The sequence below is a fragment of the Vibrio sp. 10N.261.55.A7 genome (genome assembly GCF_002877365.1).
Lineage (GTDB): Bacteria > Pseudomonadota > Gammaproteobacteria > Enterobacterales > Vibrionaceae > Vibrio.
On sequence record NZ_MCWZ01000072.1, the window covers coordinates 1 to 43203 of the forward strand.

The 43203-nt window shown below is 43.5% G+C and carries 46 protein-coding genes; 16 read left to right on the forward strand and 30 right to left on the reverse strand.

The genetic code is table 11. From position 1 onward, the window contains the following. Positions 1 to 175: 175 nt before the first annotated feature. Positions 176 to 661 (forward strand): acyl-CoA thioesterase, encoded by a 486-nt coding sequence (locus BCU12_RS05540; protein WP_102403357.1) that lies wholly within the window; start codon positions 176 to 178, stop codon positions 659 to 661. 188 nt (positions 662 to 849) lie between these two features. Next, complete coding sequence (locus BCU12_RS05545) at positions 850 to 1092, forward strand: hypothetical protein (protein WP_102403358.1); 243 nt, start codon at positions 850 to 852, stop codon at positions 1090 to 1092. A 422-nt stretch (positions 1093 to 1514) separates the two neighbouring features. On the opposite strand, the gene malG is transcribed toward BCU12_RS05545, so the two are convergent. The 3 genes from malG to malE all read right to left on the reverse strand — a co-directional run bounded on the left by malG (position 1515) and on the right by malE (position 5249). Next, positions 1515 to 2405 carry a maltose ABC transporter permease MalG gene (malG, locus tag BCU12_RS05550; RefSeq protein WP_102403359.1) on the reverse strand — a complete coding sequence of 297 codons (891 nt, stop codon included), beginning with the start codon at positions 2403 to 2405 and terminating at the stop codon, positions 1515 to 1517. Positions 2406 to 2416: 11 nt separating this feature from the next. Continuing rightward, positions 2417 to 3991: a maltose ABC transporter permease MalF gene (gene malF, locus BCU12_RS05555; protein ID WP_102403360.1), complete on the reverse strand. Its 1575-nt coding sequence runs from the start codon at positions 3989 to 3991 to the stop codon at positions 2417 to 2419. 76 nt (positions 3992 to 4067) lie between these two features. Next, positions 4068 to 5249 carry a maltose/maltodextrin ABC transporter substrate-binding protein MalE gene (gene malE, locus BCU12_RS05560; RefSeq protein ID WP_102403361.1) on the reverse strand — a complete coding sequence of 394 codons (1182 nt, stop codon included), beginning with the start codon at positions 5247 to 5249 and terminating at the stop codon, positions 4068 to 4070. An 816-nt stretch (positions 5250 to 6065) separates the two neighbouring features. Between malE and malK the strand changes: the two genes are divergently transcribed. Then, positions 6066 to 7184 (forward strand): maltose/maltodextrin ABC transporter ATP-binding protein MalK, encoded by a 1119-nt coding sequence (gene malK / locus BCU12_RS05570; RefSeq protein ID WP_102403362.1) that lies wholly within the window; start codon positions 6066 to 6068, stop codon positions 7182 to 7184. A gap of 98 nt (positions 7185 to 7282) precedes the next feature. Here the strand turns inward: malK and BCU12_RS05575 are convergent, their stop codons facing one another. Together BCU12_RS05575 and BCU12_RS05580 are read right to left on the reverse strand one after the other, a co-directional pair. After that, positions 7283 to 7816 (reverse strand): cobalamin adenosyltransferase, encoded by a 534-nt coding sequence (locus BCU12_RS05575; RefSeq protein WP_102403363.1) that lies wholly within the window; start codon positions 7814 to 7816, stop codon positions 7283 to 7285. Positions 7817 to 7953: 137 nt separating this feature from the next. After that, positions 7954 to 8514: a malate synthase gene (locus BCU12_RS05580; protein ID WP_102403364.1), complete on the reverse strand. Its 561-nt coding sequence runs from the start codon at positions 8512 to 8514 to the stop codon at positions 7954 to 7956. A gap of 240 nt (positions 8515 to 8754) precedes the next feature. Here BCU12_RS05580 and BCU12_RS05585 point away from each other — a divergent pair, with 240 nt between their 5' ends. Both BCU12_RS05585 and BCU12_RS05590 read left to right on the forward strand, forming a co-directional pair. Further along, entirely contained in the window at positions 8755 to 10278 is a 1524-nt protein-coding gene (locus BCU12_RS05585; protein ID WP_102403365.1) for a DUF3612 domain-containing protein, read from the forward strand. 396 nt (positions 10279 to 10674) lie between these two features. Next, positions 10675 to 11217: a GNAT family N-acetyltransferase gene (locus BCU12_RS05590; RefSeq protein ID WP_102403366.1), complete on the forward strand. Its 543-nt coding sequence runs from the start codon at positions 10675 to 10677 to the stop codon at positions 11215 to 11217. 11 nt (positions 11218 to 11228) lie between these two features. Here the strand turns inward: BCU12_RS05590 and BCU12_RS05595 are convergent, their stop codons facing one another. Beyond that, a complete protein-coding gene (locus BCU12_RS05595; RefSeq protein ID WP_102403367.1) occupies positions 11229 to 12584 on the reverse strand; it encodes a diguanylate cyclase in 1356 nt (451 codons plus the stop codon). A 294-nt stretch (positions 12585 to 12878) separates the two neighbouring features. Here BCU12_RS05595 and BCU12_RS05600 point away from each other — a divergent pair, with 294 nt between their 5' ends. Beyond that, entirely contained in the window at positions 12879 to 14024 is a 1146-nt protein-coding gene (locus BCU12_RS05600) for a DUF3541 domain-containing protein (RefSeq protein ID WP_102403368.1), read from the forward strand. Between the two features lie 154 nt (positions 14025 to 14178). Then, a complete protein-coding gene (locus tag BCU12_RS05605) occupies positions 14179 to 15351 on the forward strand; it encodes a GGDEF domain-containing protein (RefSeq protein ID WP_102403369.1) in 1173 nt (390 codons plus the stop codon). Here the strand turns inward: BCU12_RS05605 and BCU12_RS05610 are convergent. Further along, complete coding sequence (locus tag BCU12_RS05610; protein ID WP_102403370.1) at positions 15332 to 15607, reverse strand: hypothetical protein; 276 nt, start codon at positions 15605 to 15607, stop codon at positions 15332 to 15334. The two genes, BCU12_RS05605 and BCU12_RS05610, sit on opposite strands and share 20 nt — an antisense overlap. A 245-nt stretch (positions 15608 to 15852) precedes the next feature. Then, complete coding sequence (locus BCU12_RS05615; RefSeq protein WP_102403371.1) at positions 15853 to 16134, reverse strand: pyrimidine/purine nucleoside phosphorylase; 282 nt, start codon at positions 16132 to 16134, stop codon at positions 15853 to 15855. Between the two features lie 361 nt (positions 16135 to 16495). Here BCU12_RS05615 and BCU12_RS05620 point away from each other — a divergent pair, with 361 nt between their 5' ends. Both BCU12_RS05620 and BCU12_RS05625 read left to right on the forward strand, forming a co-directional pair. Next, positions 16496 to 16939: a DUF2850 domain-containing protein gene (locus BCU12_RS05620; RefSeq protein ID WP_198599261.1), complete on the forward strand. Its 444-nt coding sequence runs from the start codon at positions 16496 to 16498 to the stop codon at positions 16937 to 16939. Positions 16940 to 17109: 170 nt separating this feature from the next. Continuing rightward, positions 17110 to 18201 carry a mechanosensitive ion channel family protein gene (locus BCU12_RS05625; RefSeq protein ID WP_102403373.1) on the forward strand — a complete coding sequence of 364 codons (1092 nt, stop codon included), beginning with the start codon at positions 17110 to 17112 and terminating at the stop codon, positions 18199 to 18201. Positions 18202 to 18375: 174 nt separating this feature from the next. Here the strand turns inward: BCU12_RS05625 and BCU12_RS05630 are convergent, their stop codons facing one another. Continuing rightward, a complete protein-coding gene (locus tag BCU12_RS05630; RefSeq protein WP_102403374.1) occupies positions 18376 to 18573 on the reverse strand; it encodes a DUF1289 domain-containing protein in 198 nt (65 codons plus the stop codon). A gap of 168 nt (positions 18574 to 18741) precedes the next feature. Here BCU12_RS05630 and BCU12_RS05635 point away from each other — a divergent pair, with 168 nt between their 5' ends. Continuing rightward, on the forward strand, positions 18742 to 19023 hold the full coding sequence (locus tag BCU12_RS05635; protein WP_102403375.1) for a hypothetical protein: 282 nt from the start codon (positions 18742 to 18744) through the stop codon (positions 19021 to 19023). A 120-nt stretch (positions 19024 to 19143) separates the two neighbouring features. On the opposite strand, the gene BCU12_RS05640 is transcribed toward BCU12_RS05635, so the two are convergent. Beyond that, positions 19144 to 19440 (reverse strand): YkgJ family cysteine cluster protein, encoded by a 297-nt coding sequence (locus tag BCU12_RS05640; protein ID WP_102403376.1) that lies wholly within the window; start codon positions 19438 to 19440, stop codon positions 19144 to 19146. A 49-nt stretch (positions 19441 to 19489) separates the two neighbouring features. Next, positions 19490 to 20218: a pseudouridine synthase gene (locus tag BCU12_RS05645; RefSeq protein WP_102403377.1), complete on the reverse strand. Its 729-nt coding sequence runs from the start codon at positions 20216 to 20218 to the stop codon at positions 19490 to 19492. Between the two features lie 197 nt (positions 20219 to 20415). Between BCU12_RS05645 and BCU12_RS05650 the strand changes: the two genes are divergently transcribed. Then, positions 20416 to 20595, forward strand: coding sequence for a hypothetical protein (locus BCU12_RS05650; RefSeq protein WP_102403378.1), 180 nt, complete (start codon positions 20416 to 20418; stop codon positions 20593 to 20595). 76 nt (positions 20596 to 20671) lie between these two features. Here the strand turns inward: BCU12_RS05650 and rplT are convergent, their stop codons facing one another. The 4 genes from rplT to thrS all read right to left on the reverse strand — a co-directional run bounded on the left by rplT (position 20672) and on the right by thrS (position 23851). Next, positions 20672 to 21025, reverse strand: a complete 354-nt coding sequence (gene rplT, locus BCU12_RS05655; RefSeq protein ID WP_021019837.1) for a 50S ribosomal protein L20 — start codon at positions 21023 to 21025, stop codon at positions 20672 to 20674. A 41-nt stretch (positions 21026 to 21066) separates the two neighbouring features. Continuing rightward, a complete protein-coding gene (gene rpmI / locus BCU12_RS05660) occupies positions 21067 to 21261 on the reverse strand; it encodes a 50S ribosomal protein L35 (protein ID WP_004738430.1) in 195 nt (64 codons plus the stop codon). A gap of 107 nt (positions 21262 to 21368) precedes the next feature. Beyond that, positions 21369 to 21920, reverse strand: a complete 552-nt coding sequence (gene infC, locus BCU12_RS05665; RefSeq protein ID WP_102403379.1) for a translation initiation factor IF-3 — start codon at positions 21918 to 21920, stop codon at positions 21369 to 21371. A 2-nt stretch (positions 21921 to 21922) separates the two neighbouring features. Beyond that, positions 21923 to 23851: a threonine--tRNA ligase gene (gene thrS, locus BCU12_RS05670; RefSeq protein ID WP_102403380.1), complete on the reverse strand. Its 1929-nt coding sequence runs from the start codon at positions 23849 to 23851 to the stop codon at positions 21923 to 21925. Between the two features lie 506 nt (positions 23852 to 24357). On the opposite strand from thrS, the gene BCU12_RS05675 reads away from it, so the two are divergent. Continuing rightward, a complete protein-coding gene (locus tag BCU12_RS05675) occupies positions 24358 to 24705 on the forward strand; it encodes a DUF3316 domain-containing protein (RefSeq protein ID WP_102403381.1) in 348 nt (115 codons plus the stop codon). 417 nt (positions 24706 to 25122) lie between these two features. Here the strand turns inward: BCU12_RS05675 and BCU12_RS05680 are convergent, their stop codons facing one another. Then, on the reverse strand, positions 25123 to 25632 hold the full coding sequence (locus BCU12_RS05680) for an RNA methyltransferase (protein ID WP_102403382.1): 510 nt from the start codon (positions 25630 to 25632) through the stop codon (positions 25123 to 25125). Between the two features lie 382 nt (positions 25633 to 26014). Here BCU12_RS05680 and BCU12_RS05685 point away from each other — a divergent pair, with 382 nt between their 5' ends. Next, positions 26015 to 27244 (forward strand): hypothetical protein, encoded by a 1230-nt coding sequence (locus BCU12_RS05685; protein WP_102403383.1) that lies wholly within the window; start codon positions 26015 to 26017, stop codon positions 27242 to 27244. 115 nt (positions 27245 to 27359) lie between these two features. Continuing rightward, positions 27360 to 27515 carry a DUF3012 domain-containing protein gene (locus BCU12_RS05690; RefSeq protein ID WP_102403384.1) on the forward strand — a complete coding sequence of 52 codons (156 nt, stop codon included), beginning with the start codon at positions 27360 to 27362 and terminating at the stop codon, positions 27513 to 27515. A gap of 148 nt (positions 27516 to 27663) precedes the next feature. Here the strand turns inward: BCU12_RS05690 and BCU12_RS05695 are convergent, their stop codons facing one another. Then, positions 27664 to 29838 carry a CHASE3 domain-containing protein gene (locus tag BCU12_RS05695; RefSeq protein ID WP_102403385.1) on the reverse strand — a complete coding sequence of 725 codons (2175 nt, stop codon included), beginning with the start codon at positions 29836 to 29838 and terminating at the stop codon, positions 27664 to 27666. A 280-nt stretch (positions 29839 to 30118) separates the two neighbouring features. On the opposite strand from BCU12_RS05695, the gene BCU12_RS05700 reads away from it, so the two are divergent. Beyond that, positions 30119 to 30613 (forward strand): peptidylprolyl isomerase, encoded by a 495-nt coding sequence (locus BCU12_RS05700; protein ID WP_102403386.1) that lies wholly within the window; start codon positions 30119 to 30121, stop codon positions 30611 to 30613. Positions 30614 to 30631: 18 nt separating this feature from the next. Here the strand turns inward: BCU12_RS05700 and BCU12_RS05705 are convergent, their stop codons facing one another. The 12 genes from BCU12_RS05705 to BCU12_RS05760 form a co-directional block, all read right to left on the reverse strand. After that, positions 30632 to 31636 carry a substrate-binding domain-containing protein gene (locus tag BCU12_RS05705; protein ID WP_102403387.1) on the reverse strand — a complete coding sequence of 335 codons (1005 nt, stop codon included), beginning with the start codon at positions 31634 to 31636 and terminating at the stop codon, positions 30632 to 30634. A 59-nt stretch (positions 31637 to 31695) separates the two neighbouring features. After that, complete coding sequence (gene rbsK / locus BCU12_RS05710; RefSeq protein WP_102403388.1) at positions 31696 to 32631, reverse strand: ribokinase; 936 nt, start codon at positions 32629 to 32631, stop codon at positions 31696 to 31698. A gap of 212 nt (positions 32632 to 32843) precedes the next feature. Next, a complete protein-coding gene (gene rbsB, locus BCU12_RS05715) occupies positions 32844 to 33722 on the reverse strand; it encodes a ribose ABC transporter substrate-binding protein RbsB (protein WP_102403389.1) in 879 nt (292 codons plus the stop codon). A 149-nt stretch (positions 33723 to 33871) separates the two neighbouring features. Next, positions 33872 to 34840 carry a ribose ABC transporter permease gene (gene rbsC / locus BCU12_RS05720; protein ID WP_102403399.1) on the reverse strand — a complete coding sequence of 323 codons (969 nt, stop codon included), beginning with the start codon at positions 34838 to 34840 and terminating at the stop codon, positions 33872 to 33874. Positions 34841 to 34872: 32 nt separating this feature from the next. Further along, a complete protein-coding gene (gene rbsA / locus BCU12_RS05725; protein WP_102403390.1) occupies positions 34873 to 36378 on the reverse strand; it encodes a ribose ABC transporter ATP-binding protein RbsA in 1506 nt (501 codons plus the stop codon). 45 nt (positions 36379 to 36423) lie between these two features. Then, the gene (gene rbsD / locus BCU12_RS05730; protein WP_102403391.1) at positions 36424 to 36843 is read right to left on the reverse strand and encodes a D-ribose pyranase; all 420 of its coding nucleotides are present in this window, start codon (positions 36841 to 36843) and stop codon (positions 36424 to 36426) included. Positions 36844 to 37101: 258 nt separating this feature from the next. After that, complete coding sequence (locus BCU12_RS05735; RefSeq protein ID WP_102403392.1) at positions 37102 to 37515, reverse strand: ribosome recycling factor family protein; 414 nt, start codon at positions 37513 to 37515, stop codon at positions 37102 to 37104. Positions 37516 to 37518: 3 nt separating this feature from the next. Beyond that, a complete protein-coding gene (locus BCU12_RS05740; protein ID WP_102403393.1) occupies positions 37519 to 37734 on the reverse strand; it encodes a DUF3820 family protein in 216 nt (71 codons plus the stop codon). 22 nt (positions 37735 to 37756) lie between these two features. Beyond that, positions 37757 to 38434 carry a DUF3313 domain-containing protein gene (locus tag BCU12_RS05745; RefSeq protein WP_102403394.1) on the reverse strand — a complete coding sequence of 226 codons (678 nt, stop codon included), beginning with the start codon at positions 38432 to 38434 and terminating at the stop codon, positions 37757 to 37759. Positions 38435 to 38531: 97 nt separating this feature from the next. After that, positions 38532 to 38879: a helix-turn-helix transcriptional regulator gene (locus BCU12_RS05750; protein ID WP_102403395.1), complete on the reverse strand. Its 348-nt coding sequence runs from the start codon at positions 38877 to 38879 to the stop codon at positions 38532 to 38534. A gap of 243 nt (positions 38880 to 39122) precedes the next feature. Continuing rightward, positions 39123 to 40283, reverse strand: coding sequence for a D-alanyl-D-alanine carboxypeptidase family protein (locus tag BCU12_RS05755; protein ID WP_102403396.1), 1161 nt, complete (start codon positions 40281 to 40283; stop codon positions 39123 to 39125). A 259-nt stretch (positions 40284 to 40542) separates the two neighbouring features. Further along, positions 40543 to 40908: an NADH:ubiquinone oxidoreductase gene (locus tag BCU12_RS05760; protein WP_102403397.1), complete on the reverse strand. Its 366-nt coding sequence runs from the start codon at positions 40906 to 40908 to the stop codon at positions 40543 to 40545. Between the two features lie 466 nt (positions 40909 to 41374). On the opposite strand from BCU12_RS05760, the gene BCU12_RS05765 reads away from it, so the two are divergent. Further along, the gene (locus BCU12_RS05765; RefSeq protein ID WP_102403400.1) at positions 41375 to 42538 is read left to right on the forward strand and encodes a threonine/serine exporter family protein; all 1164 of its coding nucleotides are present in this window, start codon (positions 41375 to 41377) and stop codon (positions 42536 to 42538) included. A gap of 57 nt (positions 42539 to 42595) precedes the next feature. Here BCU12_RS05765 and BCU12_RS05770 read toward each other — a convergent pair whose 3' ends face one another. Next, complete coding sequence (locus BCU12_RS05770; RefSeq protein WP_102403398.1) at positions 42596 to 42811, reverse strand: ribosome alternative rescue factor ArfA; 216 nt, start codon at positions 42809 to 42811, stop codon at positions 42596 to 42598. Positions 42812 to 43203: the final 392 nt, after the last annotated feature.

Here is a 43203-nt window from a genome sequence, read left to right on the forward strand (position 1 = left end):
TCCGCGATGAACCTTTTTCTATTCATATACACTACGCTTTATTTATACACCGTCTAGGCTGACGGCCTTAAACACCTAAGTCAAACGCACTTGGTTATGTTACAGTTTATTAACTTTTAATGACTTATCTTAGGTATTTAGAAGTGGAAAACTTATAACTATAAAGGATTGAAGTATGAGCAGTGGAAAAAGAGAAATCACATTGCGATTTTTAGCAGAGCCGAGTGATGTCAATTTTGGTGGTAAAGTGCACGGCGGAGCCGCGATGAAGTGGATCGATTTAGCCGCTTACGCGTGTTCTGCAGCATGGAGTGGTAAATACTGTATTACTGCTTACGCAGGTGGCATTCGATTTGTAGCACCGATTCACGTAGGAAACCTTGTTGAAGTGAGCGCAAAAGTTATCTATACGGGCAAGAGCTCGATGCACATAGCCATTGATGTACAGGCAAGCGATCCGAAAGAACTCAATAATCGCCTAACAACCCACTGTATTGTGATAATGGTTGCGGTCGACGGAGATGGCAACCCTACGCAAGTGCCTGAATGGGTACCGACAACAGAAGATGACATCCACTTAAGAGATTCTGCCATTCGTTTGATGAACATGCGTAAACAAATTGGTGAAGAAATGGAAGCTCACGTTAAGTACCTAAAATGATCGCCTAATCCTTTAATTAAGTCGAGCTAGGTAAAAACTCGACTTTCCATGCTCAAGTCTTTTCATCTATTGAGAGCTTGAGCTTGGTTCTACATTTTTATACCCGACACATTCTTGTCATTATTCTTTCATCTTAGTCTGTTCTAATTCGCTATTCATCCAGAAAGAGCGAACGAAAGGATAAGCGCTTGCTTACGAAAACCACACTAAGTGAGACTACGATAAACAACCTTAAAGCGGTTGAATACCAATGGGTACGTACTATGTATGTAGAAGGGTATAAAGATTGTGAGATCAACCACTATATCCAAACCTGTTTTGGTGGTGACGATACCTTCGCAGACCTATTTAGAAAAGTCGCACTAAAGCAAGAGAGTATCTATGTCTTACTGCAGTATTTAGGTTGTGCCCCCTCTAACAGAGAACTATAAAGATCCTTCCTTTACGCAAACGTTCTTGTTGATCACAATTACTTGTAACAACTATGCTTATTGCAACCCCGTTTATATGATCACTCGCATGACCCTATCCGGAGACTGTTCTGTTTGGTGCAATCTCCTATACTCATCTCCTGTCGTTACCGTATACAACTAGGTAAGTTAAAGCCTGATTTAGCAGCCACGTTGTATCGCTCTATATCAAGAACCCTACTCAAGTTTTAGATATAAAAAAACCTAAGCAATGCTTAGGTTTTGGTTACAAAAACTGTTAGTGAAGTTTTGTAAGGAATCTAGCTAACAGCCAGCTATGCGTAACGCCAGAAATGCTCTTAAACTTAACGGATCGGCGGCCAAACCAGAAAATGTTAATTTAAGAACAAATGGGCGATCCGTAAGGGTCGCCCTTATCGTTATTATCCTTTCACACCGCCAGCTGTAAGTCCTCCGACAAGCCAACGCTGCGCTAGTAAAAACACGGCAGTGATTGGTAGTGCAGATAGCACTGCTGCTGCTGCAAAGTCACCCCATAAGTAGTTCTGAGGATACAAGTACTGCTGCATTCCAACCGCTAATGTGTATGAGTCTACATCAGAAAGTAATAAAGATGCTACAGGAACTTCGCCGACTACCATAATAAACGATAAAATGAACACAACTGCTAATATTGGCACTGAAAGAGGCAATAATACCAGTCTAAACGCCTGCCATGGTGTCGCGCCATCCAATGCTGCCGCTTCTTCAAGTGAACTGTCGATCGATTCAAAGTAACCTTTTATCGTCCAAACATGTAAAGCAATACCGCCTAAGTAAGAGAATATCAATCCTCCGTGCGTATTCAGCCCCAAGAATGGGATGTACTGTCCAAGTCTGTCGAACAATGCATAGATAGCTACCAACGCCAGTACTGCTGGGAACATTTGAAAGATCATCATCGCTTTTAAGATAGTGTTCTTACCTTTAAAGCGCATTCTCGCAAACGCATAGGCCGACGTTGTTGATAACGAGACAATAAGAATTGAACTGATTCCAGCCACTTTAATCGAGTTCCATAACCATGTTAATACAGGGAATGGAGGTGGCGTCACTGAACCATCTGCGTGGGTCACGGTAAAGCCCAGTGCCAGTTTCCAGTGCTCCAATGATGGATTTTCTGGAATGAGGCTACCCGTTGCAAAGTTACCTTCACGGAACGAGATCGCGATAATCATCAATAGTGGAAAGATAATTAGCGATAGGAATGCCCACATAGCGATGTGTGTTGCCCATACGCGGTATTTTAAGGATTTCCCTTGTACCATTGCCATTATTTTGTTCCTTAATCCTGAGAAAGCTTAGTAAAGCGTAGGTTTAGAAGCGCCAGTCCGCCGACAAGCAAGAAGATAAGAGTTGCAATTGCACTTGCCAAACCAAAGTCTTGGCCACCTGCACCTTCAAACGCGATTCGGTATGTGTAGCTGACAAGTAGATCGGTGTAACCTGCTGGCTCTGAGGTACCAATCATGTTTGGACCACCTTGAGTCAATAGCTGAATCATGACGAAGTTATTAAAGTTGAAGGCGAAAGCTGCGATAAGAAGCGGCGTAAGCGGCTTAATCATCAGCGGCAATGTCACTTTCGTAAAATTGTGAATGAAGTTAGCGCCATCAATCGCCGATGCTTCATAGAGATCATCAGGGATTGCTTTGAGTAGACCCATACATAGAATCATCATGTAAGGGAAACCGAGCCAAGTGTTCACAATCAATACCATGGTTTTCGCCAGGAATGGGTCAGAGAACCATGCTGGACTTATGCCAAAGATAGACTGCAACACCATGTTGATCTCACCAAAGCTTTGGTTGAATAAACCTTTGAAGATCAAGATTGAGATAAAGGCTGGGACAGCGTAAGGCAAAATGAGTAAGACTCGATAAATTGCGCGGCCTTTGAGCGCTTCCCACTGAACAATGCTCGCGAGAATCAAACCGATGATCAAGGTGCCCACAACGGTGATAACAGAGAAGATAACCGTCCAGATAAAGATACTGATGAACGGCTCTTTGATACCGTCATCTTTCCATACTCGCTCAAAGTTATGGGTACCAATGCTAACAATAAATCCAGGCGCGACTGTTGAACCAGTGAATTGCCCTGCTTCATCGACAGGCTGGTAATAACCAGCATCCATATTTGGACGAAGAATTGAACCTGATTCATTGTTTAGAAGCGACTCTCCGTCATCTTGCAATGTATACAGAGGCACAACCGCTGCAAACTTTCTTAACCCGCTCATGCGAATATCTTCGCCAGTTGGCAGGTGCAAATCTACACTGTTAAGCTTACTTCTGTTCTGAACGATGGTTTTAATTTTCTCTTTTTCACCCGGTACAGTGTCTATCGCCGATAAATCCATATCAGTCGTAGACAATGAAGCAAGATCAAACGCATCGGTAGCCAGCAACACATCACCGTCTTGAATTGCAATACGGTAACCGTCGTCAGCTTTAAAAAGGTTAAATGAATAGCTCTCGCCGCTTTGATACGTTCTATCAAGCAAGACGGATTGGGCGCGCTCAAGAGAGAGTTGGTTTTTTGCACTGTAATTGGTGAATGCAAGGCCAACCGTATACACCAGTGGGAAAATGATAAATAAGATCATTCCCGCAATACCTGGGTAGATGTAACGGTGCGCATAAGTCTTTTTACTGCCAAAAATGTACAGCGCTAGTGCGGTAAGAATAACGGTTAGAAGTGCAAACGCGAGCTCACCACGAGAATACATTAAAATGGTGGCATAACCATTGATAGCGCCTATCGAACCTAAAAGTGCCCATTTGATGAATACACTCTTGCTGGTCGGTAAATTCGTTGTTGTTGATGTCAAAGCATCTGTACCTTGAACTGACTGCATAGAGGAACCTGCTAGCGATAAATATTTAAATAGAAAAGAAGGAGAGGTTACCCTCTCCTTAAAATGGTGTAGCTAATTACTTAGTCATTTGCTTTTCAGCGTCAGATAGAGCTTCATCTACTGTTTGACGACCATCAACGATGTTGATGATTGCGCTCTTCGCGCTACCCCAGAATGCGTTCATTTCTGGGATGTTTGGCATGATTTCGCCGTTCATTGCGTTATCCATTGTTGCTGCAATACGCTGATCTGTATCTAGCTCACGTTGGAAAGAGTTAAGCGCAACCGCACCTAGTGGCTTATCATCGTTTACTTTGCGTAGACCGTCGTTAGTCAGTAAGTAGTTTTCGATAAACTCAACCGCTAGATCTTTGTTTGGAGAAGCGGTGCTGATACCCGCTGTTAATACGCCAACGAAAGGCTTAGAAGACTGACCATTGAACTTAGGCAAAGTCGTTACACCGTAGTTGATGCCAGACGTTTCGATGTTACCCCAAGCCCATGGGCCGTTGATTGTCATCGCTGTCTTGCCTTGGTTGAAAGCAGATTCAGATACTGAATAATCCATATCAGGTGAGATAACGCCTTTGTCCACTAAACCTTTAACAAAGTTCATTGAATCTTTCACGCCATCTGCTGCAATACCCGCATCTTTTACATCGTAGCCATCCGCGCCAAATTTAAATGCATAACCACCGTCAGCCGCCATTAGTGGCCATGTGAAGTATGGTTCTTTTAGGTTCCACATGATTGCAGATTTGCCGTCTTTCGCTAACTGAGTGTTTAGCGCTTCAACTTCTTCCCAAGTTTTTGGTGGGTTTGGCACTAAATCTTTGTTGTAAATAAGAGAAAGAGATTCAATCGCGACTGGGTAACCGATCACTTTACCGTCGTATTTAACTGCATCCCAAGCGAAATCGACAATGCCTTCTTTAATTTCTTTAGAAGGTGTAACTTCTGCTAGTAAGCCTGATTGAGCGTAACCACCAAAACGGTCGTGAGCCCAAAATACGATATCAGGTCCATCGCCCGTCGCAGCAACTTGAGGGAAGCGGTCTTGCAAACCATCAGGGTGAGCCACGGTCACTTTGATGCCCGTGTCTTCTTCAAACATTTTACCTACTTCAGCAAGTCCGTTATAACCTTTATCGCCGTTGATCCAGATAGTAAGTTGACCTTCTTCGATAGCAGCGTTCGCACCAAAAGAGCCAAGAGCAACTAATGTACTTAGCGCTACTGTGCTTAGGGCATTTTTCATGTCTATATCCTTTTTATTTTTGTGTTGTAGGGCTTACCAAGAGGTTTGCCGTATTTCGACATACATAGTGTTTGAAAATGACGACGGCCTCATCCTCCTACTCCCTACGCCTTTGCTATTATGGCTCATTTTCGTGATCCTCCGCGTTCCACTATGACGCGCAAAATCACAAAACTGACACTTTGTGTGAGAATGGTCACTATTGATAAGGATATTTATTTGATTTAGATCGCTCTACGCGTTTCTCCTCCCCCGTCGCCTCCTCCTTTTCTACTCCCCCTACACAAAGTTGTACTAGGAGGATGCACCAATAGAGTAAAACGAAGAAACTTAAGTCATCCAAGAGTGGATAGTAAGAACCCTTTCCAGAAGTTTAAACAAGATTAAGCTCTGGCTTACAATGCCGACTTGGTTTCCAGTTAGAGAGATGTAGAAACATTGTTCTTTATTTTTAGCACTTTATCCGTGCACAGGAAGAACAATTGGGGGACCACATCATGATTAACGGGGGATGGAAACCTTATTTTGGCTTGATGGGTGATGGCGTACTCGGTTTGGATTGCCACTTAAAATCAGTCTGACATTGATACAATGCTCAAACTGCTTTTAACGCAATACGGTACCCTCACCCTTTTTTCTTGCTCTAGTACCTAAATTGCTTCAAGGTTGATAACACTTGAGCTTTTGACTATTAAGTAATGCGATAACGCATCAACTATTTAGGTATACCACCAACTAATTACAAAGATTATTGCCCTTCATTCCAATTTAGTAGGGGTAGTAGCTAACAAATATGATTGATCGAGGACTAGCTAGATGACGAATGTCACGTTAAAAAATGTAAGTAAAGCGTATGGCGATGTGTTGATTTCGAAAAACGTTGATCTAGAAATACAAGAAGGTGAATTCGTTGTATTCGTAGGCCCGTCAGGTTGTGGTAAATCAACGCTACTTCGCTGTATCGCTGGTTTAGAAGACATTACATCGGGTGATTTGTACATCGGAAACGAGCGTATGAATGATGTCGAACCTTCTAAACGTGGCGTTGGTATGGTGTTTCAGTCTTATGCGCTTTATCCGCACCTTAACCTATTCGATAACATGTCATTTGGTTTAAAACTGGCGAAAGCTGACAAGCAAGAAGTCGACAAACGCGTTGAACACGCCGCTGACATTTTACAGCTAACTCACCTTCTTGATCGTCAACCTAAAGCCCTTTCTGGTGGCCAGCGTCAACGTGTGGCTATCGGCCGAACTCTGGTTTCTCAACCTAACGTATTCTTGCTTGATGAACCTTTATCAAACCTAGACGCTGCGCTTCGTGTACAAATGCGCTCAGAAATTACAAAGCTTCAACGTAAGCTAGGTTGCACCATGATTTACGTGACGCACGATCAGGTTGAAGCAATGACCATGGCAGACAAAATCGTGGTTCTTGATGATGGTTTCGTCTCTCAAGTGGGTAAGCCGCTAGAGCTATACCACTACCCTAAAAACCGTTTTGTTGCTGGCTTTATCGGTTCTCCAAAAATGAACTTCATGAGTGTCTTCATCGAAGAAGTTGAAGCGGAGCGCGTGAAAGTTCAACTTTCTAATGGTATGTCTTTCTGGATTCCAGTAGAAGGTACAACGGTAAATCGAGGCGATCGCATGTCTATGGGGGTTCGACCAGAGCATCTACTGCCATCAAGCCATGGTGACGCGAGCATCGAAGGCGAAGTGATGATTGTTGAAAAGCTTGGTAACGAAACTCAGGTATATCTAAACCTTGAAGGTGCAGACGCTGATGTGAACTTCCGTCAACCAGACACATTGCCAGTTGAAGTCGGTGACAAATTAGAGATTGGTATCCCAGCCCATCGCTGTCACTTATTCCATAGCGACGGCAAGGCGTGTCGTCGTTTACACCAAGAATCAGGTGTAGAACTGAAGTAACTCAGTGGACTAAACAAGCATCAAGTTTGGTCTTAAAAGCCCCTAATGAAGTCACTCTCATTAGGGGCTTTTTATCTCTCTTCAGTCACCTTTTAGCACTACTTAGGCATAGAATAGCTTTTGCTAACGAACTCAACTTCACTGACTTGCAATCGATGGTTGTTGTACGACGCGAGCGTATACATCACATTGGCTAGAAGGTTTGCATAGCGGAACAAGCAGGAATCTGGACTCTTCTTTCCAGAATGTTCAATCGCCACTAATGCCCTAGCGACCTTCTTCGCATTACTACGGCATAAATGCAGTTCACTCGAAAGCCTTGAACCACCAGGCAGCACAAAGCCTTTAAAGCCTCCATCCACCAACTCTCTTAGCGTGTTATAGTCGTCATATAGCTCTTGAATCTCTACTTCTGTAATCGCCACTTTGCCCCTTACCGATCCATTAAGGTGATATATGTTCGGTTGAAGGCGCTGCAAAATATCACGACTGACCTCGTCAAGATCATAAGTCAGTACTAATCCAACACGGCTGCACAGCTCATCCGAAATGATCTCAAAATCACACACAGGGCTATCTTCATAGATAAATGGGTAACAAATCTCCCCATGTTTTTTGCTCACAGGTTTCACAGCTTTTCCTTAGTCATACAAAAACGCTCACTAATCAGTGAGCGTTTTATTCAAGATAAAGTCAATTAAAATTCGACTAAGCAATAGGTTATATAAGAATCTTTCCCGTCAAGAAACTAACGCAGAGCGATTGCGAGCTAAATGTTGTAGCAATACTCTAGAGCGTAATCTTCGCCACTCTTCGCTGTGTATTCTTTGTCTTCGCTACACGCTTTGGTTTTGCCCTTCTCGTCCCCTTGTACAAGGCTAACCCAGTGACGAAGCGCCACCATGTCTTGTGTGAAATTGGTGCACGTCTCTAATTGAATATCATCAATATCCACCAATTCAATACAGCCTGTGCCTTTATGACAACCAAACAGAACTTCAACATGGCTACCGTTTCCATCTTTAAACAAGATTGAGCAAGGATCTTCTTTCTCACCGGTATACGCGATGAAGTGTTTGTTGCTTACCAATCCACTGTGAGATCCATCTTTGAAGTACGCCACCATATGGCGGTAATCTATCATGTAAGCTGTTACGTCTTGATGCGAGCCCTTTTCGAGCGGAAAAAGTTGATCAAGCAATTGTTTTGCTTTTATCTGTTTTTCATTCAGTTGTTTTGCACTGATAGTCTCTACGGCAAAGACTGCTTCAGCGATAAACGGTTTATTGTTTTGATTGTTCTCTTTTTTATCGAATCTAAGCATATTCATAGTCTTTCCCTCAATTTGTTCAATCTAAATTTGGTTGCCATTCAATTTTTTGAAGTTATCTGGCACTACCGCTTCTTGTGACCAAAAGTGATTGTTACTACCAAAATAATTTCCCTTTAGAGCAAACATTCAAAATTTACTTAAATTTCTCTGTAAATATGTGACTTTGCTTACTTGGAAGATTAGCGAATTTTTGACTACAATTTCACAACAAAAATTTTACAATGTGAATTTTACAAAATGTCTCTATCAAAAAGCTTAGTTCGTCAGTCACATTTCCTAGGTACTAAGATTAGAAACCTGAGGAAACGCAATCACTTAACGATGGAAGATCTCTCTGCGAGATGTATCCGAGTTAACCCTGAGTATGCCCCATCGGTTTCTTACCTTTCTATGATAGAACGTGGAAAGCGGGTTCCGAGTGTCGATATGTTAGAAGTTATCGCGGAAGTTTTTCAAAAAGATCCGCGATGGTTTCTTGATGATGAACCAGAACAAAGTGCGATTACACCCGATAAAGGTAACCGCGGCGGTATCAGTGGTATGGCACTTGAACCCAGTTTCCTTTTTTCCAACGACATCTTGCAAATCGCGATACCAGAGATGCTTTCGCAAACTGGGATCACTGGTCGCCAATTTGCGCATCTCCTGATTCGTGCTCATCAGGAGAGCAATCAAAACCACTTTCCCCATTTGGAACGCGCCGCTGAAGAGGTGGGGCTTAAAAGGCTGAATCTAGCGGTTGAAGACCTGATTGATATTGCAAAAAGCCTCGGGGTACGAATTCAATGGATAACCCGTACACCTCAAGATGTCGTCGACGAGCTTGGAGTCAGTGCCAAACAGCTCGTCACCTCTTTCTTTGAAGCTCCAAGTACTATCTATCTCAATGAAATGTTAAGAGAGTACCCAACACGTTTAAAGTACGATCTGGCCGTTTACATTGGCCACTGTATTTTACATCGTAAAGAGGGCCTCAAGAGCGTGTTGTCAGTGGGTCACACCAACAGCTGGGAAGACAATGTTAACCCGAACCCAACCTCAGAATTGAATTCGCAAGATATTCTCCAAGCCTGGAGAGACTTTGAATCGAGCTTTTTTGCTGGCGCTTTACTCTGCCCGAAAGTGCCATTTCGACAGCTCCTTGATCGCAGTGGCTACGAAATTGATGTCCATCAAAAAGCAGGGGTCTCTCCCTCAGTCGCGATGAGGCGTATGACGGTGGTCTCTCCTTACCCTCACTGGCATTACTTTGATGCGTACGGACAGAATAAGCTTAAGGCCGTCTATCGAGGAAATGGCATTCCGCTTCCTTGGGGAAACATGCGGAAGGTGAATGATCCTTGCCAACACTGGGCTGTGTTTAGACGACTTTCAGAACCGAAGAATCATAGCTCCGCACAAATCTCGATTCTCAATGTGGGTGACGAGCCACGTATTTACTGTTGTGAATCGGTCAACATGACCGATCCTGCGGGTAATAATCGTGTTCTCTGTGCGGGAATAGACCTTAATCCAGCAATCGATGCTCAAGGCGGTGATGCCCGCTCTATCGCTGAAGATCTTAAGTCTCTGTGTGTTTCTCAAGGGGGGAGTGCTGCAATACCGAATTACATGCGTAAAGAATTCACAACAATAGCGAAAATACTGAATATTAATTGGATCGAGCGCGGCATTGAATCTGATGCCCGAGTGATATGCTCACGTGGTGCAGTCTGTCCTCGCAAGCCTAGTTGCTATAACCAGTGCCAGGGCACACAATAGTTCGTTAAAGAGATACGTTAGAAAGATATAGCAGAAAGATACAGCAGAAAGAAAAAAGCCAATCCCAAAATACGAGGGGATTGGCTATATATATCTGTGAACAAAATTACGTTCACTAACAACGTCAGTTGGCTAGGTGACCCTCGGCTTAAGAAGGGTCAATATTTATAATGCAGTTAGCATGCCAACTTTTAATAAGTGCAAAAGCACGTATATTGGTGACAAAATAACCAGTTTCACGCCAACACAGTGCATAGCGTGACTGCAAAATGCAAATATTTTGCAAAATGAAAAATGCAAAATTGAAATATTCAATCGCCTCACATACTAGATCTTGCGTCCTAACACGACAAATTCATGCTAAAGTTTAAGTGAATCCACGACTGAGATCCGACATTGCCCAACGTTCATTTAACACTACTCTCACCTAGCGACCATAGTGAACTACTCCATTTCGAAAAAGTTAACCAGCGTTGGTTTGAAGCTACCATCCCACCACGAGATGCCATCTTTTACACAAATAGAGGGGCAGAGCTTCATATCGAGGAATGTTTAGAATTGTATGAGAAGGATGAGATGCTACCGATGCTCATAAAAGATGAAAAAGAGTGCATCATTGGTCGAATCAACTTGCACAGCCTTTGCCTACAATCACTTTCCGCTCACCTTGGCTATCGAATTGCACAGTCTGAAATAGGAAAAGGAGTGGCGACAAAGGCAACAAAAGCCTTACTGACTTTTTGCCAGGAAAAATATAGCCTCAGTAAGCTCATCGCCATAACGGCAACGGGAAACTTAGCCTCACAGCGCGTCCTCACTAATAATCAGTTTTCTGAAACTCGCACCCATAAAAATTACACCCGGCTAAATGGCAAGCTCATACACTGTATTGAATATCAAAAATTATGGGAGAGTGGGCAATTAAGAGCAAAGAGGTAATGTGTGCATAGCTATAAATTCCCCTTCTGTTGATACATTCGCTCATCCGCGACCTTTAACAAGGTTTCAATGTTCGGGTAGTCGTGCAGATAAAGAACATACCCAATGCTGGCTCTTATATCTATCAGGTGCTCCTCATAGATGACGGGCGTATGACAAAGTGCTTTTTGTAGCTCGATGTTAACCACATCGACATCACTGCTGTTCGATATCCTAGACAATATAACCAAAAACTCGTCTCCTCCAACTCGCGCAACCAAATCTGACGAGCGTAAGACACCTTTTAGTCTTTCAGCACACACAGTGAGCACTTTATCGCCTGCAGCATGCCCATAGGTATCATTGATGGCTTTAAACTTATCCAAATCAATACTGAGTACGGCGAACGCTTCATCACAACCTCTTTGGGAACAGTCATGAAATAAATTTTTTAAGGTATACATGAAGTAACGTCGATTGGGTAAAGAGGTAAGGTCATCGTGTAGTGAGCGTCGATGCGCAGAGGTGTACTGACGGTAAATAATGACAAACGACAATGTCATCAACAACATAATTGGATAGCCGATCAAACGAGCAATATAAACGCGATACCAAGGGACTTGAGTCAAGATATCGTCTTTAATTGATCCTGCCATCACCCAACTTCCATAAGGGAAGAAAACAGTCTGTACATCAAATGCGCTGTCGAATACATCATCCGAGCCAAAAACAAGTTCCCCATCCATACCAGCACTGTCCACACCCTTTATTGCCAGATTGAACTTATAGCTAAATGACTCGACACCCACTTCATGGAAAAGTGAATCTACGTCAATAATGACACTGCTACACCCCCAGTAGTCAGTATTAAAAGGCGGATCCGTAAAAATAGGAATACGAGCGATTATTCCCCTCCCGCCTTGTATCAGATCCACAGGGCCTGAAATGAACACTTTTTGTATCTCGCGTGCTTTTTTTACCGACGGCCATTGCTGTGGAATCGTTCGGTAATCCGTACCAACAGCACGTTCGTTTCCCTCGATTGGGTAAACCATTTGCAGAACGTCACCTGGTGCCAACCCAATAATTCGAAGATGTTTTCCTTCTTGCAAGATATTTTTAGCTAAGGCTTTCCAATGACTGATCTCTACATCAGGATTCACGGTGACCAATGCTGATAAGCTTTTTGCCGCATAGATGTCGGAGACGATGGTTGTTTCAAGCTGAGAGCGAACTATTGATAATTCTTCTTTAGCACGAGAAAGTAGCTCACTACGTAAAAAATCTCGTTGGCCAAGGTTAATCCACTCTATAGAAGCAATAGCAGAAACGATATACAGAATGAAAACCAAGCTTAGATAGAGTCGATTGCGCTTTGTAGATTGCATTATTACCTCAAGTCACACTCGTTAAGATGGTAGAAAAACACCCAAATGCCGCCTCCATCAACTCATACTCAGCTTATTTATAACTCTATTTAGAATAGCCGTAGAATCAAACATTGAGTAGGTCAGTACGCACAAATAGATGATAAAGCTATCAATTACTTCACAAGATCAATATTGAGCAACCGATCATCACCAAAATTCATCATTCCAGACTAAACTCTGACACAACACTTACAGCAAACATGAAAAGGACTGTTAAGTTGTGAACTTTTAGGCGAGAGAGGAAAAGTGAAAATGATTAGAACGTTACTATTGCGCAAGAGAGTTTTTGCCACTCTCACTGTAACCCTCCTAACATTTCAATCTCTAGCCAACGCAGACGCGCCAGAAGAAGCCACCACCGTAAACCAGGAAGTCGTAAAACCCAGTCAACGCGAGAGTAGTACTTTCCAAAGATCAGCAAATTTGCTCAAAAATACGTATGAAACTCAACTCTATACACTCTCGGCGTTTAAAGAGGGGCATTATGGGTTGAGAATGTTCAGGCAAACCCTTGATGCTAAATACTCTGCGGCTATTTGGAGCGATATGGCCAGGGTTGCAAGCCAACTCAATAAATTCTCACAAGAGGTTTACTCGAAAGAAGACATTTTGCTTTACTCTCAAAAACGGCTGCTTAGTTACCACCAAAAAAATGATGAGCGCAGTGTTCGTCGCTATGCGATAACACTGCACCACCCAGAGTATTTGTATTTGGGCGTTGATCTGCTCGGTTCCATGGCGCGAGCGAATGAATATGGCCTTAAACACAGAGAAGACCAAAAGCTGAGGGACGTTCTAAGAGGGTATGACTTTGAAACGTATGTCACAAACCCCGATATGATTAGAGCGTGGGCGGCTCAACTCGCCAATCAAGTTTATTGGCTAAGGCAATTGCAAGAACAAGACGTGGTTGACTCGTTCACAAAGACATTTCAGGCGACCTACCCTGATTCGCTAGACAAAAAGCTATCCACTCAGCAATTTGGCAACAAAGTCTATGGTATGACGCATATTATTTTCGCTGACTCCCAGTATTACCAAAAGCCTGTATCTGAAGCCTCACACCAATGGATCTATGACTATTTTAGAAAAAACATCGACACCATTTTGATAAGAGCCAAGGAAGACGTCATCGCTGAAGTCGGTATCGCTTTTTTGCTTGCTGGTTTAGAAGATGATCCCGTGGTCGAAAAAACACGTCTTGCTATTCAGAAATCTATTGATAAAGAAAAAGGAATGATTCCGTCTATTACTGGTGATTTCGACTTGAGCTATGGTGAGCATAGAAATGTACTGGCGATCATGCTACTCGATTGGCAGCAGCCGAATACGGCGCCTGTTTACACCAAGCATAAGCATGTGTTCCGCAAGTTACCATTCGGTTTAGAGGCCAAGTAAAGCAATACGCAACCAGACACTGTCAGATCACCGTTGATTATTTAATTAGATGCGTGACAGATGTCACATAGTAATTTCGTCGAACTGCTTCAAAAAAATAATATTCACCTAGACTTTAATCGAGCCAATGTGAATTTGATAAAAGCGACGAATAATGCCTCAGTTAGTAGGAAGACATTTAGAAGAAATGGCAAATATGCGATCATCAAGAAAGCGTAGAATTGTGCTGATCTCTTCAACAATTGTCGCTTTCTTGCTTATCTTTTATGCCATCGAGCATTCCTCTCACGGTCATTATTACTTTGGGCTCTTCAACTTTGCTAGCTTCCTCATTGTCGCTATCAATGTCATCCACCTGATAAAGCACCCTAAGTCTAACTATTCTGAGATAATCCTCACTGGTGTCCTGCTCCTACAAGCCCTTGTCTTACTGCTCTATGGGGAGAGCATATCCAATCGAATTTTATGGCTGTTTCCTATCATCGCTTCTATTACTTTCATTAATGAGTTTAGAATTGGTCTACTCTTTAGCTGCTCGTTTTATCTCATCGTTTTATTCTCGGCTTTATTTCCAGGAACCCTAATTGTTCCTACTGATTTTTCCGTAGACCGATTACTTCTTAGCCTTTTCGCCGTTCTGCTCATTTGTAACATTTCAGCTTATTACTATGCTAAAGCCGTCAACTACATTCAAAGTCTGTACCGCGAAGGAATAGAAGATCTCGCCTATATGGATCAGCTAACCGGCCTTGCGAATCGTTGGAGTTTTGAAAACTGGGCAAATGAAAAACTACTCACGATTCAAGACCCTAATACACTGACAGCCATGATTTTCATTGATATCGATAATTTTAAACACATCAATGATGATTATGGTCATGATGTCGGCGATCGGGTCTTACAGCACTTTGCGCAAAGGCTGAAAAACAATATTCGCAATAAAGACCGCCGTACAGACAAGCACGACTATTCAATCGCTCGATTTGCAGGAGATGAGTTTGTTATTTTGATTTACGATGTAAGAACAAAAAATGACTTAAATAGAATATTAGAACGTATATGCAATATATTTACTGAGCACTATAAATCGGAACAGCGAATCAAAACGTTAACGGTGAGTGTGGGTGCCGCAATATACCCCACTGATGCTGAAAACTTGCCTGAATTAACTCGTTGTGCTGACAAAGCCATGTATACGGCAAAGCATAGAGGTAAGAATCAATATTGCTACTACCATGACGGCCAAGTGAGTGACAAAAATGGGGATGTAGAAACCACCAGTCATAACGTCACGCCCTTTAAAAAAACTAACCAGCCATATACATAGCCCACAAGCTAACGATAGCTAATACGACCAACCAGATAATATACCTTGCATTGTTAGGCTTACCGTTCTTCGGTTTAATGACAGGTCTCGTTGCCGCAGTACGAGCTGCTGAAATAATCGAGGGATTTTTCTCGTATCGTTCTCTACGTTTCTGGGCTTTGTTTGCCACATCCGTGTATCGATGTCTCTGCTCAGTAGTTAACTCCTGACTAGGATCATAACGCTGGGATCCTGAATGTTTGGGAACAACAGCCATAAGCACCTCCTTTCCAAGCAAAACGTCTGATGATTTGATTAGGCTTCTTTTCACTCCTAAATATATAGTGTAGTAAATCCTATACAAAACAACCAAGGTCTGTTCTTTTAGCCAGCAAACCCTAGAAATAAACAGTCATACTAACGGTTTGCTAGTAATGGTTAATCCATGATGGAATATGGGCTGAGTCAGTGAATAACCCGACATCAAGCCCACATACTCAATCCATCATTGAAAGAATCGAATTATAGATACTCGCACAAATAGGCAGTGGTGACAGAGACTTTGACATCGAAAGAAGAGTCTCCAACAACATCGAAAGCTTCGCCATTTCGATACGTTGACCATTCAGCCTCTCCTGCTCGCTTGATAACAAGCTCACCTTTTATTACGGTCATTTTTTCTGGCGCTGCTGTGCCAAATGTGTAGTCTCCCACTTCCATCACACCAACACTGATTTGATCGTCCTTTTGTGTAAAACCTAGCGACTTGACGTTGCTATCAAAGTACTCATTAATCTTGATCATTACTGCTTCCCTATTTTTCCCTAAATGTACGACCCATCATTTCAATGGTATCGAGTTATGTTTTATCGAAATATCAGTTTGATCTCAAGAAGGTTTTTAAACAACAAGCCAATTGCTATTGCAATACGACGCCGTTATCACGATCATTTTTTGTCGAATGACTAACGAAAACCGGAAACGACAACTATCATTTAGCTAGTTCTTTTGGGCTAAAGATCATAATTTAATATCCATCGTTTGATTGAGTTTTTGATATAGTACAACCTGATCGTTCAAATTTTCATACTAGGTAAAAATCATGGCTGTAATGAGGGGAAAATCGATGAAGAAAATACCCCCGAAGAAAAGCAATCGGCCAATCATCACTAGAGAACAAACCGTCAAAGCCACACTTTTCACAATCCTCTCTGTATTGGGCGTGTCATTTGCGTACCTCACTTACTACAGTTATCAAGAATATGTACACCCAAGAAATGTGTACGGCAGTTGGATAGAGATTGGCACACCATCTTACGACTCAGATATTCTGACATTGTCGGAAAACGGTGTATTTAGGAACAAGCGACTCATTACGACGACATTTCAATTTAATGGGAAAGAGATCAATCTCAAAACAGGGCAAGGTACGTTCACCTATCAAATAGCAGGGACACCAAACTCTCCACAATTAAAGCGTGTTCACCCTGACGGCCCAGTAAAACGATTCATCAAACATGGCTACGAACATACAGTCGATACAGGCAGTGCTGGCGCAGGGAAAAACCGTCGCGCCGCGTTATCTGAACACTTCAACAATAAAAAATAACTCAGATAGGATTATTTTCTATATCCCCCTCAACTCACTTAATCTGTACAACTATTCTGCTTACGCCATTCTGACAACAACAATATCGCTCACAAATTCCATTGTTTGATTCTTAATACGCGCAGAACGTTTTATACTCTTTCCAAACACTTACCACAGCAGATACCCTGATGGATGCAATTTTTACACAGATACAGGTTTATATAAGTTCTTTTCTACATAGCTGGGATAACAGTATCTACTTCATTACTGGTGCCAGTCTAATCGCATGGCTACTGTGGCGTGTCATCTATAATCGATTAGAAATTTTAACGAATAAGACCAGTTTTCAATGGGACAACCTGACACTGAGCGCGTTAAAAACACCCGTAAGCACCTTAATTTGGTGTTGGCCTGCCACGGTATCACTTGGGTTCATGTTACAAGGGTATGTTGAAAGTGAGCTTAATTGGCTTAGTACGCTAAAGCTCATTCTAGTCATTGGTATTTTTATCTGGATAACGCTTCGGCTGATACACAATGTCGAACTGTATGTCTTAGAACAAAAGTCTCGAGATGAGACGACAGTTCAAGCTATCGCCAAGGTCGCAAGGTTATTTTTTATCACCATCGGCGTCTTGACAGCCATGCAGGCTTTTGGGCTAAGTTTATCTGGCTTGCTCACGTTTGGTGGTGTCGGTGGCCTGATTGTCGGTTTGGCAGCCAAAGATCTCCTATCCAACTTTTTTGGCGGAATGATGATCTATTTCGACCGACCTTTTAAAGTGGGAGATTGGGTGAGATCGCCAGACAGACAAATTGAAGGCACGGTAGAAAGGATTGGGTGGCGAATGACCATCATTCGAACCTTTGATAAAAGGCCGCTTTACGTACCCAACTCTATCTTTAGTAATATCGTTGTTGAAAACCCTTCGAGAATGCTTAACCGACGAATCAAGGAAGACATTGGTATTCGTTACCAAGACAGTGCACAAGTAGAAGTTATTGTTTCCGAAATAAAGGGAATGCTCGAGAATCATCCAGATATTGATAGTCAGCAAACGCTCATTGTTAACTTCAACGGGTTTAAGCCATCATCTCTAGATCTCATGGTGTATACCTTTACGAAAACAGTCAACTGGATTCGCTACCATGAAGTTAAGCAGGATGTTCTCATGCAAATTCTTGCCATCATTCACAAACATGGTGCTGACATCGCGTTCCCTACTCAGACTCTAAATCTCAATACGACAAATACACCGACGAACAGGGAGTCTGTTTAGTTGTGATGGTCTAGTTTGATCACAGCTGTATTGGCTATCAATATGGCTGTGGGTCAGTCGCCCTTCTTCTTTGACATTACAGAGGTGCGTATCAAATTACGCTAGCTCGCGACATGATTACGGCTCAACTCGCCCTCTTAGGAGTTTAGAATATCTCCTCACCAGATCGACCGCTTACACTTTGTAATCCGGTTTTCTTTCATTACATAAGGTGATGACATGTTCTTTTTGCGCAGCAGTTAGGGAGTGCCAATTTAGGATTTCTTCTAGAGAACGATAACAGCCTAAGCAAAGGTCATTCTCATTCAAGCAACAATGTCTGATGCAAGGTGATTTAATATCTCTAGATTCAACCCTCTTACTGTCCGTCATACTCTCACCTTCTGGAAAATTCACTGCTGTAGTTTCGCTATCAACATTGACTATCTTCTATGTTGCTCGAGAGGTTATTCTCTCAGATATAGAATAGCCCTTTCTAGGTGTAGATATTACTGTGCCTGAGCATAAAATACCCACCGTGTTTACAATTCAGAAAGCCTAATGACTAGAAAGCCCAGTAGAATAGTCGCCATGCAGCAAATAATCGACGCCGTTATTTCTGAATTCCCGCTATACCAATCTGACACTTTTGTATGTGGGGTCGATAACAGCTGTATTGGTTGTCCAAAAAAGCTAATGGAGTTAGTCGACGGGGAATTGTCGTACTGGCAGCATCAAGTAAACCAGCAGAGATCGCCAACGTTTGAAGAGTTAAATAGGTTCGGGAAGCTGTGCAAAAATGTACGACGTGCGTTAGTGAGAAATGGTCGAATAGAAAACTAAGTGATTAAATGAATAAATAGAGGTGGCGTATAAAGTTTCAATCACTTCAAATTTGGCCAAGAAAGTCTTTTCTTATCGGCCTCAATTCCTTAAGAGTGCATACCACCTAAGAAAAATGAATTAGTTTGAAGGGAGAAGCGCGTCTCGCTCATCTTGGCATTCGTAAGATCCCATTTCAAACTCTCGGCAGATCAATGGACGATTCTCATAAATAGTGCACATCAGTGTTTCTCTATCAACAGCAGAGCACCATCCGTCGTCCAACCGGAGCATCGTCTCCCCTCCCCACTTATCGTAAGCAATATGATGTTCAGGTACACCTGTGTCTGTAAGAATGACAACTTCTAACCGACAGCAACACGCCTGACAGTTTGAACAGAGTATTTCAGGTGTGACATTCTTTACGGGAATATTCATGGATATCTACATTTATCTCAATTGCTGCATAGTACTTCAATCAGACCTTTTATCGAAGATCATTTTTGCTTCTCTTCAGAGAGTCTAGATTCGATGTGAATGACGCAACCTCATTCTTTGTTAAATAACGCCATTTTCCTGGTGCTACATCAAGTAGTACATCACCGATACTCTCTCTATGTAGCGATACAACTTTGTTCCCCACAGCCTTGAACATACGCTTCACCTGATGAAACTTACCTTCTGTTATCGTTAACAGAACCTCTTTTGGAGAAATTATTTGCAATTGAGCTGGGGCAGTCAGAGCACTTTCCCCTTGAAGTTGAATACCCTTCTCGAATATCTGCTCATTGTTATCAGCAATAACTTTAGATAAGCCAACACGATATGTCTTTTTGCATAGTGTACTTGGGTGGGTAATTTGAAAAGACCAACTGCCATCATCAGTAATTAATACCAGCCCTGTCGTATCTGCATCCAACCGCCCTGCAATATGAAGCTCTTCAGGCTTATCTATATCAATATGATTAAATAGTGATGGATAGTGCTCATCGATATTGGAACAGATGGTGCCCGCAGGCTTATTCATTAGGATGTAGCGAAATGGCCTGAGTTTGATTTCTATTCCATTGAGCTCCACAGTGCTGCTCTCATGAACCTGCGTCGCTTCTTCTCTCAAGGGATGACCATCGACCGATACTTCGCCTGAACGAATCCTTTTGATTGCCTCACTTCTCGTGAATTCAGTACTTTTACAAACAAATCGATCTAGGCGCATGGAGGTTACATATCAAACATAGGTAGGGGAGGCATTATCCTGACTTACTGAACATTATCAACTCATTCATAGGTGCAAGAAAATACAAAATTTCCATTCAGGATATAAATACATTCACTGGTAATTGATCCTGGACAATTGTCCGACCGTTTTACTCAAGTATTGTACTGAAACCAACGTAATTATAGGGACTCAAAATGGCACTTTCAATAAAGGCAATCTTCTCAAACATTTCACCTGAAGAAGAGAAACCTAAAGAAGCACCTAAAGAAGCACCTAAAGAAGCACCTAAAACAGAAGGTTCACTTGGCGAGGCAGACAATGGGAAAAAAGTAGAAAAAGAAACACCACAAGGCTGCTGTGGGTCTTGCTCTTAAAGGCGTGGTTCAATATTTGAAGCAATAAAAAAGGAGAGCCTAGGCTCTCCTTTTTCGTAACTATAAAACTGCTAAATTAAAGAGCAGCTTTTGCTTTTTCAACGAGTACTGCAAATGCAGACTTGTCGAATACAGCGATATCGGCAAGGATCTTACGATCGATTTCGATAGACGCTTTCTTAAGACCGTTGATGAAACGGCTGTAAGATAGACCATTTTGACGAGACGCAGCGTTGATACGAGCAATCCACAGTTGACGGAATTGACGTTTCTTGTTGCGACGGTCACGGTATGCGTATTGACCAGCTTTAGTTACTGCTTGGAAAGCTACGCGGTAAACACGTGAACGTGCTCCGTAGTAACCTTTAGCTTGTTTTAGAACTTTCTTATGACGTGCACGAGCTTGTACACCACGTTTTACGCGAGGCATTATGCTTCTCCTAAACTAAACGATTATTAAACTAAAAAGAATTAAGCGTATGGCATCATACGTAGAACTTGAGCCACTTCACATTTAGGAAGGATCGAGTTCGGACGTAGCTGACGCTTGTTCTTAGTAGTACGCTTAGTCAGGATGTGACGTTTACCAGCGTGCTTAAACTTAATACCACCAGCAGTTTTCTGGAAACGCTTAGCAGCACCTTTGTTGGTTTTCATCTTAGGCATGATGAATAACTCCGCATTGTTGAGTTGTTAATAACATAGTAATTAGGGCGAACAAAACACACCCACTGAAACAGCAGGTGCGTTTTCGTTACTTGTAAGGCCTTTAATTACTTCTTCTTTGGCGCCAATACCATAATCATCTGGCGACCTTCAATTCTCGTTGGGAAAGATTCGACTACTGCAAATTCTTCAGTATCCGCTTTCAAACGATTAAGAACGTCAACACCGATGCTTTGGTGGGCCATTTCGCGACCACGGAAGCGAATTGTTACCTTCACTTTGTTGCCGTCTTCTAGGAAACCAGTCAGGTTGCGTAGTTTTACCTGATAGTCTCCAATATCAGTCCCAGGACGGAATTTTATTTCCTTAATCTGGACCTGTTTTTGCTTCTTTTTCTGCTCTTTCGCAGCTTTGCTCTTCTCGAAGAGGAACTTACCGTAGTCCATCACACGACAGACTGGCGGCTCGGCGTTAGGGCTGATCTCTACGAGATCCATACCAGCTTCATTAGCAGCTTCAAGTGCTTCAGCAATTGATACTACACCAACGGCTTCGCCGTCAGCGCCAGTTAGACGAACTTCTCGAACGCCACGAATGTCACCGTTTAAACGGTGCTGGTTTTGCTTGGCCGGTTGTTGGCCACGTCTTCCGCCTTTAATAGCTATTCCTCCAGATTGAGCTTACGGCTTGAAACCTCAGCTTGGATGTACGAAATAAAATCATCCACTTTAAATTTACCGAGGTCTTTGCCTTTACGAGTACGAACTGCGATTTCACCGGCTTCCATTTCTTGGTCACCACAAACCAACATGAACGGTACACGTTTCAAAGTATGTTCGCGGATTTTAAAGCCTATCTTCTCATTTCTCAAGTCCGCTTTTACTCTAAATCCACTTTTTTGCAGTTTTTTCGTAATTTCTTGCACGTATTCTGCTTGTTTGTCAGTAATTCCCATCACAACAGCTTGTTCTGGTGCCAACCACGTAGGAAAGAAACCAGCGTACTCTTCAATTAGAATTCCGATAAAACGCTCAAGAGAACCCAAAATTGCACGGTGAATCATGACTGGTGTATGACGTTCATTGTCTTCACCAACATAAGTTGCACCCAAACGCTCAGGCAGCGCAAAATCAAGCTGAACCGTACCACATTGCCATGCACGGTCTAAACAGTCATGCAGTGTGAATTCAATTTTCGGTCCATAGAATGCACCCTCGCCTTCTTGGATGTCGTAAGCGATATCCATTGATTCTAGAGCCAGTTTAAGATCCGCTTCCGCACGATCCCACATTTCGTCCGAACCAACACGCTGTTCTGGGCGAGTAGACAGCTTCACAACGATGTTTTCGAAACCAAACGTTGTGTAAGTATCGTAAACCATCTCGATACACGCTTTCACTTCTTGCTGCACTTGTTCTTCAGTACAGAATACGTGAGCATCATCTTGAGTGAAGCCACGAACACGCATGATGCCGTGAAGTGCGCCAGACGGCTCGTTACGGTGACATGAGCCGAACTCAGCCATACGTAGTGGAAGATCACGGTAAGATTTCAAACCTTGATTGAAGATTTGAACATGACCAGGACAGTTCATCGGCTTAATCGCGTATTCACGATTCTCAGAAGACGTTGTAAACATCGCTTCAGCGTACTTATCCCAGTGACCAGAACGTTCCCAAAGAACGCGATCCATCATTAATGGACCTTTCACTTCTTGGTAATCGTATTCTGTTAGCTTTTCACGAATGAAGACTTCAAGATCACGGAAGATAGACCAACCATTATGGTGCCAGAACACCATACCCGGCGCTTCTTGCTGCATGTGGAAAAGGTCTAGGTGCTTACCAATCTTACGGTGGTCACGCTTAGCAGCTTCTTCAAGGCGTGTTAGGTGCGCCTTAAGTGCTTTCTTATCGTGGAAAGCTGTGCCGTAGATACGTTGAAGCATCTTGTTGTCGCTGTTACCACGCCAGTATGCACCGGCTACGTTAAGTAGAGTGAAGTGCTGACAAAAACCCATATGTGGTACGTGTGGACCACGACACATATCGATGTATTCTTCATGATGGTATAGGCCTGGACGATCATCTTTAGATACGTTCTCATCCAAGATTTCAATCTTGTAGTTTTCACCGCGAGCTTCAAAAGCGTCGCGAGCTTCCTGCCAGCTTACCGTCTTTTTAACAACCTGATATTTGGTTTTCGCAAGCTCTTTCATGCGCTTTTCAATCTTATCCAGATCGTCTTGCGTTAAAGAGTGTTCCAAATCGATGTCGTAGTAGAAGCCATTGTCGATGGTCGGACCGATCGCCATTTTCGCTTCTGGGAAAAGTTGCTTAACCGCGTGACCAAGAAGGTGAGCACAAGAGTGACGAACGATCTCTAGACCATCAACTTCATCTTTCGCTGTGATGATTTCAAGGCTAGCATCATTTTCAATAAGGTCACATGCGTCAACACGATTGCCATCAACACGACCCGCGATGGTTGCTTTCGCAAGACCTGGGCCAATGGATAAAGCGACATCTAGAGTAGATACAGGATTGTCGAATGGGCGCTGACTGCCGTCAGGAAGAGTAATAATAGGCATTGTTTGTCCTTTACAGTGGTGTTGCATACCAAGCAACACATGTTCAGTAATATGTTTTGCCGATAACAAAACATGTCTAAATTAGAGTACGGCACTTCTGTCGATACAAATACGAATGCACCTAAAAAAATACGAACGCGCATTGTAACCGATACAGGCTAAATAACAATCCATGTCACATATATCATTGGATAAAAGGTAGGATTGGGTACTTCAACCAACCTTCACCTTAATGCTCATATTCATTTCTCGTTATATCGGCACCCCCTTAAATCAATTTACACTTTCAGCCGACACAAACATGACTCCTAAATGCCAGTCCATTCACACATCATTCGATACCAAACACTGAGTTAACGTTAGCCCAAAATATGTCAGTACTTCTTGACGAAACTTTGGGAAACCCTTACTTAGCTTGACTGATTCTTTACACCTCAATGCGTAGTATCGAAATGGCCAACTCATTAGTCATTTCCATCAACCTAGGTATTTATAGGAGCATTAACATGAAAAGAGTCATCTTATTAGCAACCACACTGATGGTCAGCTCTGCAGCCTTTTCTGCCGTCAATACACGAAGTTCCGAGACCACAATCAAGACAGAAGCATTCACCACACAAGAGCAAGCGTACAACGCAGGGTACGAAGTCATGGAAGAGCTCAACGCAATGCAAACCAGCGAATTGATTAAAGAACTTCCTATTCGTGAAAACAATGTACGACACCCGAGTGTTAAGGTCACCGATACAACAATCAAAATCGAGGCGTTTTCTAAACAACGAGGAGATGTGCAATATCGCGCCATTGTAGAAGTCGACTATCAATACCAATATCGCGAAAGTCGCAATAGCTAAGCACTCGCATCGAATGAACAAAAAAGCCAATACTGTCTCATCAGTATTGGCTTTTTCTTACTTCGGAATCGATAGATACAGGAAAACCATTCAAATAGGGTTTCCTGATAGCACATTACGAAAACAGTATCTGGATAATCCCCGAGGAAAAGTGCTCCAATCGCAGCCTGTGTCATTCCAAATAGCCACTGAAGTCAGTTGCAATACACGAATAACGTCATTGCTACGCAAAAGAAAAGGTTAAACAATAATAGCTTACTGGAGATAGCGATAGACATGCTCGCCAATGAGTTATGTGTGCCGTTCAGTTGCTTCCATAAAACTGAGCTCGAGCAAAATTCTGTGATTCATAAAACTAGGGAATGGTGCCAAAAGCTAGATAAAGTAAAGTGTACTTCTCCTAGCTCAAATCCGTCGCTAACTCTTAACCACTAAGTGATTGCGGTTATCACGACTCGATTTGATCAGCTCTTCGCTTGTATCCATGTTTGATGACTTAGCAAGGCGATCATAAAGCAACACATTCACCGAAGCAGCGAGGTTCATACAACCAATGGTTGGCACGTAAACAACGTGATGAGCTCGATCTGCAACGTCTTGAGAAATCGATCCATCTTCTGGACCAAAAATGTAAATGGCGTTATCTGGATGCTGAAATTCAGGCAGAGGTGTCGCTCCTTCTGCAAAATCCACACATACAATGCTTGTTTCATCACTCAAGTTATCCAAAAAAGAATCCACGCCATTTAATGGAATCTTATTAGTTACGTTCTTAGTATCCGTCTGAAACTTAGACGCCTTCTCATATCGTTGGCCGGTATACACGACTTCATCGGCTTGATAACAACCCGCAGCGCGCATGACTGCACCCACATTTGAAGGGCTTTTAGGATTGGTTAAACCGATGGTTACACGGGTATTTTTCATGAGTATTCTCTGCATCTACTTCAGCATGATAGTCCGCGACTCAACTCAGACTGGTCAATAATTGGAGCGTTAACTGACGATAAAATTGAGGCGGCATTCTAGCAAAAGCCATTATTAAACAAAAGGTGGAGGGAAGAGCCAGTAAAAACATGGACATCAAACAAAATAACTGAGCAAAAGATACGCACCCGCGAGAACTGGCCACGAATGGAGGTGAGGCTCTTACACGCTTTGTATTCCATTTCTGATCTTTTAACGAGTGAAGAGCATTGATTTACCCATAAAAATATCAATAACACATTTACAATAGCAATGAATGCATCAACACTAAAAGCTATCAATAATCAGTTTAACTGAATGTCCGTTAACTCTGGGGGACACAATGCGTCTAAATATATTAAAACGAAGAATTAAAGACACGCTCTTTGGCAAGACCACCAACACTGCGCTAGACGTACAACTACTAGAAATGGCCGATGCTCGCATGGGCGCAATGTATATGCTGGCAAATACAGACATCAATAAGGTTTCGTCATTTTCAAATGGTCACCTGTTTGACAACTTTGTTATTGGTGCAGAGCCGCTAAGCGATCTTAAATCTGTTTCTATGGGGCTGCTGAATAAAACCGATGCGATGGCAAAGCTACAGCAATCCAAAGCGGGAAAGTCAGTGACTAAGGCGGTCACGGTTGTTGGTGAGGCAACGTCAGCGGTCATTGCGAAAGTAAAGCAGATCATTTCCGAGTTCTTTCGCATGCTCGTCAGCAAAGTCAAAATGGTTTATGGCGACGCACTGTACGGTGCAGAATGGTTTGCTGAATTTGGCGCTTGGCTTACGGCCGAATTCGCGGGGAATTTCTCCAGTTTCATTCCAGGCTGGGGCTATGTGCAAAGTGCTTCCGACATCTATTCAGGTGTGAAACAAGCTGCCTTTAAATCACGAGACCTCGTGACTCAACTCTACGCAGGGCGCGGCGTAGAACTATTGGGTGGTCACCCTAGTATTATTGCTAACGCTCTCGCGAGACATTCCGCGTCAGGGTTGATGGGCGGCCTGAAAAATGCGGCGGTTGGCGTCACTAAAATAGGCTTAGAAGCAGCAGGGGATGCATTTGCTGGCGCAGGCGTGTTAGTCAGTGTCATCAGTGGTCTGTTTGAGCGGATTGTTAAACTGGTCGATTATATGGTGCAACGTTCTCTCGTTGGTAAGGTCTTGAAAAAGGCAAAAACAGAATGGGTTAATCGAGACTCTTTATCGAGTCTTGTGAAAGATCATAAACGTTTTTCTGAATGGTTCCAAAGTGCCGTCATTACCACGCCTATCATTGCTGCTCTTGTGATGGGAAGTGGCTTTGTTGCCCACCCCTATAAGTTCCTTCAACTCCTCTCCCCCAACTTGGCCGCCATCTCGCAAGGGGAATTCAGCAAAGGTGTCACCTACATAGAGAAACTCAAATCTCTCTCAACAGGGTACGTTCAAGAGTACATAGAAGGGTATTCTGTTGCGTTTACTAGCGATGATGGTGTCGTCAATGCACGTCTAAAAGAGTTGTCTGAAGGAAAAGGCATTCTAGATGGACACGAAATTTCGGTGACCAGTACAACACCATAGAATGGTCCATACATTCTAAGGCAAAACATATTTACATCGCCACTAAATGTAAGCACTATTGAACATTTGGTGGAGTAACGCCTGCCGACAATTCGATGTTTCAAAGGATCATGATATGAAGAAAATCGCACTTTTACTGTTTCTCACGACTCAACTTATGGCATGTACCGAAGTCGGTAGCGAAGCATGGTGTGAGGATATGGAGCAGAAGCCTAAAGGCGATTGGACGGCAAATGAAGCTGGCGACTATGCCAAGCATTGCATTTTTTAGCCTTCACCGTTCTTGCTCTCCTTAAGCACTAACAACGACTTTTTGTTCACTTCCCCTCAGAGGCCAAAAGCCTACTCTCACAACCTACCGTTCACACGCCAAAGCACCAATCGACTTGGCGTGTCTAATGCGAAACTCTATTGCAGGGCTAAACTTTAAATTGACCAACCAATGCCTTCAACGTTTCTGCTTTTTGCTCTAACTCTCTCGCTGACATAGCGGCCAGACTCGCTTGCTCATTCGCATGACGAGAAACCTCCGATACTGACTCAACGTTTTTGCTGACTTCACTGCTCGCCTGAGACTGCTCCTCAGCCGCTGCTGCAATACTGTCAATCATACTGGCAACCTCTTGCGCGCCTTCGACAATGTCATCAAGACTGACTCCCGCTTTATGAGCAAGTTCAAGTCCTTCTTTTACATAAGCCGTCCCAGATTCCATTCCCTCTACAGCCGCTTGCGTTTCACTTTGAATCGCCTCTATGGAATGAGCGATTTCTTTCGTGGCAGAGGTGGTTCTGTCGGCGAGTGTTCGAACTTCATCCGCCACAACAGCAAATCCGCGTCCTGCTTCCCCTGCTCGGGCCGCTTCTATCGCGGCGTTAAGTGCTAGCAAATTGGTCTGCTCAGCTATATCGTTAATAACACCGATGATCTCACCAATTTTCGAACCGCGATTTCCAAGCTCTTGCACACTGGTTGAAGACGCTGTCACCGCTTCATCAATGGAATTCATACCGCCAATGGTATTTTTAACAATATCCCCTCCAGAATTCGCAGTCACGCCCGCATTTTGCGCACTGGTTGTCGCGTCTGCTGATTTCAAGGCGACCTCTTGTATGCTCAGTGACATTTGTTCAATTGATGACGCTATTTGTGTCACTTGATCCGACTGTTGGGTCAACTCATGAGCCATGTCGTCATTGGCCTGCAAAATAGATTTAGAGCCAAGAGTCACTTCCTCTGTCGTACTTAACACCTCTTTCATTGCCTTATTGGTTCTGCTAACCGCTTGATTGTAATTGCGTGCCATCATGCCCAGCTCATCCAATGAATCGATATCCACCTCTCGGGTGAGATCTCCATTTGCTAATGCAGATAGCCCTTTCGCCACTTCATCAACCGGCACGGTGATGGATTTCAACGTCAACCACGAGACTGAAAACCCAAGGATGATGGCCACAACCATACCCACCAAAATTGTCGTATTAGTATTGCTTGCCGATGCCTTTGCCGATGCTTGACGAACGAGCATGAGTTCATCTTCTATATGAATAAACTCGGCGATCTGTTGACGAAACTTATCGAAGTACACCTTACCTCTTGCCTCCCCGACCAGTTGCGCCATGTCGTTCATTGTCTTCGCATCACCAATTTGCGCTCGAAGGTTGATATTTGATTCAACCACCTGACTTTGCCACTCGTTTATCGTGGTAAGCATGTCGTCAAGTAATGTCACTTGCGCTGGGTTATCGGACACCGTTTGTTTTTGCTTGTTAATGAGGGACTCAAACCTCTCCTTCCCTTTTTCATAGGGTTCGAGAAATTCTGCTCTCCCCGCTAACAAATACCCTCTCATCCCTGTTTCCATATCCACCGCTGAGGCTAATATCTCTTGTGTTGTACCAATCACTTTGTAGGTGTGACCAACCCAGCCGCTCGCTTCTTCCTGCGACCTCATGTAACCGCTTAAACGAACAAGATCAGAGCCTGAGGCGACTCCACTGAGATTTATCGCGTTGATAATCTGTAATGCGTTGCCGAAATCCTCATCACTTTGTTTTTGTCGCGCCTCCAACAGCTTTGCTTCTCTCTCGATGAAAAGAGCAACCTGCCCTCGAAACTTATCGAAATACACCTTCCCTTTCGCTTCAGCTATCAAATCAGCAATGTCATCCATCGTTTTGGCATCCCCAATATCGCGACGCAGCTGAATTGCAGGCTCAGTGACCTTGGAAACCCATTCGCTAATATTACTTTGAATATCATTAAGACGAGCCACTTGCACAGGGTTGTCACTGACTCTTGATTTTAATTTATTAACCCGTTCGGAGAATGCTGATTGACCATTGATATACGGAGCCAGGAACTCTTCCTTACCCGCTAAAAGATACCCGCGCATGCCCGTTTCCATGTCTACGGCAGCGGCTTCAATTCTCATCGCCTGCTCTATGACATTATGCGTGTGATCGACCAAGGCATTGGATTCAACTTGCGAGCTGGAGCTTGAAATGGCAATGAACGAGAGGAAGACCAATAATATCATCGGTATTCCAGTACCAAAGGCGATTTTGTAGCGTAAGGATAGGTTGCGGAAAAACATACAATATGCTCCCTTATGAAATCATTCCATTTAATGACGTTTAAGGACACATCGATTACTTCTAATTGCCTTTATTCAAGCCATAGATAGTCAAAGCAAGCCCTTTCCAACTATTCATTATTTTATTTATATCTTTAGTTATAGGCGTCGAACTCGAACATATCGAGTAGCCTTACGAATAAAGTGCTTATTCAGGTAAAAATAACGATGACAGGCTGAAACGCTACCGCCTCATTTCGACATTCAGTATACTGGCGCCCCATCTAGCAGAGGCTCCCTTATGATCACATTACACACGAACTTCGGCGATATTCAGGTTGAACTTAACCAAGACAGTGCACCCGTTAGTGCCAAAAACTTCCGTCGATACGCCAAAGAGGGCTTTTATAACGGAACGATATTCCACCGTGTGATTGACGGTTTTATGATTCAAGGTGGTGGCCTAACAAAAGACCTCGAAGAAAAGACAACGCGCATGCCAATCGTCAATGAGGCGAATAGAGGATTGAAAAACATTAAAGGCAGCATAGCGATGGCAAGGCTAGAAGCACCGCACTCGGCAACCGCTGAATTCTTTATCAACCTCACGGATAATGCATGTCTTGATCACACGGCAACCACCAACAAAGGCTGGGGTTACGCCGTGTTTGGCCAAGTTACGGTGGGTATGGACGTGGTGAAAAAGATAGCGAAAGTCACCACAGAGTCGTCTAAAGGCTACGACGATGTGCCCGTTGAGGCGATTGTGATTGAAAGTGTGACTGTCACACCCTAGTCTACTGAATGAACCCGTTTAGCTGAGAACCTTAACGCTCTTTCTCACTGTAAGCGTGGGTTCCAGTTGAACAACGATCGCTTCATTGGATTGCTTGTCTAGTTTCTCTAACAACGTATCAACCGCCGCTTTTCCCAATCGGTATTTGGGCTGATGAATTGTAGTCAGCGCAGGGGTCATAAATTTGGAGAGCTGAATGTCATCGTAACCAATAATAGAGATATCTTGAGGAACTTGTACGCTCTGCTCATTCGCCGCATTTAACACGCCCATCGCCATCATGTCGTTACAAACAAAAATAGAACTCGGTAAGGCGCCTCTTTCTTTCATCGTATTGAAAGCCTGATAGCCTCCCTCACATTCAAAATCCGCTTCAACGATCCACTTCGGGTTTATCTCTATTTCGGCTTCATTCAGTGCACGCTTATAGCCTTCATAACGCATTTGAGCTTGATGGCGAATCAAAGGGCCGGTAATACAACCAATCTCTTTATGCCCAGATTCAATCAGGTATTTCGCTGCCATGTAACCACCGCGCAAAGAGTTGTCCTGTATCTTATCGCTGGTAAAAAGCATCGGCCCCCAATCCATCACCACAACAGGAATGTCAGGATACCGCTCAAAGACATCAATACGCTCGCCTTCTAGTGTAGAGCACATCAAGATCACGCCATCCACACGTTTCTGAAGTAACGTATTGATCGACGCTTTCATCCGTTCACTGTCACCCTCTGTATTACACAAAATGAGATTGTACCCTGCTTGATAACAGCTTCGCTCGACGCCCTTTACCACTTCACCAAAGAAGGGGTTGGTTGAGGTGGTGACGAGCATACCAATGGTTTTAGTGCGGTTCATTTTGAGGCTACGCGCAAGCGCAGAAGGTGCGTAGTTCAGTTCTTTAGCGGCTTTGTTAACGCGCTCTGAGATTTCTTCGCTAACGTATCGAGAGTTGTTAATAACATGGCTAACCGTTGACGTTGATACGCCGGCAACCCTTGCAATATCTTTCATTGTCGCCATGTAAAATCCTTATCTATCGACAAACGAACGCTCAAATACTCGTTCGATTTTGTCTTTCATTATGCTCGTTCTTGTAAAAAAGCGTCGACTTCTTCACGTGTCGGTATTGACGTTTGCGCACCAAATCGCGTCACCGAAATCGCGGCGGCTGCATGAGCAAATTTAATAGAGGATTCTAAAGGCAACGACTCTAATAAACCAGTGACCAATGCCCCATTAAAGGTATCTCCGGCTGCTGTAGTATCGGTTACCTCAACTTTGAAGCCTGCAATGATCTGACCATCACCACATTCTTTGCCTCCTGAACAGCTCAGCCATACCCCTTTTGAACCCAAGGTGATCATGACGGTTTCGATGCCTTTCTCGTGCAATACATTCGCCGCTTGTTGAGCCGTTTCATTGTCTGTGACGGTCACACCTGTCAGCACTTCCGCTTCGGTTTCATTGGGTGTGATGATATCAACACACGCAAGCAGAGCCTCTGGTAATGGGCGCGCTGGGGCAGGGTTTAAAATCACCGTTGTGCCGCTCTCTTTGGCCACCAGTGCCGCTTTTTCAATGCCATCAAGCGGCGTTTCAAGCTGCATCAAAAGATATTTGGCTTGTCGAATGCTCTCTAAATCAGATTCGATAGATTCTGCGCTTAATTTGGCGTTTGCCTCAGGCGAGATACAAATACTGTTTTCACCACTGTCAGACACCTGAATCATCGCAATCCCGGTTGGGCAGTTCGGCTGCATTTTGACACCCTTGATATTCATTCCATCAAGTTTGAAATTTTCACGAATATTGATACCAAACGCATCGTCACCAACACACGCTATGAACCCTATGTCGGCATTGAGCCGAGCCGCTGCGACCGCTTGGTTTGCACCTTTTCCACCCGGTATAACTTGATAATTTCGGCCATGAAGAGTTTCGCCAGGGCGAGGAAAAGAAGGCACTTGAAGAACATGGTCAGCGTTAACACTACCTAAAACCACCAACTGATTCATACGATTATCCTCTGTTCTATAGAACCTAAATATGAGAGAAATGAGTGAGAGTTCACTCTAAAATGGATAGGTGTAAGCTCTAAAAACGATGCAAGTTAGAGCCGCCAGAGCCTATACATATCCATTTTTGCTCTCGACTTCTCATGACGCCACGCCAATAAGAAGTGGAGAGCAAATATCGATTACGTCTTATCTGGTTTCAGATAATCCGTTTATTTAGTCACAACTTTTAGTGGTACAGGGATGTACTTTTTGACTTCTTCACCCTTAAGAACGCTGGCTGCTGTTTCAATACCCAGTGCGCCAATTAAGTATGGTTGTTGTGCAACCGTTGCTGCCAACATGCCGCGATTTACCGCCGCAATACCGTCATCAGTGCCATCAAAGCCAACGATCATGATGTCTTTACCTGACGCTTGAACCGCGCGAAGTGCACCTAATGCCATTTCATCGTTTTGCGCAAATACCGCTTGAACATCAGGGTTAGCCGCCAATAGGTTTTCCATTACGTTTAGACCTTTCGTGCGGTCGAAATCAGCGGGTTGGCTTGCCATCAATTCCATTTCGCTGCTATTGACAGCATTCATGAATCCTTCTCCACGCTCACGCGCTGCCGATGTACCTGCAATACCCTCAAGCTGAATCACCTTCGCTTTTTCACCCACTTTTTCCATGATAAAGTGACCAGCCATTTCACCACCAATCACGTTATCAGACGCGATGTGGCTCACGACTTCACCACGGCTCGCACCACGGTCTAGTGTGAGTACTGGGATGTTTGAACGGTTCGCAATGCGAATAGCATTCGATACAGCGTCTGAATCCGTAGGGTTGATTAAGATCGCTTTCACGCCACGTACTGTTAAATCTTCAACGTTTGACAGTTCTTTACTTGGGTCATTTTGAGAGTCCAATACAATCAACTCGTATCCCAACTCTTTTGCTTTAGCTTCAGCACCATCTTTCATCGTCACGAAGAAAGGGTTGTTGAGTGTCGAAAGCACAATCGCCATTGTATCTTGTGCCTGTGCAGACACTGGGATAGTGGAAGAAAGTACCGCTGCAGAGATTAGAGTAGCTAGTTTTTTCATTGTTATAGTCCTTTGTGTAGGGTGAGCCAATCACCTCAGAAACCCTGAATCACTTGGCTCAATGTCGTATTTTTGACCAAAACCATTTAGCCGAATACGTATTTAGTCAGTGTTACTTGTTGCGTTGTTTCAATTCATTTTCAGAGCAATTACTTGTTCTTGTTGTCCACTAGTACCGCCAGCAAAATAACCACAGCTTTGGCAATCATTTGGTAGTAAGAAGACACGTCCAGTAGGTTCAGTGCGTTATTCAGGAAGCCAATGATAAGGGCACCAATCAGCGTTCCCATGATTCGGCCTTTACCGCCCATGAGACTGGTACCGCCGAGTACTACCGCTGCAATCGCATCCAATTCATAGCCCATGCCCGCGGTAGGCTGCGCCGAGGACAGTCGTGATGTGATAATGATGCCTGCTAAAGCTGCAAGCATGCCACACACCGCGTAAACGCCCATTTTGACTCGGTCAACGTTAATGCCGGAAAGACGAGCGGCCGATTCATTGCCACCTACTGCGTAGATGTATCGTCCAAAGCGAGTGTGATTGAGTAAGTACCAAACGGCAGCGAACACAAAAACCATTAGCCATACAGGAACAGGAATGCCCAGCGTGTAACCTGTGCCGAACCAAGCAAAGACGTCTGCGGTATCGGTAAAACCCGTAGAAATAGGTCGGCCATCGGTGTACACCATAGTCACACCACGTAGTAGCGTCATTGTGACCAAGGTAGCGATAAAGGCTTGAACCTTACCCTTCGCGATGATGATGCCACTGATGGCACCCAGTGCCGCGCCAGCAAGCAGCGATGTAGGAACCGCAATCATCACCGGGATTTCTAATCCAATCATGGTGGCTGCGAAGGCACCACATAAAGCCAGTACAGACCCCACACTCAGGTCGATGCCCGCGGTTAAGATAACCAGCGTCATACCCACCGCTATAATCGCGTTAACCGAGGTCTGACGGAGAATGTTTAAGATATTGTCGACGGTAAAGAAGTTCGGGTTTAAGAACGAAACCACTACGATCAAGAACAGCAAAGCAATCAATGATTTCTGTTCGATCAACCACTCTTTACTGAAGAGCTTGTTTCCGTGAGCGTGTGTTTGTTTGCTCATCGTATCCGTTGACTTATTGGTGGCATTTGCACTCATGCTGCTTCCTCTTCAATTTTTTTACCTACTGCGCAAGCGAGTAGTTTTTCTTGGTCTGCATCTTTCACATCAAACTCACCGCTGATGCGGCCTTCATGCATAACCATGATTCGATCACTCATCCCGAGCACTTCTGGCATTTCTGAAGAGACTAATATGATGCTCATCCCTTCAGACTTGAATTTGTTGATCAGTTGATAGATTTCTTTTTTGGCACCCACATCGACACCACGGGTTGGCTCATCGAGAATAAGAACTTTGGGTTTAGTCATGAGCCCTTTGGCTATGGCGACTTTTTGCTGGTTACCGCCAGACAAGTTTCCGATGATTTGATCGCGAGTGGGAGTTTTAATATTGAATAAGCGAATGAAGTCTTCGACGGCTATCACTTCTTCACTGTGTTGAATTCGTCCGCCCTTAGCGAGTTTATCTAAGGCACACAAAGACATGTTTTCTTTGACCGATAAGCCAAGCACTAGACCATCACCCTTACGGTCTTCCGAAATGTAGGCAATACCATTGGCCAAACCATCTTGCGGGCTAACTGGGTTAATGGTTTTGTTGTTGAGATTAATCACGCCACGTTCGCTTGGAAGCGCGCCGTAAATCACCTTCATTAACTCAGTGCGACCTGCCCCCATCAAACCCGATACACCGAGTATTTCACCGCGTTGCAACGTGAAGCTGACATCGTGTACACCCGAGCCCGTTAACCCAATCACTTCCATACAGATGTCACCGTGTTGAACGTCAACGCGTGGGTATTGGTCTTCCAACTTTCGACCAACCATCATCTCAATAAGGCCATCTTCATCTGTTTCGGCTACCGCGCATTCGCCAATGAATTTGCCATCTCTGAGCACAGTAATGTCGTCACAAATTTCGAAAATCTCTTTTAGGCGGTGAGAGATGTAAACAATGCCACAGCCTTGCTCTCGAAGTTCTTTGATCACTTTGAACAGTGATTCAGTCTCGGTATCTGTCAGCGCGTCGGTTGGTTCATCCATGATGATGACCTTTGACTCAAAGGAAAGCGCTTTGGCTATCTCAACCATTTGCTGCTCACCCAGGCTAAGATCACCAAGCAATGTGTTTGACGTGTGTTTCACATTTAGTCGTGCTAGAAGCTTGTCTGCTTCTTGATACATTTTCTGCCACTGAATTCGCCCTAGTGGAGAGGTAAACTCACGACCTAAGAAAATGTTCTCAGCAATAGTAAGCTCTGGGATTAGATTCAATTCCTGGTGAATAATGCTGATGCCCGCTTGCTGCGAATTTCTAGGCCCTTTAAACGCTGCTGGCTCACCTTGGTAATGAATCGTGCCTGCATCCAATGAATAGATACCGGTCAACACCTTCATTAACGTCGATTTTCCTGCACCGTTTTCTCCCATTAATGCCATCACTCGGCCTGGGTAGACATTGAGACTCGCCTTATCCAGCGCTTTAACGCCTGGGAATGCTTTTTCAATGGCACTTAGTTGTAGAATGGCTTGAGTCATTTCCTGTCCTCAATTCAAAATCAGTAATGTTAAAAATCGTACGTGTTAAAAGACCACACCAGCTTGGAATATCACGTTAGCGTAAGGGGTACACTCACCCGTTCGAACCACCGCTCTGCTGTCTTGAGTCCGGCCTTTAAACTCTTCATGAGATACGTAAGTAATCGTAATCGATATGCCAGAACGTTCTTCTTCCAACTTCAATTCTGCAAGTAAGCTACCGTGATGTTCAGGACTGATCGTCGCAAACTCTTCAGCAATAACGACGCCCTCTATCTGCGATTCAGATAGCAATACTTTCACTGTTTCGAGAAAGCTAGGAACCCCATGTGTCAGGGCTAAATCTATTCTTGTGACGTGATCTGGGATAGGTAAGCCCGCATCACAAATTGTGATTTCATCGGTATGACCCAGTGTGGCGACTAGGTAAGAAAGATCCGCATTAATAAGCGTGCTTTTTTTCATTTTTAGACCTTAACAGTGAACAACATCAACTCTTATGAGAACGTCAACTTGAATACAATGTGTCAATTCAAGTTACTCATCGAAACGTATCGATACCAATCCAAAAAATCTCATCGATACGTTTCGATGAATAATAGTTAATGCTTGAAACTTTGCAAAGGCAGGGAAATCAAACTGTGATTTTGATCTTTTAAATCGAATGAATGAGGTTCGAAAGGGTGATAATTATCACTGGTGCTTTTGTCAATACTAATTGATTTAGAGTATATCGGAGTCGAATCGCGCGCGTCGTGCCTGCGACATTGTGCAGTCCGTTCGCTGCATCAATTCTGCCAAAGTGACATTCGGTGTGCTAATGACTATTTTCTCTAGCTTCTCTTCTATCGTTTCTGTCTCAAACTCAAGTGTCGCTAACGTTTGATCTAACTTCTTAATAAGGTAAGTAAATGATTCGTATAGTTCTTCCGTAAACGATTGACGGTAATTTTTGAGGGCTAGAGGGTCACCAATCAGCTGCCAATTCCTAGAACGACGTACTCTTTTTAACTCGCACTGGTACTCTAAAGCGCGAGTTTTCGCTTGCTTAACCCTGTCACCATCAAGACGGTGAATAAGGGAAGGTAATGCAACAAGAACGCGTTCGTCATCAGAAGTACGGGTTTTCTTACTCATACACTACATGCGCTTGAGTGGTTTCACCACGCTGTCTAAACCTTCAATTTTCAAGGCCAAACAAAGCTTTAGTAAATCACCCAACTCACCTGACGGAAAGCCCTTTTTATCGAACCAAAGTAAATACTCTTCAGGCAAATCAATCAAAGCCCTGCCCGCGTATTTTCCAAATGGCATGGGCATTCGGGCTAACTTAATTAGGTTCTCTTTCTCTAGCATGGCAATATCTTGGTGTTTGACTCTATTGGTATTCTTGGCCTTGAAGAGTAACACCTAAGCGGTCAACCCAAAAGTTAATCGCATCTTTTGCGTCGTCTAACGCATCAATCATAGTAGAGAAATCTTTGTTGCCCGCTTCTCGATCAATCGCAGCGAACAGTGGCGTGCCTGTTTGAGCATCGCTCACTAACAGCTCAACTGTCGCACTGCCCACATTCGTGTGTTCGCCCGTCGTGATTTTAGAAATGGTTGAAATGGCAATGCCTGCAGGAAGAAGGCTGCTCGTCACCGCCAATATAGGGTTCGGAGTCTCGACATTACTGAGCGCAATACTTAAACGCAGTGTATTGCCTGCAGGCTCACCCACAATCGTTTTGTGCGGAGCGATTTTTTGCTTCAACTGATCAACCAAGTAACTGGTCAACTCTTCAATCTGCTCTTCATCGATGCTGCCTTCTTCTGCAACGACAAAGACTTGATCAATGACCACTGAATCGTAACCATCAAGCTTTGCCACTAACCTTTCTTGACTGCGTAAACCAAGCCTAGCCCACACAAGATCGACTCCCCCTTCTGGCCCTGCGGAAAAATCATCGTAAGAGGTAAACTTCGTTGCGTGATGACGAGGACCAGAGCTACACCCAGCAATGGTTAGCGTGACTAGCACTATCAGCACTAAATTGATCAATTTGTTGTTCATTGGGGTTACCATGCATAAATTTATCAGAATGGTATACTATATAATGCAAATATAGAAGTACGATCATTGAACATTTATATCAATGACCAAAAAGTGATTAAGCGATGGTATGGACATACTCAACAATGACTTGATTACCCTGCGCATAAACTTTCTGAATTTCACCATCAACCGAGATTGTGCTTTTTAGTGTCACCAGCTGTTGTGCAGACTTATTGGTTTGTTTTAAGGAAGGGACAACATGGTAGGCATCAACATGTAGGTTGCTGCAAAACTGATGGACAAACTCCATGGAAAGTAATGTGTTACCGCGCAGCATTTCAGAAAAGGCACTCTGAGTTAACCCCATTTTTTTCGCCATTTCCATTTGCGTTAATCTCATCTTAGCTTTTTGCGACATCCAGGTCGTGTATAAGGCGTCTCTGTCTTGTTGGGTGAACTGCACTGTGTCATCTCTATCATTCAAAATGTGGATGAATTCTGCGTGATTACATTGATAGCATGTCAGCGATTCGTCAGGTTTTGACTAACGTTTGGCAACGATTCAGTGCGCCCTACGTTGAGCAGAATGTTGAATGGAATCCATAAAAAAACCACGTCATTGACGTGGCTCTTAATTGGAAAACATGGTTGGAAATTTTAGTTGGAAGCCTTAGCTGGAAACTAAAAAGATCAGATTACATCATGGCTAGAAGAAGCTGGCGATTAAACGCTTGAACCAGTCAATAGCTTTCTTAAAGAAGCTGCCTTCTTCCACATCGTTAAGAGCAACCAATGAAGATTTAGCGACTTCTTCACCTTCTACCATGTACGAAACGCTGCCTAATACATCACCTTTGTTGATTGGCGCCGTCAATTCACCGTCCAGTTCAACGTTTGCACTCAGCTTGCTGATCGCACCCTTGGTAAGCGTTATGAAGATGTCTTCTTCCAAACCAACGGCAACACTGTCTTCATCACCCATCCACACTCTAGGCGTCGCTAATTCTTCCCCTGCGGAGTTTGGAGAAACCGTGTCGAAGAAACGGAATCCGTAGCTAAGAAGCTGTTTGCTTTCTGCTTCACGGCTTTTCGTGCTATTTGAACCCATCACAACCGCAATTAAGCGCATGTTTCCGCTCGTGGCTGAGCTGGCTAAGCTATAGCCTGCTCCACTTGTGTAGCCCGTTTTCATGCCATCAACGTTCATACTTCTATCACGAAGCAACCCATTACGGTTGTATTGAGTAATGCCGTTGTATTTGAATGAACGCTCACTATAAAGCGGGTAAATTTCTGGTAAATCACGAATGATTGCTCGGCCAAGCGTAGCGATATCAAAAGGCGTAGAATACAAACCATTGCTGTCTAGGCCATGTGGGTTTGTAAACGCGGTATTTTCAAGATCTAAGCGTTGTGCCCATGAATTCATGAGAGCAACAAACGAATCTTGAGAGCCTGCAACGTGCTCTGCGATGGCAACACTGGCATCGTTACCAGATTGAACAATCAAGCCTCGATACAGATCCATCATATCGACCGTTTTACCCACCTCGATAAACATCTTAGATGAGTCAGGAAACTTTTTAGCCCAAGCATTTTTGCTGATCACAACCTTATCATGCTTGCCAATATTACCCGCTTTGATCTCTTGTCCTGCAACGTACGCAGTCATGAGCTTGGTAAGGCTTGCCGGATTAAGTTTTGTATGAGCTTCTTTCTCAACTAAAACTTGGCCCGTGTGATAATCCATTAGAATGTAACCATTAGCACCAAGTACAGGGGCATCGGGAACTATAGTAGGAGCGGCAGCTGCAAAAGGTGAGAGAAGAGCAGTTGAGAGTAAAGCACCAGCGAATCGGAAATCCATATTAATCATAACTTAGCCAAATGAAATAAGTAGTGTTGAAGTATATATAAAAGTAGAACAGATAAATTACGCCTTTACCAATCCTTACGAAAATTTGATTTTAGTTACACAGTGCGAGATCAAATGTCAGCCGTTCTCGCAGGCCGTTAAACCGCGTGTATGACCTTCACTAAAATCAGTCTTTATTAAAACAAAATGACCGATAGCAAGCCATCGGTCATTGAAGAATAATCTAATGCTACACGTACGATATCGCTTTTTAGTTAGCGTAACGTGAAATTAGTGTGGTCCAGTGCGGCGTTTTATTCATTCGATAGCTAAACCATAGATAAGTCGCCACCATAGAGAAGAACAAGTACGACATAGCAAATATAAATGGCGACGTAATTAAGTCAGCCGACACACTTAATGCGATACCCACAACCGTGATCATTAGTTTTGCAAACATGCCAAGAAAAAGTAGTAATAGAACTAACTCAGGAAAACGCGTAGTACGGAAGGCAAACCAATAACAGCCACCCACAGCCAGAGTTGAAATGCTTAACCCTAGAATAAATGAGTGGAAGTGCTCTGCTGATGCTACACCAGCTAAAATAGATATCATCGCAATAACAAATAATTTCATAATTAACGCCTCGTCAGGTGACCTACGACTTGCTTCCTTTCATTTTTGAAAACTAATTTTGCGGTCATTGTCGCTTTTTTAAACGGCATTGCAAGTGCCAACAATCAACAATTTTCGTACACATTAGACGACCCAATAAGCATTAACAAAGTCGTTACAAAATGTAATCGAATACACTCAGTCTCCTCCTTTGCTTTCAAGCGGTACGGGTAAATAGCGAGCTAAAATGTAACAAATAAAAAACAGTTGTAAGCAAAGGTAACCTGTCGATCTAGATCACTTTTGTGGGAGGGAAATGTTCACGTTAGCGTTAGGGAGCGAAGAGCGTATAGTTGGTTTTTTTGAGAAGGGAATAAGGCCATGATTCCGACTGCAAATTATCGAAACAAAATACGATAAATTCACTCGTCAAAGATTAGGGGCTTTGTTACCTTATGCGCATCTTACGCTAGCTGCCCTATACGCCATGCCTTCACAATACAGAATTTCAAAAATCGTCGAAATTGGGGACACATTACATCGCAGTGGCTGTGCTCCATATAAAGTTGAAAAATACACCCAGCATTACGCTCGTAAACATAATGTTGATGTGATGGTTCAGGCAACGCCAACGACGATTAATTATCAATTCCCCGACGACAACAACGCTGTTGTCATGAAGAGACTAAAACCCGCTTCCATCAACCTTAGCCTCTTAGCCAATACCATCATTAGAATCAATCAACCCAGCAGTGAACCGGTGCCTGAACCGACTGGTTACCCTAAATGGGTGGTCGCATTCGCCAATATGGGCATTCCTCCGGCATATCTCATGTTAGTCGGCAGTACCATGGAGGCGATTGCGTTCTCAGTCTTCCTTGGCTTTATGGTTTGGGTATGCCAATTGGTATGCAAAGGCAGAAGAAGCATTGCGGTTGAGTTTGTCGCGGCGCTTGTCACGGGAATTCTAGTCGCATTCATTGCCAGTACGGGATTGCCTATCCCGATTTGGGCTCTCTGTATTGCGTCCATCGTTTTATTTGTGCCCGGGTTATCCATCGCTAATGCTTTAGAATGTTTGGCTTTTAATGATCTAGTTTCCGGAACGAGCCTGCTTGGCCAATGCGCCCTAACATTGATAAAGCTCTTTGTTGGTATCGTCATGGGGCTCAATATTGGTGAAGCCATATGGGGAACCAGCGAGACCTTAAACTATCTCAACGAAGTGCCAACATGGTTACATATAATGGGCGTGTTCCTGATCTCTATCTCAATCGGCATCATTTTTAATGCACGAGCAAGAGACATCATGCTTGGCTTACCTGTTGCGGTGTTGGGAATGTGGGGGCCATTCTACCTAGGCTTTGATAGTGGTTGGGTAGTGGGAACTTGGGTCACAACAATGCTGATCACTTTGTATGGCACGTGGGTCGCTAAGAAGATGGAGTTAACAGGCGCTATCTATATTTTACAAGGCATCATTATCTTAGTTCCGGGTAGCCGAGTACTGGTGAGCGCAAGCCAATCAGTATTTGAGCAATCTATCTTACCCATCCCTAGTATCGGGCTTTCAGCCTTGTTTATGTTCTCAGCGATCGTAGCAGGCCAGGTAACAGCGTACTCAATCTACTCACCAAAAATTGAACGTTGATTTCATTACGAAAATACAGAAAAGCCCTATTCAAATTCAACATGCTAAACCAATTAGCTACGCTGCTTTTGAATAGGGCTCTTTGCCCTTATGTTTGTGGCTTCTTCGATAACTTCCTTTGCCCTTTTTAGCCTGTTCTACTTTGGCTTTAAATAGCTTACTGGTCACCATTGCTTTGAGTGCGTTATCTTTAATTTCACCCCTGCCTATGTCCACTTCTACCACTGTAGGCACGGAATCATTCGCCTGAGTATCAACTCGCTTTCGAGACATTTTCTATCCTTATTGTTTGCAATAAACCAGTGCATTTTGGTACAAAAACCAACCATTCACAAATATTAAATTTGTGAATAGGCCAGAAACAATTACATTAATCTCAATAACGTATACATAAAAATGGCACGTCGCGCATAAAATGACAGAAAACTTAAAAAAGTTATGTGCAATCGCTCGAGTAATCGTTGACTTAGCTCAATATTGGGCTAGAATCACCTCAGCTAGAAAGCAGTTCTTTGTCTAAATATGCGTCTCGTTGGATTACTTGTAACTTCCGTGTGGTACGCAATAGCAGTCTACTTTTCCACGCTATCCGCGCCAATTTCGGCACAATATATATAATTAGGATATTTATCATGTCTAATACAGTTACTGGTACAGTAAAATGG

Excerpts from the sequence above, each read along its gene's own strand:
- BCU12_RS05630 (WP_102403374.1), bottom strand. The coding sequence starts at position 18,573 with ATGACGGACAGTAAGAGGGTTGAATCTAGAGATATTAAATCACCTTGC.
- BCU12_RS05690 (WP_102403384.1), top strand. The coding sequence starts at position 27,360 with ATGAAGAAAATCGCACTTTTACTGTTTCTCACGACTCAACTTATGGCA.
- BCU12_RS05650 (WP_102403378.1), top strand. The coding sequence starts at position 20,416 with ATGGCACTTTCAATAAAGGCAATCTTCTCAAACATTTCACCTGAAGAA.
- BCU12_RS05595 (WP_102403367.1), bottom strand. The coding sequence starts at position 12,584 with ATGCAATCTACAAAGCGCAATCGACTCTATCTAAGCTTGGTTTTCATT.
- BCU12_RS05675 (WP_102403381.1), top strand. The coding sequence starts at position 24,358 with ATGAAAAGAGTCATCTTATTAGCAACCACACTGATGGTCAGCTCTGCA.
- BCU12_RS05580 (WP_102403364.1), bottom strand. The coding sequence starts at position 8,514 with ATGAATATGCTTAGATTCGATAAAAAAGAGAACAATCAAAACAATAAA.
- BCU12_RS05615 (WP_102403371.1), bottom strand. The coding sequence starts at position 16,134 with ATGATCAAGATTAATGAGTACTTTGATAGCAACGTCAAGTCGCTAGGT.
- BCU12_RS05695 (WP_102403385.1), bottom strand. The coding sequence starts at position 29,838 with ATGTTTTTCCGCAACCTATCCTTACGCTACAAAATCGCCTTTGGTACT.
- malE (WP_102403361.1), bottom strand. The coding sequence starts at position 5,249 with ATGAAAAATGCCCTAAGCACAGTAGCGCTAAGTACATTAGTTGCTCTT.
- BCU12_RS05685 (WP_102403383.1), top strand. The coding sequence starts at position 26,015 with ATGCGTCTAAATATATTAAAACGAAGAATTAAAGACACGCTCTTTGGC.
- BCU12_RS05770 (WP_102403398.1), bottom strand. The coding sequence starts at position 42,811 with ATGTCTCGAAAGCGAGTTGATACTCAGGCGAATGATTCCGTGCCTACA.
- malK (WP_102403362.1), top strand. The coding sequence starts at position 6,066 with ATGACGAATGTCACGTTAAAAAATGTAAGTAAAGCGTATGGCGATGTG.
- BCU12_RS05735 (WP_102403392.1), bottom strand. The coding sequence starts at position 37,515 with ATGAGTAAGAAAACCCGTACTTCTGATGACGAACGCGTTCTTGTTGCA.
- malG (WP_102403359.1), bottom strand. The coding sequence starts at position 2,405 with ATGGCAATGGTACAAGGGAAATCCTTAAAATACCGCGTATGGGCAACA.
- BCU12_RS05585 (WP_102403365.1), top strand. The coding sequence starts at position 8,755 with ATGTCTCTATCAAAAAGCTTAGTTCGTCAGTCACATTTCCTAGGTACT.
- rbsB (WP_102403389.1), bottom strand. The coding sequence starts at position 33,722 with ATGAAAAAACTAGCTACTCTAATCTCTGCAGCGGTACTTTCTTCCACT.
- rbsD (WP_102403391.1), bottom strand. The coding sequence starts at position 36,843 with ATGAAAAAAAGCACGCTTATTAATGCGGATCTTTCTTACCTAGTCGCC.
- BCU12_RS05645 (WP_102403377.1), bottom strand. The coding sequence starts at position 20,218 with ATGCGCCTAGATCGATTTGTTTGTAAAAGTACTGAATTCACGAGAAGT.
- thrS (WP_102403380.1), bottom strand. The coding sequence starts at position 23,851 with ATGCCTATTATTACTCTTCCTGACGGCAGTCAGCGCCCATTCGACAAT.
- rbsA (WP_102403390.1), bottom strand. The coding sequence starts at position 36,378 with ATGACTCAAGCCATTCTACAACTAAGTGCCATTGAAAAAGCATTCCCA.
- BCU12_RS05605 (WP_102403369.1), top strand. The coding sequence starts at position 14,179 with ATGCCTCAGTTAGTAGGAAGACATTTAGAAGAAATGGCAAATATGCGA.
- BCU12_RS05755 (WP_102403396.1), bottom strand. The coding sequence starts at position 40,283 with ATGGATTTCCGATTCGCTGGTGCTTTACTCTCAACTGCTCTTCTCTCA.
- BCU12_RS05600 (WP_102403368.1), top strand. The coding sequence starts at position 12,879 with ATGATTAGAACGTTACTATTGCGCAAGAGAGTTTTTGCCACTCTCACT.
- BCU12_RS05625 (WP_102403373.1), top strand. The coding sequence starts at position 17,110 with ATGGATGCAATTTTTACACAGATACAGGTTTATATAAGTTCTTTTCTA.
- BCU12_RS05765 (WP_102403400.1), top strand. The coding sequence starts at position 41,375 with ATGCCTTCACAATACAGAATTTCAAAAATCGTCGAAATTGGGGACACA.
- rbsK (WP_102403388.1), bottom strand. The coding sequence starts at position 32,631 with ATGAATCAGTTGGTGGTTTTAGGTAGTGTTAACGCTGACCATGTTCTT.
- BCU12_RS05745 (WP_102403394.1), bottom strand. The coding sequence starts at position 38,434 with ATGAACAACAAATTGATCAATTTAGTGCTGATAGTGCTAGTCACGCTA.
- BCU12_RS05700 (WP_102403386.1), top strand. The coding sequence starts at position 30,119 with ATGATCACATTACACACGAACTTCGGCGATATTCAGGTTGAACTTAAC.
- BCU12_RS05640 (WP_102403376.1), bottom strand. The coding sequence starts at position 19,440 with ATGAATATTCCCGTAAAGAATGTCACACCTGAAATACTCTGTTCAAAC.
- BCU12_RS05740 (WP_102403393.1), bottom strand. The coding sequence starts at position 37,734 with ATGCTAGAGAAAGAGAACCTAATTAAGTTAGCCCGAATGCCCATGCCA.
- BCU12_RS05540 (WP_102403357.1), top strand. The coding sequence starts at position 176 with ATGAGCAGTGGAAAAAGAGAAATCACATTGCGATTTTTAGCAGAGCCG.
- BCU12_RS05760 (WP_102403397.1), bottom strand. The coding sequence starts at position 40,908 with ATGAAATTATTTGTTATTGCGATGATATCTATTTTAGCTGGTGTAGCA.
- BCU12_RS05610 (WP_102403370.1), bottom strand. The coding sequence starts at position 15,607 with ATGGCTGTTGTTCCCAAACATTCAGGATCCCAGCGTTATGATCCTAGT.
- rpmI (WP_004738430.1), bottom strand. The coding sequence starts at position 21,261 with ATGCCTAAGATGAAAACCAACAAAGGTGCTGCTAAGCGTTTCCAGAAA.
- malF (WP_102403360.1), bottom strand. The coding sequence starts at position 3,991 with ATGCAGTCAGTTCAAGGTACAGATGCTTTGACATCAACAACAACGAAT.
- BCU12_RS05635 (WP_102403375.1), top strand. The coding sequence starts at position 18,742 with ATGACTAGAAAGCCCAGTAGAATAGTCGCCATGCAGCAAATAATCGAC.
- rplT (WP_021019837.1), bottom strand. The coding sequence starts at position 21,025 with ATGCCTCGCGTAAAACGTGGTGTACAAGCTCGTGCACGTCATAAGAAA.
- rbsC (WP_102403399.1), bottom strand. The coding sequence starts at position 34,840 with ATGAGCAAACAAACACACGCTCACGGAAACAAGCTCTTCAGTAAAGAG.
- BCU12_RS05705 (WP_102403387.1), bottom strand. The coding sequence starts at position 31,636 with ATGGCGACAATGAAAGATATTGCAAGGGTTGCCGGCGTATCAACGTCA.
- BCU12_RS05680 (WP_102403382.1), bottom strand. The coding sequence starts at position 25,632 with ATGAAAAATACCCGTGTAACCATCGGTTTAACCAATCCTAAAAGCCCT.